Origin of the sequence: Saccharothrix carnea (assembly GCF_003014735.1) — a bacterium.
GTDB lineage: Bacteria > Actinomycetota > Actinomycetes > Mycobacteriales > Pseudonocardiaceae > Actinosynnema > Actinosynnema carneum.
Genome location: NZ_PYAX01000014.1, coordinates 115,036 through 172,706, shown reverse-complemented (window position 1 = coordinate 172,706; position 57,671 = coordinate 115,036). Strand labels below are relative to the sequence as shown.

The window sequence follows — 57,671 nt, the reverse complement described above, 5'->3', positions numbered from 1 at the left end:
GGACGCCGGACAGGTCACCACAGCGCCCCGGCACCCCTACACCCAGCGACTGCTGCTGTCCGCCCCCGTCGCCGACCCCGCGGTACAGCGGACCCGGCGAGCCGCGCTGGACCAGCGGCGGGCGGAGGAGAACGCATGACACCGGACCTCCCACTCGTGCCACTCCCGTCACACGTCGAGGCGACCGGGGCGACACCCGTCACGCTCGGGCACACGGGAACGGTCACCGTGGCCGTGCCGCGCGGCCTCGCCCAAGGCGTGACCGACTGGTTCGCGACCTGGGCACGACGGCTGCACGGTTTCGACGTCCGGGTGGTCCCACACGGGGAATCGCGAGCCGATGTCGTGGTCGTCGTGGACGATCCAGAGGCACTGGGACTGGCGCACCTGCCGGGACCGGAGGGGGTCGACCCCCGCGCGGCCCCCGCCGATGAGCGGTACCGGCTGACGGTCCGCCCCGAGGGCGTGCTCGTCGAGGCCGCAGGTGACGAAGCCGCCTTCCGCGGCCTCACCACCCTGCTCCAACTCGTCGACCCCGTCCTGACCGTCCCCGGCGTCACGATCGAGGACGGACCCGCCTACGCGTGGCGCGGCCTCTCGCTCGACGTCGCGCGCCACTTCTTCCCGCCCGAGGAGGTCTACCGCGTCGTCGACCTCCTCGCCTGGTACAAGCTCGACGTCCTGCACCTGCACCTCACCGACTCGCAGGCGTGGCGGGTGGAGGTCACCGGCCGTCCCCGGCTCACCGGCACCCACCCCACCGCGACCGCGGACTTCTACTCACGGGCGGACCTCGACCGGATCATCGCGTACGCGGCGGAGCGCTACGTCACGGTGGTCCCCGAGTTCGACGTGCCCGGCCACGTGATCGCGGCGTTCGCCGCCTACCCGGAACTCGCCGGCGGCACGGAACCGGCACACCCGTACGTGCGCTACCTCGACCCCGACGTCCCCGAGGCGGTCGCCTTCACCCGCGACGTGCTCCACGAACTCGTCGACCTGGCACCGGGACCGTTCGTGCACCTGGGGGCCGACGAGCCGTTCGGCATGCCGGTGCAGGCGTACCGACGGTTCGTCCGGGACGCGCACGCACTGCTCCGCTCCCGCGGCAAGCGCGTCGTCGCCTGGCAGGAAGCCTCCCGGGCGGACTGCCTGGACGGTGACGACGTGCTGCAGTACTGGATCGGCCCCGACAACCCCTTCGACGTGGAACAGCTGAAGGCGCGGGCCCCGGCCGCGCTGCACCCCGTGATCGACGACGCCGCCGGGCTGTTCGCCCTCGCTCCGCAAGACGTGCCGACCGCAGCCGCAGCAGGCGTTCCGGTACTGGTGTCCTCCAACACGATGCTGTACCTCGACCGCCCCTACGCGGACGTTGCGGCCGACGAGGGCGCTGAGCAGAGGAGGAGGCGCGTGGGACACGGGGACTACGTGGCGCGCAGCCCTGAGCAGGCGTTCGCCTGGCACCCGAGCACCCTGCCTGAACTCGCGGCTGCCGGCGCCCGGATCGCCGGCGTCGAGGCGGCGATCTGGTGCGAAACGGTCGACTCGTTCGACGACCTCGCGTTCCTGCTCCTCCCGCGCCTCGCGGGAGCGGCGGAGAAGGCCTGGACGCGGCAGGTTACGGACTGGCCTGACCACACTTCACGCCTCGCCCCACATGCCGGCGCGTGGAGCGCCCTGGGATTCCACGCCGCCTACCGCGCGGCCGTCGCGAACGCCCGCGCAGTGGAACAGGGCAGCCACGATCAAGCCGATGCCCTTGGTCGGTGGCATCACTGACGGCTGCGGCTGTGCACTCCGGACAGTCCTTGCACGGCGGCGTCCCAGCCCGCCGGAGCGGACCACCAACGCGATGAACACCAGCCCCAGTCGCCTGCGCCGCGCCCTGACCACCGCCACCGACCACCAGCGGATCGAGGCCTACCGGCGCGTCGTCGACAGCTGCCGCGGTCCGCTGGCAGACGGGATGAGCACCGACTGGATCGACACCGCGCGGGAGTTTCACCATCGTCACCTTCGCGAGGTCCAGAATGGACGCGGCTGCTCATCCGACGGCGATGCCGCGGGCCTTGAGGGTGTCCTCGGCACCGGGGGCGGCCATCATGGCCTCGTCGCCACCGTGAATCACGCGGAGGTTGGGCAGCAGGGCGAGGTCGTCCAGTGAGGTGACGTCGAAGAGGTCGTCTTCTCCGTCCCAGAACGGCGCGCACTGGTGGTAGATCTCCAGGCCGCCGTCAGCGGTCAGCTCCTCCACAGTGGCCAGTTGGTCGGGGGTGATCTCCAAGTCGGTGAAGTACCGGCGGGCTTCCTCGAGGACGGTGTACAGCAGGTTCTGTTCGTACAGGTACTTCCAGAGGTCGCCGGTGGCGCCCTTGGCGTGGAGGACGTCGGCGATCCGGAAACGGGGCTGGATCACCTTGTCCTGGTACATGAGCTTGTCGATGACGAGCAGCTTGAAGTTGAAGTCGCGGAACATGCCCACTATCTACCAGACCGCCCCGACAATCCGGGCAGTCAGCACCGCCTTCCGATCGACGGAATCGTGCACACCGACGCGCGCCCCCCCAGCGGACATGTCGAGCTGACCGCTGCCTCTGCCGGCAACTCGCGGGTCCGGTCCGCTACGAGCCCGCGCGAGTCTGTGGGACCGTTCGCTACGCGCCGGTGGTCTGGTCGAATTTTGCCGTGGCTGATGGGTTGTACCGCTCGAAAGTCATCATCCCTGGTGGAGCGCGGGTTTCACCGTGTTGAGAGCGTGTCAGGGTGATCGTGGCCCTGCTGTACGTCGAAGCGTCCACCGTCCCGGACACCACACGGCGGCCACGGCTTACCCGACCGGCGCCCCTGAGTCGCACGAACCCGACCGGCGCCCGTCCGCCCGCTCGACGCCTCCCGCCCCGGCCCCCGCGCGGCGGCGAGGCGTGCGGGGTGGAAGGGGCGGTCGGCGCGGTAGGTGACCGAGCGGATGCCGTGCTCCTCGGTCTCGGGCGTGTGCCCGGCCAATTCCTCGGCCCGGCCTGCTTCCCGGAGGCCGGATGGTGGACCAGTCGGTGCTGGACCAACGGGGTGTCAGGGCGCAGCCCACCGCGCCGGGTCCGGCTCCGGCTGCACGGCGGACCACTCGGCCCACACGGTCTTGCCCGTCGCGTGGACGTCGACTCCCCATCGGCGCGCCAAGGCGTCGACCAGGACCAGGCCGGAGCCGCGCGTCCCGTCCCTCCGCGAGGCCCCCGGGACGGGCACCTCGCGGCACGCGTCCTCGACCTCGACCCGCACCGCCGGCGGGGCCGTCGACCTCCAGACCCTGACCTGGACCGGGGACCGTCCGTGGTCGTGGGCGTTGGCCGCCAGTTCCGCGAGTGCCAGCCAGACCTTCTCCGCGCAGTCCGGATCTTCCCGGTACAACGCCGCCCGGACCCACTGCCGCAACTCGTGCGACGGCATTCGCGACGCCGGCAGGTCCATGCTCAACGCGAGCCGGCCGCGGTCACCCCCACGTCCGTCGTCCTGCGCCCTGGAGCCGACCCGCTCGACCGCACCCATGGCCTCGACGTACCCGAAGACCCCGATCTCCACACCAACCCCCGAGGCACCTATCGCCGCAGTGATGACCAGCGGGTATACGATGCCGTATCTGTGCCTTGTGAGGCCACAGGCATTGAGGGCGTGCAGTGGACACTGTCGATCTTCCGCGAAAGAGCGTCGATCTCGAGCTTTCCGACAGCCGCCCATCCACCGCAGCCCTGATGGGACTGGTCGCCGATGCGGGGGTCGGTGTCGGTGGCGATCGGCTCGTGGACGTCCAGGTCGTCGCCGCGCAGCTGGTCGGCAACGCCTACCGGCACGCCCGGGCACCGCGGCGGTTGCGGATGTACCGGTTGGCCGACCGCGGTCTGGTGCGGATCGAGGTGGGCGACGGCAGCCCGAGCCTGCTGCCGGTCCTGGGCAGGTTGGACGCACCCGAGCACGGCCGCGGTCTGCTCATGGTCAACCGGCTGTCGGTCAACTGGGGACATCGGCGTGACGACGACCGGAAAACCGTCTGGGCCGAGGTCCGACTGGCCTGACCCGCCGCGCGAACACCGCGGCCGGATGTGTCGAGCTTCGCCTTGACCTTGTCGGGCACGCGGGCAGGTGCAGTGGCATGCGAGCCCCGAGGCTTTGGTCTTGTGGCTGGACGGTCCGGTAACGAGGCCTGGTAGTCGTTCCGGAAGGCCTTGTAGGTCATGTCGAGTTCCCCGGACCGGCGGTCTGCCACGGGGATGCGCTCCACCCGGTCGACCAGAGGGTCCGCGCACGGCCGCGATGTGGCCGCCGTCCTTCGCCTGGCGATGTTCACCACGGCCCGGCTCGGACGAGGTCGGCGAGCTGGTTGACCGGCAGGAGCCCCCGGCCCCCGTGCTGTCCCGGTTCGGGTGGTCGGCGGCCGGCCGGCGGGTCGCGCATCGCCGCAGGTGAGCACACATGAGTCACCTGGTCGAGGAAATCTGTCGTCGCTGGAGTAGACATGCGCACGTCGGGGTGTGTAGTGTTCTCCTCGTCGAACAGAAGAGAACGTCCTATCGGCGCGGGAGAGGATGAACTACCCGCGAGTTGGGAGCAGTACGGCCTCGCCGGCCGGAACCAGTGGTAGAAGGTTCTGCGGGCGAAGCCAAGGACAGTCGGCACAAGTAGTACCGGGAGCACAACCGCAATACGCTCGACAGCAGTTCGCACGACCCCGGGCCGACGGTCAGCAGTGGAAGCAGCGTCGGTCAGGCGCGCTGGAGCCGATCAGTGGAAGGGGTTCCGGCACGGTGGCCGCAGGCGGTGGGTGAGGTGAGCCGGAGTGTTCGAAGAGCCCGGTGCCGACCGCCGAAGCAGTGCAGGCAAGGTACGGATCGACAGAGAAGGGAAGGGTTGCACGCCATCGGATCGCCTGCCTCGGAGTGAAGTCGTCCGGGCGGGTACCGCACTCCAGATCGATTGGATGGTGGTTTCCGGTCACGTACATGCGATCCCCGCGTCGTCCGGAGTTCGTACGGATGGCGTGGACATGACAAACCGGTCCCAGGACCGGTTGGTGGAAGTGAACCCGTAACCCAGGGGCCCGGCGCCGAGATGGTGCCGGGCCCCTCTTCGCGCGCGGAGGTGCGATGACCCCAGAGACGGACGAGCCGCAACCGGCGGCTGACAAGTTTGACGACGACCACTACCCCGCTTACACGATGGGCGGCGCCGCCGAGATGCTCGGCACCACGCCGGGTTTCCTGCGCAGGCTGGACGAGGCGAAGCTGATCCAGCCCCAACGTTCCCCGGGCGGGCACCGCCGCTACTCCCGCCACCAGTTGCGCATCGCCGCCCGCGTCCGGGAACTCGTCGACCAGGGCACCGGACTGGACGCCGCGTGCCGCATCGTCACCCTGGAGGACCAGCTCCGGGAAGCACGCGAGTTCAACGAGAAGCTCTCACCACCACCGCGACAGGACTACCCGCCACTGCGTGGCGTGTGAGGCAGGCAGGGCCGGGGCGTCGACTGTCGATCGAGCAACGCTCCGGCAGGGCGACCGGCGAATCGCGCCGGTTGCCCTCCCGACGTCCCGAATCCCTCCGCCGGCGCCAGCCACCGGAACACCGCGCGGTATGCGACTGGGCTGGCCCGGACGTGGAGGAGTAGGCATTCGCGCAGGTCGCGTGCATGCACTCGAACACCTGCTCCGTGGTGACCGGTCCCTGGCTGCGCACAGCGATTGACCTCTGGCGCCAGGTCGGGCCGCGGCGGTGTGGTACCAGGTCGATGCCCGCATCATGCAGGATCTGCCAGACCGCCAGGGCGATGTGATAGCCGAGTCGGGCCAGTTCACCTTGGATGCGCCGATGCCGCCCCGCGGGCTCGTAGCGGACCGGGCCCGCGAGTTGGTGGCGGAGGACCGCGATCTCGTGGCGCAGCACGAGCAGTTCGGCGTCCTTGGCCGCCTCGAGTCGACTGACGACGACGCCGGAACGCGCTGGATCCCGCCGGCGACGCGGCACACGTGATGCCCCCCGCCGGCGCCTTCGGAGCCAGCACCGGAATCCAGGACGTCTACAACCTGGCGTGGAAGCCAGCCCTGGTCCACCACGGCCTCACACGTTGGAGTGATACGCGGCGTAGGTCGCGCACTCCGAGTGCGCCGGCCTGGACGGTGCCGGTGCGACCAACGCCGTGGCGGGGTCGGCGGGCAGTCCACGTGGGTGACGCGCAGGTCGTGAACCCCCGCAGCCGGCATCACCGGCGCGTACCCGGCCACCGCTCCGACAGGGTGCGCGGTGCCGCGCGACGGACGACCGGACGGGCGTGGCCGATCCTGACCACCCGAACCGGTTCTCCCCGGCGGCGTCACCCAGCCCGACCCGGCGGTGGACCGGCTCCGCCGACAGAACTGTTGGCGTGCGTATTCGTCCGACCAGCACCGTTCCTCGATCTCCACGCCGTCGTCTCACCTGGGCGATGGATGCCCGCCACCGGGGAGGGTGAATGTGGTTGCCCTTGGCGGCCGGGCCGCACTTGGCTTCGGGTGCAGCCACGCCCACGAAGCGGAGGACGGCCATGACGCGCCAACTCGACTCGACGTCACCGTTGCAGGCGCTGGACCCGGATGACCTGGCCCGCCTCGGGCGCATCCCCGACGAGGAGCAGCGCGGGATCGCGTTCCGCGAACTGCTGCGGCGCCACGGCCGGTCCGAGGTGATCACCGACCTGTCCATCGCGGAGAACGCCCTGCTCTACCCGCTGCTCCAGGAACGCGTCTTCAGCGCCCTCCCGCACCCGCTGCCGCAGCGGTCGACCCGTTACGTCTCACCGCAGGACACCCAGCAGCTGACCGCCGCGATGGCCGTCCAGCTCTCGGCGTCCTTCGGCGCACCCGTCGACCCCGAGGACGTCTACCCGACCGCCGGGGTGGCCGCCGCACTGGAGATCATCGCCCTGGCTTTGCAAACCCCGACACGGGACAACGCGGTGCCCGCACCGCGCGGCGCGGACACCAGCCCCGTGCCCCGCGGCAGCAACGTGCTCATCCCCGCACCGTACTGGCAGGGCTTCAACTGGTCGTTCGAGGAAGTGCCCGGCCTGCACTGCGTTCCGGTACCCACCTACAAGCCGGGCGCGGACACCTTCGAGCTGACGGTGGACGACCTGGAGAAGGCCTACCAGGACTGCGGCGAGCAGCCGCCGCGGCTGCTGGTGCTCACCAACCCCCACAACCCCCTGGGCGGCAACTACGACCCCGACCTGCTCGATGCGATCTACGACTGGGCACTTGCCAAGACACCGGAGATGCACATCATCTCCGACGAGATCTACCGGCACTCCCAGCTGCCCCACACCAGCGACCGCTTCGTCAGCGCGCTGGAACTGACCTGGCGGCACTGGGCCCGCGACCGCGTCCACGTCGTCTGGGGCTTCGCCAAGGACTTCGGGCTCTCCGGCTTCCGCGCGGGCTTCATCATCTCCCCGTCACCGTACGTGCGGCAGGCCATGACCGACGCCGACGACCCGCTGGAACAACGGCGGGCGCTGTCCTGGTTCAGCCAGTTCGACTCGCTCAAGCACTTCTACGTCGACCCCATCGCCGCGCTGGACACCTCGGCGTGGCACGACCTCATGACCGAGTACTCCGCCAACCTCCAGGTCGTCTTCCGCGCGATCTGCGAAACCCTCAACCAGCACGGCATCAGGTACCACCGCCCACAAGGCACCAACAGCGCCCAGTTCTTCTGGCTCGACCTGCGCGACTTCCTGCCCCACGCTCCACGGGCGGACGGCCTGGAGGCCATCCTGTTCGGCGGCTCCGCCGACACCACCGACCCGGAACAGGACCTGGCCGCCTACCTCCTGGCCGAAGCCAAGGTCAAACTGCTCACCGGCGCCACGATGCACCAAAAGGACCCGGGAGGCTTCTACCGGCTGTGCTTCACCGCCGCACCGCCCGCCAAGGTCCTCGAAGCGGTGGAAAACCTCTGCACCGCCCTGCACAAACTCACACCGGACCGTCCCTGACGAACGCTCCCCGGACACCCCTCCGCCCGCCCGCAACACCATGCGTGACGTCCTCGGATCGGTGCCGGCAGGTCACGAAGTCGAGCCCTGGTCGCCACGCCGCTCGCTCGGACCCCAGCCACACGGGCACGTATCGAACGGTCAGCAAGGTGCGGTAACGGCTGCCCGGTCCTGCGGAGAGCCGATGTAGGGCGTGCGTCGCACCCAAGCCCTAACACCAACACTACGAGAAGTCACCTGTTCGGTCTAGTTTGTAACGCTGCGTACAAGCCCGTCGACGTTCCTGCACAGGGCAAGAGGACTGTTGGGAACGGAGACTGGGTATGACTCAGCGCATCGACGATGACCGGTGGCGTCCTTGGGTTCCCGACCGGGATGGGTTCGCCGGGTTGGCCCGCTACGCGACTCGGGCGACGTTGCCGGGCCTGGGTCTTCAGCTCGATCGTGCCTATGACATCCGTACCAGCGCGGTGAGCCCGGTGGTGGGTGCTGAGCGAGTGGTGGAGTCGTTGTACGAGCGGTTGAGGGCCCGGGGTTTCCGCTACAACCTCGAGGAATGGCACGCCGAGGCTGGTCAGCGCATCCGCGAAGCACGGGTGCTGCACCGGCACTCCGGCACGTGCTTGGATGTCGCCTTGGTCTTCGCCGCGATGTGCAAGGACGCCGGCCTCCGGCCCTACCTGGTGATCCTGGGCTCGGGCACGAAGGGGCAGGCGGACCACGCCATGGTCATGGTGGACCTGGCGAGCGACGCCAAGGACCTGGTCGCGCGCGAGCCGGGGGTGCGCACCCGCAGATCTGCCGAGCCGCACGTCTACGAGCGCCGCGGTCTCACTCCGACGTGGCTCGACGGCTCGGCCTGCGTGGTCGTCGACGTAGCCCAGGCGCTGGTCGCGCCGGATCGCCCGCAGGGCGCCCACCACATCGACGCGTGCGCCGCCGGCGAGCGCAAGCTCATGGGGGACCTGTACGGCTTCGCCGTGCTCGTGGACGTGATCCCACTGCACGCGTCCACCCACCCGGAGCTCGGCGCGCCCGATGAGAACTCGCGCCCGACGATCTACCCGAAGCTGCGGTCCGCGCCCTCGGCTCACGTCTACGGCAACCAGCGGGCCGCGCTGGCCGAGTTGAGCGGTCAGCGCGGCGTGGTCGCGGTGCACGGTGCGTCGGGTGTCGGCAAGAGCGTGCTCGCCAACGAGCTCGCCCGCCTGGCGGACGACGGGTGCGGGTGGTTCCTCGACGCCACCGACCGGTCCGCGCTCACCGCGTCGCTCGCGGAAGCGGAGCTGGCGCAACTGGGTGGTCCGGCAGTCGGGCAGCTGGACAGCGTCGACCTGGTGCCGTTCGCCGAGGCGGCCCGACACCGGCTGGAGACCGCTCCGGGCCCCTGGGTGGTGGTGCTGGACAACGCCGACGGCTCCCCGGACGACCTCGGTCGCCTGCCGGTGCCGAACGCCACGCTGGGCCAGCTGCTGTTGATCACGACCACCAACCCCGCCTGGAAGGCGCGCGTCGAGAGCTTCTTCTCCCTGCGCCCGATGGCGGATGACGAGGTCCGCGCGGCGTTCGACAGCGAAGTGGACGACAGGGTCCGTGCCGCCCTGGGCGGCCGGGCGCTGATGATCGACGCCAGCAGGCGGTTCGGTGACACCACCGAGAGGAATTGGTGGGACGGGAGGTCTCCGGGCGATGTGACTACCGCGCCGGAGCAATTCTGGCACGCCGTCAGCGAGGCGGAGCCGGACCTGATGATCAGGCGCGTCGCCCGCGCCATCGCGTGGTTGCCGCCGGTGCCGGTCGGGATGCGCGCGCTGGGCGAGGCGTTGTGCGCCGATGTGGAGGAGGCCGTCCTCCAACTCGACGCCTTGGGGCTCGTCACGCTGGACCGGCGGGCGAACACCGTCCTGATGCACCGACTGTTCCGTACCGCGGTCCGCCGGCACACCGCGGCGGAACGGGCCGAGCACGGTGCGGTCATCGTCGCGCTGCTGGGCGCGGAACCGGTGCGTGCCCTGCTCAGCCGATTACCGGACCGGACCTCGCTGAAGGAGATGTACGACGCGGTCGACCCCGTGCCCGACAACGTGCAGATCGTGCACTCCCTGGCCATGTTGATGGAGCGGCACGACGCCAAGACCGCAGCCGGCTGGTACTCGAAGATGATCGAGCTGGCCGATGGCGAACCGGACGACGACATGCGGAGGAGGCTCTCCGACGCCTGGCGTGGCAAGGCCCGTTACGTGCTGCGCCTCAGCGGCACGCTGGAGGGGCGAGCGAAGCGTGAGGCTCTCGATGAGGGTCTCGCCGCCGCGGCAGCTGCCCTCGATCTGGTCGAGGGTCGCGACTCCTGGGCGGATCGGCTGGCCGCGTCACGGGTCGAGGCGATGGTCGGGGTGCTCCAGCGCGGTCGCGCGGGGGCGGAGACCGACCGGGTGGTGGTGCTGGAACTGCTGCGCGAGGCCGAGCGGAAGTTGCGGCACAGCGCCGAGGAGCGTCGGCGACTCTACGTCGAGGACAACAAGAACCCCGAGGACGCCCCGGACGTCGACCGCGCCGAGTTCAACCTCGGTGGTCTGGAAGTCGTCCTTGCCCAGCACGATCCGGCGAACGCCGAGACGCACCTGGACGCCGCCGAACAGGTCTACCGACGGGTCGGCCAGCTGCGGGTCTCCCGGTACGGGACGGAGGAGCTGGAGGAGTGCGTCTCGTGCGTGCACGGCGAGGCGCTCGTCTCTTATTACCGAGCGGTCCTGCTGCCCGGCTCCCGGGAGAAGAAGGTGGCGCACCTCCGCCGCGCCGCCGAACTCGCGTTCCGGGCCACCAGCACCCGAGCCGCCGTGGCGGGAGCCTTCGACTCGTCCGACACCGCGAAGTCGCTGCTGCTGTCCACGAAGATCGCGTTGGCCCGACACGCCCTCCGTACGGCGCGAACCGCTGCGGATTACGTCGTCCCCGACGACGTGTCGCAGTTCGCGGACCGGGAACTGCACCTCATGTTCGCCCAGCCGGAGCCGCCGGACGGCTCCGACTTCACCAGGAAGGTCATTATGCGCACCGAGTTCGAGACCGTGCCCCAGGTCGGTTCCTCCGGCGACATCGTCGCGGACATCACGACCTGGCTCGTCTCACCCCCGGTCGCCGAGCTGGTGCGGGCCTTCGAAGGCGATCCCACGCACCTCGCCGAGGACGACGTGGACCTGGCCGACCGGCTGGCCTGGTTCCACGGCTTCACCGACCGCTGGGACACCCGGATCGACCCGTTGACCGGCCGGCCGCGCGAGCGCAACGAAGCCACCGAACTCGTGCTCACCCAGGCGCAAGAGGCCCTGGTGCCGGCTTGCGCCCACGCCCTCGGGATGCAGCAGGCCCAGAAGCCCCGGCACGCGGAGTACGACCACGTCGTCATCCTCGGCGGGTTGCTCCGGGCCTGCATCAACCGCCCGCACTACGCCGCGAAGCTGATCGACGACGGCACAGTGGCCACCCGGTCGCTGGTAGCCCTCGGCGGGCACCGCGGTTTCAAGGGCGACGAGTTCGACCTCGCCCGGCAGGCCGGCCACCCCGACCTGAACGAGGAATACGAGGCGCTCGACCGCGGCACGCGGATCGCGTTCCGGCTCGGCGAGCCCGAGTCGGTCGAGGGCGAGGAGTCCGAACTGCTGGGCGGTACCTGGGGCGTGCGACGCTACCGGACCGAGAGCGGCGTCCGAGTGGCCGTGGCCGCCGCGCCGTCCAGCGACCCGGAGCACCGGCGGGCCAACACCCCGGACTCCTACGCCTGGTTCGCCACGCAGTTCGCCAAGCTGATCCCCGGCCAGCGCATCCTGGCCGTCACCACCCCGATCTACGTACCCGCGCAGCACGCCGCCGCGCTGCGGATGCTCGCGTTGCCCTACGGGGTCGAGGTGGACACCGTCGGCTACGACCCGACGCTCATGCCGGCCGCGCTGGACCAGCCGTTCAGCCCGACCAAGTACCTGCTCGAGATCCGTTCCACTGTTCACGCGCTGCGTGGCCTGCTCGACAACGTACGGGGGAGATGACATGCCTTCCATCGGCGCGGTGGTGCAGGAGTTCTGGGACGAGGACCTGCCCCGGGAGACGCGCGAGAAGATCAGCCCACCGCGAGGGGCGTTGAAGAGAAGGGTGTGGGTCTGTCTCTTACGACCCAAGATGGCCGAGACCGCACCGCAGTTCCCCCTCGGCGCGGACCGGAACCCCGCCCCGGCCGAGGACCCGGTGGGACTGCGCGCGGCCCTGCGTGACTTGGTCCCGTGGCTGGTCGAGGTAGGCCACCTGCTCGGTCGGACCTGGCCGATCGCCCTGCGGGAGAAGTTCGGGACGCCGTCGAGCCTGGACGAGCACCTCTACCGGCGTTACCGGGAGGAGCCGAGCCTGGCCCTGACCGACGACGCCCTCGTCGCCCTGCTGCGATCCGAGTTCGGGGAGCCGGAGGCTGATGCCGACGTGTCGCCGCCGTCCATCGCGGGGCTGCGCTCGCTCCTGGCTCGATCCGCCGTGCGGGACCTGGAGCGGATCGTCGAGTCGGGTGAACCGTGGCCCGAGCCCGATGGCACCCCGATGGTCGCCGAGTTGAAGCTGCTCGCCCACGACGACTGGGACGACCAGTGGACGGAGTATGTCGCCGGTGAACCGTGGCGCTGGGTGCTCGGCGACCTGCCCGGCCACTTCTTGTCCGAGCACCGGTCGCCGCGCCTGAGGCTTGCTGGCCAGTCGGGTGCGTTTCCGCTGGACCGCACCATTGAGTCGCTGGTCCGACCGCTGCTCAAGCGCCGTGGTTCGCGGGGTGCCTGGTCCGTGCACACAGACCCGGTCGTGCGGGACATGACCACGGAGGGCTTCGTGCGGTTGGTGATCACCCATCGGTTGGCTGTGCTGGGTCTGAGCGATGTCGAGCGCCGGTCGTTGATGCCTCTTGTTCGCACCATCGCCACACAGGTCGGACAACGGAACGGCCTGTCGGACTCCCGATTTGTCGAGGGCATCTCGTACAAAGCACAACGCCTGGTGTGGAACGCTCACAACAACCGAATGCCTGGCTCGCTCGACGACCTGCTGATCAGAGTGGAATCCGCGTGGGTCTCCAAGCTGTGGGTGCGGCTGTTCGGCAACCAGCTGCGCGGCGTGTCCGAAAACCCCAAGCTGAGCTTGTCCGTCACGTTCACTTCCGCGTTCTCCACCCTGCTGGTGGAAGACGCTCGGGCCGTGAGGGTCGTGCACGAGCCGACCGTCCAGGCGCCACCCGAGCCGAACGATGAACTGGAGAACGCGGCCTGCCTCATCAACGACGCGAGGGAGGCCGACGCCCGGCGACGGCCCCCGGTGGACGTCGAACCGCTCCTGGCGCGGCTGATCAGCCGCGCGCCGCCGGCCACGTCGAGCCTGGACTGGGCCGCGTTGGTCGACTGGCACCGGCGCACCTGCCCACGACAGCCGGAGCGGCACCCGGACTTCGAAGCGCTCCAGCGATTCGTGCAGGAAAACTCCCAGGAGACGTCATGACCGAGACACACCAGCACCCCGGCGTCCCGGTGTCGATCGACCGCATCGGCACCATCCACGTAGGCGCCGCGCACGGGTCTGCGCCTTGGGCGGCGTCTCTGGTAGTGGCGGGCGGGCTGCTCAGCGTGGACCCCTTCGCTCCCGACCAGCCACCGCACGCGGAGATCGAGGCGGCCGTCGACGAGGACGACCTGGGGTGGGTGGCACCGGTGTACGGCTGGGACGTCGCCGAGGCGGTGTTGACCGCCAGGTCTGCCGCGCCCTGGACCGAGGACCCGAGACCGCGCCTGGTCGCCACTGCGAAGTGGACGCCGGGTGACCTGCACGTCCCGACCGCCCGCCTCGCGATCACACGGTGGTTAGCGGCCTGGGCACCGGCTCCCTACGACGAAGTGCTGCTCGATGCGGAGATCGGACACCTCTCGCTGATCTGCGCGGACTTGTCGGCCGAGGGCGAGGAAGCGGCCCGGCGAACGTTCGACGGAATCCTCGAGCCCCTCACCGGGTTGGTGAAGCGGATGTTGCGGGACGACGTACCGGTGGTCGACACCATCGCAGCCCCGGCAGTCCGGGAGATCTTCCGGTCCGCCTCGGCCGTGCTCGACCCAGCCGAGCCAGAGGCCGCACCACTACGCCAGGCACTGTCCCGAATCGACGAGAGGCTCGTAGGGGAGGACGGCCGCGCGCAGCTGACGAGGGTGGGGATCCAGGCCCCGGACCCTCACCAGGCGGATACGTACGCGGTCGACGAGTGGAGGAAGGCCACCGTGGACCTGCTCCAGGTACCCGCGCAGTCGGTGCGCGAGGTGGAGCACAACGTGCTCTGGCGCGTGGTGGGTTCGACCGTCGAGGCGGAGGTGCTGACCGGTTCGCGGGCAGCTCGGACTGGCGAGCTGTGGGCACGGGTTTACGAGTTCGGCACGCCGTTCCCCGTGGCGATCGGCCCCCTGGAGCTGTCGGCGTCAGGGGTGTGGGCCGGACGCCTGCCCCTGCGCGGGAACGACCCGCGAGAGCACTTGACGATCGACGTCTTCCACCCGCGGTTCCGCCGCCGCCCCAGGCTCGGTCCCGCTGCCGGCCTGGCCCGGCTGGAACGAGAGGCGGTGCGGACGCTCACGGAGTTGCGACTCGACCTTCTCCGCGACCGGCGCCGTCACGTGCAACTCGCCGCGGGCCGGCTCCAAGATCTGGTGGACGAACTGGTCACCCAAGGGCACGACGACCCGCCGGCTCCGCGGTTGACGGCGCTGGCGGAGGGCATCCGCAGCCGCGGCGCGCCCCGGCCAGGCCTGCCGGACGTCGAGCACCCCGCGTGGGCGCCGACCCTGGCCGAGCAGGTGCACCTCATGCCGACACTGCTGGGCGGCTGAAGCCCTTCTTCCGGGAACGGTTGTTCGAGTGTAGGCACCGAACGCCGAGCACCGGAGGAACCATGGCGAAGCAGCGGAAGAAGGAGAACCGGAAGCCCCAGTGGCTGCGGGACGTGTTGCTCATCGTCCTGCCGACCGCCATCAACGCCACCAACCTGGCGCTGCGGGTGATCGAGCTGCTGGGAGGCGGGTGAAGGTCCGGGCCGGGTCACGCCACCGCGGGAGTGGTAAGCAGGTGGCGTGACCCCGCCCAACACCGAACGCCGCCACCCCCGCTCCACCGGACTGGGAGCCCTCGACGCGAACGCAGTGCTGTCGCTGATGGACGACGAGGAGCCGGTGGTGACCCGGGCGGTCGCACGAGCTCGACCAGCCCTTGCCGCGGCGGCGGTGGAGATGGCGCGGACCTGCGCGTCGGGTGGCACCGTCGCCTTCGTCGGCGGCGGCACCAGCGGCCACTTGGTGCTCCAAGAGGTCGCCGAGCTAGGCCCCACGTTCGGAGCCCCTCCCGGACGCTTCCGCGCCCACATCGCCAGCTCCTCGCTCCACGACCCGGCGGTGGTCACCGCCCGCGAGGACGACGGGGAAGCAGGTCCGGCCGCCGTCGCGGACCTCGGTCCCGGCGACCTGTTGATCGCAGTGGCGGCCAGCGGCTCGACCCCATTCGTCCTGGCGACCGTGCGGAACGCCCACGGCATCCGCACCTGCGGCATCGCCAACAATCCGGATGCGCCCCTGCTCGCCGAAGTCGACTTCCCCATCCTCCTGGACACCGGTCCCGAACTGCTGACCGGCTCCACCCGCCTCAAAGCGGGCACGGCCCAGAAGCTCGCACTGAACCGCATCACCACGGCGGCGCACGTCCTGCTCGGCGCGGTGCGCGAGAATCACATGGTCGAACTCCGCGGCACCAACGACAAGCTCCGCCGCAGGGCCGTGGCCATCGTGACCGACCTCATGGGTGTGGACGAGGATCGAGCCCGTGAAGCGCTCGACGCCGCCGGGTGGCACGTTCGCTCGGCCGTCGAGCATCTGGCGGCGCCTTGAGTCTCGACGAACTCCGTGGTGCAGATGACGTCGAGGACGACGCGGTCGACCTCGTTGGTGGACGACGAGGGCGTGGACTGGGTGTTCAACCGGCGGCGCGGCTGGGCCCGGAGTGACGGCCTGAGGTGGACCCGCGCGAGCTCCGTGTCCGTCTGCGCCGCTGATGCGTGGCTCACCGCGCCGGGTGACCGTGGCGATGGCCAGGGTGCACATGCCTTGGCGGACTCGGACGACCTGCTCGGCGTCCAAGGTGCTCTCACCTGGCCGGATGATCGATTTGAGGTGGCTGGTGGAGCCGGCCGGAGACGTGTCGAGCAGGACTTGGAGGCTGTGGAGCTCGTCGGGAGTTTCGGACATCCGGTCAGTCAATCAGCTCCCACCGACAGTGTCGGCTCAGCGCGCAGTCGCCGACCGGGCGTGGGGAGTCGGTAGGAGGTGGTGCCGATCTCGAGGATGTGGGCGGACGTGAAACCGGCAGACGGCATCATTAGGTTCCCTCTGAAACTGAATGCGCTGATCAGCGGCGCCTGGGAGGGGTGACGGTGGGTGACCCGGTGGGGTGGGGGAGGGTTAAGTGAAGTAACCTGGCGAAAGGGTGCGGTGAAGGAGGGAATCGTGGCGAGAAGCCCGGTCTGGGCAAGCCGGCCGAAGACGCGCGGCGTGGTCTTGGACGTGATCAGGGCGGCGCGCTCGATCAGCCGGGTGGAGCTCGCGATGGCGACCGGGTTGACCGGGGCGACGATCTCCGAGGTGGTGCGTGAGCTGCTGGGCGACGGGCTCGTGGTCGAGGCTGGTCGTGGTGCGCCGACCGGGGGCAAGCCGCGCACGATGGTCCAGCTCAACCCGCCGGCCCGTTACGGCGTGGGGGTGCAGTTGGAGCGCAACGCCTGCGTGATCGTGGTGGTCGACCTGGCCGGGCGGCCGGTGGCCCGAACGTCGTTCCACGGCGTGGAGTCGATGCCGCCGGAGCAGGCGTTGCCGCTGGTGGCGTCACGGGTGGACGCCCTGCTGACGTCGGCGGGCGTGGACCGCGAGAAGGTGCTCGGGGTCGGCCTGGTCACGTACGGCCCGCAGGACCGGACCGCGGGTGTGCAGTTGACGCCGCAACCCACCGAGGACTGGTACGACTACCCCGTCGCGCCGCGTCTGGCGGAGAGCCTGGGGTTGCCCGTGCTGCTGGACAACGACGCCGCCGCGGCGGCCATCGGTGAGTACTGGATGGGTGCGGTGGACCCGGACAGCACCTACGGCTGCTTCTACATGGCCACCGGGATCGGCGGCGGGGTGGTGGTCTCGGGCGAGGTGTACCGGGGCAGCTCGTCCAACAGCGCGGAGATCGGCCACATCTCCATCGACGTGAACGGCGAGGAATGTCCGTGCGGCAACGTCGGCTGCCTGGAGAACTACGCCGGTCCCTCGGCGGTGGTCCGGCAGGCGTTGACGATGCCGGACCTCGCCCGGCGGCTGGCGCTGGACCCGGCCGCCGACGACTTCCTGACCGAGTTCTCGCGGATCGCGGCCGCCGCGAACGCCGGTGATCCGGAGGCCCGGGAACTGGTCGAGCGGTCGGCGCGCTACCTCGGTCATGCCGCGGTCACCGTGTCGGTCCTGTTCGACCTGGACACGATCGTGCTGGCCGGGCAGAGCTTCGCGGTGGCGGGTTCGCTGTACCAGGCGGTGATCCAGCAGGAGCTGGACCGCCGGTTGTTCGCCCGCAAGGCGCATCCGGTGCGGGTGGTGCCATCGGTGAACGGGTCGGACGCGGCCGCGATCGGCGGGGCGGTCCTCGTCCTGCAGAGCGAGCTGATCCTCGGCCACGGCCGTGCCGAGGACGGGCCACGGCCGGTGCCCGCCGGCGCGGTCGACCAGACTTGACGGTCTCCGTCAAAGCGGCGCGGGCAGTTTCCTCGACCACGCGCACCCGGTACCGCGGCGTCGGGTCGAGACCGGGCGGGCGCTTCTCCCTGGTGGTGGGCACGAAGCAGGTGGAGTCGGCGCCAGGTGGAACGGGGAGTCACTTCCCCGTGGGCCGAAGGCGCAGCAGGACCTCCGTGGCGTCGGGGTGAGCCCAGACCGCCGGGGAGGCGTACAGGTCGCCGTCCTTCGGCCAACCGGTGAACTTGGCGTCGTGGTAGACGCTGATCGTCCCTTGGGTGAGCACCGGGATGTACGGCATCGCCTGCTCGATGCGGGTCTGGATCGCGTCCAGGTGGGGTTGCCGGGCGGCGGTGTCGGTGGGGTTGAGGAGCTTGAGGGCATCGAGTGCCTGGTCGACCTGGGGATCGGAGAACCGGCTGACGTTCGGGCCGGGCTTGGCGCCGACCGCGGCGGTCTGCGCGGTGCTGAAGAAGTAGTTGTAGAGGTAGTACGGGTCCGGTGCGGGGCCCTGGTAGAGCGAGTCGATGATCAGCTGGAAGGCGCCGCGGTCGCGGGAGTCGACGAACTCGTTCCAGGACACCTGCTGCGGGGTGACCTTGATCCCGGCCTGCTGCAACTGCTGGCTCATCGTGTCGACCGCGGTGATGTAGTCGGTCCAGCCGGCGACGACGCTCAGCGTCAGCGACACCGGTACGCCGTCCTTGGCGTAGACGCCGTCAGGGCCCTTGGCGTAACCGGCGCTCTCCAGGATCTGCCGGGCGGTGTCCAGGTCCGGCCGCATCGGCGCGGTCCGGTTCCGGAGCCGGTCGGAGATGAGGTCGCCGTCCCGGCTCGGCAGCAGGAAACCCGGTGAGATGTCGCTGCCGGTGTCCTCGAACGCCAGCGCGTCGGTCTGGGTCCGGTCGATGGCGTGGTAGATCGCCTGGCGCACGGCCGGATCGGTCTGCGGGCCCTGGCAACCCAGGGTGGCGCTGCTGCACGTGACCAGCGCGATCTGGTTCGCGTGGGTGATGGTGGCCTGGTAGCCGGGGTAGTTCTTCCCGATGTCCTCGATCTCCGGCACGGGCCCGGTCTGCCAGTCGATCTGCCCGGCCTTGAGCGCGGCGATGCCGGCCTGGTTGCCGGACAGCGACAGGGAGCGGACCCTCTTGACGGCGGGCTCACCGCCCCAGTAGTCCGGGTTCGCCTTGAACGTGAACGCTTGCGGCTTGAACTCCTCCAGCAGGTACGGGCCGGTGCCGACCGGGTCCTCCACCACGGCGACCGCCGGGTCGGCGATGTCCTTCCACTTGTGCTCGGGCACGATGTAGGTCCTGCCGAGGACGGCCGGACCGTCCAGGAAGGACGGTCGGTCGAACCTGATGACCACGTGCGCGTCGTCGACCGCCTCGGCCCGTCCGGCGTAGCCGGTGTTGTTCATGCCCTTGTGCTTGCTGATCATGTCGAGCGTGAACACGACGTCGTCGGCGGTGAACTTCTCGCCATCGGACCAGGTCACGCCATCCCGGAGGGTGATGGACAGCTGCGTGCCGTCCTCGTTCCAGTCGAACTCGGTGCCCAGCCTCGGTGCCGGTTCGGCGTCGCGGAGGACGTTGTAGAAGAACAGCGGCTGGAAGATCGTCCCGCCGCCGCCGATGCTGGTCGGTGCGAACGGGTTGAAGTTGATCTGGTAGTCCCCGGACTGGCCGCTGTACGTCACCAGGGTCGAGCCCTCGGCCCCGGCCGACGTGTCCGATGGTCCGCACCCCGCGGCCACGACCGCCGCGGCGAGCAGGGCCGATGCGGCGCGCGCACGTGCGCCGGGGCTCCTCGACATCATCACGACGTCCTCCTTGACGTTCGGGTCGCGGGACACGACACCCCGCCCTGCGCCCGGCTATTATTAGGTCATCTAAATAAGCCGTCAACGGACGAATCCTGCTGATCGGTGTGCAAGACCTCGCCAGGTCGTAGCAGCTACCCGCCAGGCTGTTGACTTACTTCACCTACCTGAGCAACCATCTCGATGCGCTTCGTCACTGCGTCGACCACCGAGGAAGAGGGCAGCCATGACGAACCTTCACGACGGCTGGCGCCTGCGCGCCGTGGGAGGCCCGGTGCCGGCCGACCTCGCCGACTTGGAGGTGCCCGCGCGGGTTCCCGGCAGCACCCACCTCGACCTGATGGCCGCCGACCTCATCCCGGACCCGTACGCGGACCGCAACGAGGCGGAGCTGACCTGGATGCACCGGGTCGACTGGCAGTGCTCCACGACGTTCCGGGCGGAGCCGGCGCGGGCCGGCGAACGGGTGGAGTTGGTCTTCGACGGCATCGACACGGTCGCCACCGTCGAGCTGAACGGCGAGGTGCTCGGCCACACCGCCAACATGCACCGCGGCTACCGGTTCGACGTCGGCGGATCGCTGCGCGACGGTGACAACGACCTGACCGTGACGCTGTGGTCCGCGCTCACCCACGCCGAGAAGGCCGAGACCGAACTCGGGTGGCGGCAGCGGGCGTATCCGCACCCGTACAACGCGATCCGCAAGATGGCCTGTTCGTTCGGCTGGGACTGGGGTCCCGACCTGCAGACGGCCGGTCTGTGGAAACCCGTGCGGCTGGAACGCTGGGACACCGCCCGCCTGGCGGAGGTGCGCCCGCTGGTCACCGTCGACGCGGACGGCACCGGTCGCGTCGACGTGCACCTGGCGCTGGACCGTGCCGCGGATCGCGACTACACCGTGCTGGTCACGGTCGGCGACCGCACGGAAGCGTTGGCGGTCACGGGCGACACCGCGCACGTCACCGCGCTCGTGCCGGATGCGCGGTTGTGGTGGCCGGTGGGCTACGGCGACCAGCCGCTCTACGACCTGACCGTCACGCTGCTGGCCGATGGCCGGCAGGTGGACGCCGTCCGGCGCCGGATCGGGTTCCGCACCGTCACCGTGGACACCGCGCCGGACGAGTTCGGTACCCCGTTCGTCTTCGTCGTCAACGGCAAGCGCGTGTTCGCCAAGGGCGCCAACTGGATCCCGGACGACCACTTCCTCACCCGGGTCACCCGCGAGCGGCTCGTCCGGCGGGTCGACCAGGCCGTCGAGGCGAACATGAACATGCTGCGGATCTGGGGCGGCGGCATCTACGAGACCGACGACTTCTACGACGTCTGCGACGAACGCGGCGTGATGGTGTGGCAGGACTTCCCCTTCGCGTGCGCCTTCTACGCCGAGGAGGAGCCGCTGCGCGGGGAGGTCGAGGCCGAGGCGCGGGAGAACGTCGTCCGCCTGGTCTCCCACCCGTCGCTCGTGCTGTGGAACGGCAACAACGAGAACCTCCCCGCCTACACCGACTGGGAGGGCTGGCAGGACAACCTGCAAGGACGGACCTGGGGCGCCGGCTACTACCACGACCTGATCCCCGAGATCATCGAGGAGCTCGACCCCACTCGCCCGTACGCACCGGGCAGCCCGTTCAGCCCCGGTGACCTGCCGCCCAACGACGCCGACCACGGCACCCGCCACGACTGGGACGTCTGGAACGCCGTGGACTACACCCACTACCGCGACCACATCCCCCGCTTCAGCGCCGAGTTCGGCTTCCAGGGACCGCCCACCTGGACCACCCTCACCCGCTGGGTCCACGACGAGCCGTTGACGCCCACCTCGCCCGCGTTCCTGCTGCACCAGAAAGCCGAGGACGGCAACGGGAAGCTGGACCGCGGTCTGGCACCCCACCTGCCGGTGCCGACCGACTTCGAGCAGTGGCACTGGGCGACCCAGCTCAACCAGGCCCGTGCCGTGGCGTTCGGCGTCGAGCACTACCGCTCCTGGTGGCCCCGCACGGCCGGGGCGCTGGTCTGGCAGCTCAACGACTGCTGGCCGGTCACCTCCTGGGCCGCCATCGACAGCGACGAACGACCCAAACCCCTCTACTACGCCCTCAAGCACGCCTTCGCGCCGCGGCTGCTGACCGTCCAGCCACGTGAAGGGAGGCCCACCCTGGTCGCGGTCAACGACCACGACCAACCCTGGACGGGCGTGGTGAGCGTGACCCGGCAGGACTTCGCGGGCGAGGTGCTGGCCGCCGCCGAGCTGGGGTTCGACGTGCCGCCCCGGTCCGCCGCACTGCTGGAGCTGGCCGATCACCTCCTCGAACCCGCCGAGCCGAGGAGCGAAGTGCTGATCGCTGCCGCGGAGGGCGTCCGCACCCACCACCTGTTCCTCGAAGACCTCGACCTCCGCTACGACCCCGCGCCGTTCACCGCCGACGTCACGTCCGTGACCGGTGGATACCGCGTCGACGTGCGGGCCACTTCGTACGTGCGGGACCTCGGTCTGCTGGTCGACAAAGTGGCCGCCGACGCGGTCGTCGACGACATGCTCATCTCGCTGACCGCCGGCGAATCGCACCACTTCCTCGTGCGCACGTCGCAGGAACTGCACGAGCCGTCCGCGCTGCTCCACCCGGACGTGCTCCGTTGCGCCAACACAGCGGTGTCGGGCGTTTCGCCTGCCACGCCGTAAGTCCCGAGGAACACCGGAGCCGATCATTTTCGCTACGTAACTCTGGGAACGCTCCCAGGACTATTCGCACAAAGGAGTGCAGATGTTCGGAAGAGTCAGGAAGCGCCGTACCGCGCTGGCGGCGGTGGGCGCCGTGGTGTCCATCGCGGGCACCGCCTTGATGGCGGCCGGCGGGTCGTGGGCGAGTGACGCGAGCTCGGCGGCGGCGTTCGCGTGCCGGGTCGACTACACGACCAACGACTGGGGCAGCGGGTTCACCGCCAGTGTGAACGTCGCCAACCTCGGCTCGTCGCCGGTCAGCGGTTGGACGCTGACCTACTCCTACGCCGGCAACCAGACCCTGCGGCACGGCTGGAACGGCACCTGGTCCCAGTCGGGCAAGACGGTCACCGTCGCCAACCTGAGCTGGAACAGCACCATCCCGGCGAAGGGCAACGTCTCGGTCGGGGCGAACTTCGCCTACAGCGGGAGCAACGCCAAGCCGACGGACTTCGCCGTCAACGGCGCGGCGTGCACCGGGACCGTCCCGACCACCACCACGACCACGACGACGACGACCACCACTCCGCCGGTCGACGGGCCGGCGCCGGAGCTGCGAGTTTCCGGCAACAAGCTGGTCACCGCGGACGGCGCGCCGTACCGGCTGCTGGGGGTGAACCGCTCCACTTCCGAGTTCGCCTGCGTGCAGGGCAAGGGCATGTGGGACGGCGGTCCGGTGGACCAGGCGTCGGTGGACGCGATGAAGACCTGGAACATCCACGCGGTGCGGGTCCCGTTGAACGAGGAGTGCTGGCTGGGCGTCTACGGCTCGCCCAGCGGCCCGGCCTATCAGCAGGCGATCAAGGACTACGTGGACCTGTTGGTGGCCAACGGCATCAACGTGATCCTGGACCTGCACTGGACCTGGGGCGCCTACACGAACAGCCCGGACTGGCACTGCAAGGATGAGCACGCGGTGTGCCAGAAGCCGATGACCGACGCGAAGTACTCCCCGCAGTTCTGGGCCGGCGTCGCGAACACGTTCAAGGGCAACGACGCCGTCGTGTTCGACCTGTTCAACGAGCCGTACCCGGAGATGGCCGCGGACTGGGACAAGACGGCGGGCTGGCAGTGCTGGCGCGACGGCGGCACCTGCACGGGCATCCCCTACGAGGTCGCCGGCATGCAGGACCTGGTCGACGCGGTGCGGTCCACCGGTGCGACCAACGTGCTGATGCTGGGTGGCCTGGAGTGGGCCAACGACCTGCGCGAGTGGCTGAAGTACAAGCCGGCCGACCCGCTGAACAACCTCGCCGTGTCGTGGCACGCCTACAGCTTCAACGCCTGCGCCGCGGAATCCTGCTGGGACACCCAGGTCGCCCCGCTCGCGGCGCAGGTCCCGGTCGTGCTCGGCGAGTTCGGCCAGGACGACTGCGGCTTCGACTACATGCAGCGGGTGGTCGACTGGGCCGACGCCCACGAAATCAGCTACATGCCGTGGACCTGGACCCCGTGGGGCTGCGTCACCGGCGCCGTGCTGATCAAGGACTGGAACGGCACGCCCGAGCCCGGCATCGGCGAGGGCTACAAGGCCCACCTGCTCACCCAGGACCCGTACGAGACCCGCTGACCGATCACCTGCCCAGCCCTACCGCGCCGCCCCGACCGCCGGTCCGAACACGACCCGGTCGGGGCGGCTCGGCCGGCAGGCCCCTCCACCGGCGACCACCGACCGCGGATTCCCCTGGGAGATCGGCGATCCGAGCACCGGGTCACCGCCCGAGGTTGTCGACCGCGTAGTCGGCGGGTGATTGTCCTACCGGGGGTGGAAGTCGACGGCGTTCGGTTCGTTCGGGGCGGGTAGGCCCAGGGCGAAGTTGGCGGTGTGGATCAGGTCCTCGCGGTGTTCGCGGAGGAAGGTGGGGGTCGGTTCGGTTTCGGTGGCGGCGGTTGCGCAGGCGGCCAGGTCGAGGTCGGCGGCGACCAGGTACAGGGTTTGCAGCAGGCAGCCCGTGTCGCGGTAGATGACGCTGAGGGTCATCGCCCCGTACTTGCACTGGACCCGGCGGAAGTAGGACGCGAGGTAGAAGCTGACCGGTGGGGCGGTGTCGACCACCATCGGCCGGCACAGCAACTGGTGCTGCAGTTGGTGCAGCTCAGGTGTCCAGGGCTGCAACCGGTGCAGCGCGTGGTCGAACGGGTCGTAGTGGTAGGCGCCCGCCTCCAGGTCGTCCACGGCGCGCACGACGAGGTACAGCTCGAGGCTGTGCCGTCCGCCACCCGCGGCGCTGGGGCGTCTGGTGGTCTGCCACAGCTCGGGTCCGAGCCGCCCGCGGACGCGCGCTGCCCGGCCGAGGAACGTCGACAGCTTCGTCAGGGACAGCGGGGCGGTGTCGAAGTCCCGGATGCTCCGCCGGGTGAGCAGCACGTCGGCCAGTGACCGGCTCGGCAGGTCCGGTTCCGGCAGCCGGATCGTCCGCGTCACGTCACGGTGGACCAGGTGTGCCGGCGGGATGTCACGGGCACGCATCCTGGGCTTGCCCCCGCGTCCGGCTTGGGCGTGGACGGCCAGCTCGCCGGGGGTCCACTCGCTGTGCCGGACGGGCCCGTCCGCGCCGACCGCGTGCACGATGCCGAGGTCCACGAGGGTGCGCAGCAAATCGGCGAGCCGGTCCGGGGAGTAACCGGGCAGCGTCACCTCTTCGGGCAAGGTGGGCGTGGCGAGTGCGGTGAGCAGGGGCAGCATGTCCGGCCTCACCCGGAACCGGCGCTGGGAGCGCGAGTCCACGGCCACGACCCCCTTCTCGTCACCCCAGTCCAAGTACAGCCAGGGACTGCGTTGGTACCGCGTCCGGGTGACGACCCGCGTGGCGTGCTCGGCGACGAACAGGCAGCCCCGCTGGAGCACCGCCGTGACGGGCTCGACCGGGAAGGGACCCGGGCCGAACGCCGACAGGGGCAGCACGACCAGCGCGTCGTCACCGCTGTCCCCCAAGCCCTTGGCGACCGCGGCCGAAGCGAAGACCTCGGTCTTGCCCAGGCCCGCTGCCATGAGCAGGTTCATCTCCTCCCACATGCTCCGGCCGGGCAGCACGCCGGGGTTCGGCGTGTCGCTGCCGACCGTCCACCGCACACCGGCGCGGTGCAGGTCCGGCACCGCGTCCGCCATCGCGGCGATGGCGGCGTGCGCGTCGGCGAACTCGGCGTCGGTCCAGGGCTTGGCGACGACGGGCATGGCGCGCCAGAGCCCGACGAGGGCCGGGTCGTGGCCGGTGAAGGCCCAGCCGCGCTCCGCCTCGTCGAGGAGACGGTGGTGGACGACCAGCGTCGGGCACACGGCCGTGCCGGCCGGCACGCGGGGCCATCTGTCCTCCGGGCGGCGAGTGGCCCACCGCCGGTGCAGCGCGTGGGTGCCGCGGTCGTCGAACGGGGTCAGGCAGACCAGGTGCTGGAGTTCGTCGACCCCCGCCCGCACCGCCGCCGGGAAGGCGCCGGGGCCGGGGTGCGCGGTGACCTTCAACCCGCGGGCGTGCGCATGGGCGACCACCGGTCCGTACAGCGCGGTCGGGAAGCGGGTGTACAGCTTGAGCCAGCGGGCCCCGCGCGCGGCGGCCGAGTCCACCAGGGACGGCAGGTCGTCCGGCCCGTCCCACTCGACGGCGAAGGGGAAGCGCCGGCGTCGGCCCGTCCCGTCCACCAGCGGTCCGCCCAGCACGATCTCGGGCACCAGGTCCGTGCACCGGCGGGCGAGCGGGACCTCCAGCTCCGTGCCCACCACCGAGCCCAGGTCCCGCACTCGGCTCACGCCGTAGGCGACGTAGTCGGAGAGGTCGACCCCGGTACCCAGGTGCACGTGGGCGTCGTGGAGGGCGGGTGCCACCAGGGCTCGGGGGAACCGGGCCGCGACGGGTTCGTCCACGCCCGGGCGCACGGTCCACGAACCGGAGGGCTGGACCGTCAGGGTGTGGGGTCCCTCCCGGACCCCGTCGAGGCCGAGGACCCCGCCGATCGCGACCCGGTGCGGGCCGCCGGTCCTGCACAACAGGTGCACTGGTCGCACGGTGCCCAACGCGGTCATCCCATCGGGAGTGGTTCGGGGTTCATCTCGTCCTCGGTGAGGGGCCGGTCCCTCAGCCCCATCCGGACCGGGGCCTGGTAGAGCCGAGGCCCGCCGAGCCGGCGGAACGTCGTGGAGAACGCGACGGGTTGCAGGCCCGGCACGACGGCCCGGACGACGGTGACGCCGCACTCCGCGACGTCGACCGGGGTGATGTCCACGGCGAGCGGGCGGTACCCGGCGGCGGCGAGCCGCTCGACCAGGCGCGTCACCGCCTCTGCGTCGGAGGGGTGCGTCGCCGCCGGGTCCGGGAGCGGGCGCACCGGCCCCTCGCGCAGGAAGTCGAGCGCCGGCAGCCGCCGGGGGTGGCAGTAGTAGGTGGCGAAGTCCCAGATGTCGCGGGGCACGTCCACCGCCGCGGGTGCGCTGCCGAGCGACTGGGAGCGCCAGTACATGCGGAAGACGTGGTCGAGTTCCTGCAACGCGCCGTGGAGGCAGGCGTGCGGGTCCGGATCGGCGCGGTAGCCGAACAGGGCCACTGGCCGCTCCGGGGTCTCCAGCAGGCCCATCGCCATGACGACGGGGATGCCGAGGTCGGTCGTGACGTCCTTGGCGATCACGTCGACACCGCGGGCCCGCAGCCGTTCCAGCACGACGAGCGCCGGTCCCGCGGGCAGGCTCGCGGTGTCCAGGGTCGGCGCCGCCAGCCGGTTGTACCAGAAGACCGCCGCCGCGTCCCGTTCCACGACCTCCAGCAGACCGCCGCGCACGGCTTGCGCCCGGGTGCTCCCGGCGGCGAGCCCGGTGGAGTTGGGCGCGAGCAACTGCTCGCGGTGGCGCGGTGGCCGGTACGGGACGTGCACCGCGATCGCGGGGACCAGCCGCCGGTCGCCGCCAACCAGGTCGGTCGCCTCCACCCAGTCGATCACGACGTCGGGCTCGTACGGCACGAACGCGCCGTCCGCGGTCTCGTAGTCACGGGCCGATCCCAGGGGCAGGTCACGGGGGTCGACCGCCGCGGGCCCGAGGTCGGCCAGGGAGGCGCGCACGAACCGGGAGGGGTCGTAGACGCCCGCCGCGTACCGTTCGAGCACCTCGCCGAGCGCGCTGACCCGGGCTTCGAGCGGGTCCGCCTTCGTCGCGCCGCCCACGCAGGACGCGCGGACCGGCGAGAACCACGTGGTGTCGGTGCCGCCCCGGTTCCACGCGCACGTCGTGCCGCCGTCGTCGTCGCCGGGTTCGCGCACCTCGATGTCGGCGACGATCCCGGTCAGCGGGTCCACCGCGGCGCGCATCCGCCGCCAGCTCTCGACCGCGGAGGGCGACCCGTCCGGCGGTCCGGGAGGGCCGAGGCCGGCGGTGGCGTCGGCGCAGACCGGGCAGAACGGCAGGTGCAGCACGGGGCGCACCACCCGCTCGCAGCTGTCGAGGTCCAGCTCGACCAGCTCGGCGACGCGCAGCACCCGCCCCGGATCCGGGGGGACCTCCAGCGCGCGGACGACGTGGTGGGCGATCAGCCCCGCCGCCGCACCGCTGCTCGGCCAACCGTCGTCGCACGAAGCACCCAGCAGCACCCGCATCGGGAAGCGGGACAGCGCGGGGTCGGGCCGGGTGGCCCGCACCCGCCGCTGCAGGCACAGCGGACAGGCGGTGTGGGGTGGGCGCAGCACGACGAAGCGGACGCGGGCGCCCGTGACGGCGTAAACCACCGCGGTCCCCTGCTCGCGCACCGCCCACGCGGCGGCTTCACGCACGCTGTCCTCGGACGCCGACAAGGCCAGCGCCACCACCGGCACCCGCGCCGACAAGTCCGGGACCACGGCCACACCGGCGCGGGTCAGCGCGGTCGCGACAGACGCGGTGAACGGCTCGTCGCCCACCACGTGCGCGGCGCCGACGCCGACGCGGAAGGACGGGTGCCGCCGCAACGGCTCGTCGGCGGGTACCAGCAATCCCCGGCCCGCCAACGCGGACAGGACGTCCTCCGGGAGAGTGCGCCAGTCCACCACTCCCTCGTCGCCGGCGGACGTCGTGCGCAGCCGCAACGACGGCTCCTCGCTGCTGCACACGTAGACGTGGCCCGCGGCACGTCGGAAGCGGACGTCCTCGCGCGGAACCAGTGCCGCCGCCAGAACGGGACGGGACTCGCCGTCCCGTGGGCGGACGGCGGGTCCGTAGGCCGCCAGGACGTCCGCATCCACCGGTGTCACTCCTCCGGCTGGTCGTCGACGTCACTCGCGACGAGGGTGATGGTGAGTGTGAGCGGAGTGGCCGCGGGCTCGTCCGGGACGATCTCCTCGAACGGCTCGGTCTCGAATGTGTCCATGAACGACTCTCCTTTCCAGACGGTGTGAAGGCGCCCGGGGCGGGCACCTTCGGGCCGAATGCCCATCCTGTCCGATGGCACACGCGCGGACGATCGGACGACACCATCGAGTGGCTGCCGTGCACCCGAACCGGCGTCTTGCCGCGGATGCGGTTGCGGCCGGACCGCGAGGCGCCTTTCCTCGACGGTGGCCGGCCGAGCGGCGGCGGCCCCGGGAGGGACCGCAGATGACGTACGGCGACCCCACGACCGTCGAACCCGTGACGGTGGCACCCACCGCGGTCGACTCCACGACGTCGTTGGTCCGCTTCGACGTGTCCTTCCCGACCGGGCAGCCACCGACGAGCGCGGCGGACCCCGCCTGGGACCACTTCCAGCGGCTCATGGACGGCAAAGCGATCTTCTCCGCGGAAGAACGGCGGCTGCTCCCGCGCGCACCGGTGCTCACCGGGCTCGACCCCGAGGTCGAGCGGGTCCTGGTGGAACGGTTCACCCGTGTCCTCGACGCCGTCGAGACCTTGGCGGCCCGCTACCCGCAGGACGGTGAGGTCCAGCGCTTCTTCGACCTCCCGCCGCTGATCCACGACTGCGCGCTCGCCGACACCCGGATCGGCCGCCACGTCGACCACTGCCGGTTCGACTTCGGTGGCGACCGGCTGGACGACGTCCGGATCTTCGAGGTGGGCGGCGACTGCCCCGTGTCCAACCTGCACGGCGTGTACAACACGTGCTGGCGGCAGGTGGACGCGGTGCGGTGGTTCACCGACCAGTACCCACCGGCGCGCTGCGAGACCCCGGGCTGGATGGTGTCGGAACTGCTCGACCTCGCGCGACGGGAGGGCCGGGACCCCGACGACATCCGGCGCGTCGCCGTCCTATGCGGTGACGAACTCCGTTCCTTCTCCGAGATACGGCTCATCGAGGGCCAGATCCGACATCACGGGCGCACGCCCGTCCACATCGTCCCGAGCCGGCTGGGTGGTGACGTGCCGCCCATCGGGCTCCTGGCGCACATCACCCGGCCGATGGTGGCGGAACCCGACCGCTACGCCCCGCTCTTCGAACGCATCGCGTCCGGGCGACTGCTCGTCCTCAACGGCGTCCGCGGCCGGATGATCGGCGGCAACAAACTCGTGTCCGCGGCGCTGTCGGACCCGCGGTTCGACCGGCTGTTCACCTCGGACCAGCTCGCGGCGATCCGGGCCGTCGTGCCGTGGAGCCGCAAGCTCGGTGACGGCACGACCGCCCGCGAGGCGGTCGACCGGCGGGGTGACCTGGTGGTCAAGGCGCCGTTCGACGCGCTCGGCAGGAGCGTGTTCATCGGCCGTGCGCACGACTCGTCCGAGTGGCGCCGCATCGTCGACACGGGCATGCGGCACGGGTGGCTGGTGCAGGAGTTCGTGCGGTCGCAATACGTCCCGACGCCGTCCGGCGTACTGCGCCGCTCGCTCGGCGCCATCTTCTGCGGCGGGCGGTTGGTCGGCTACAACGGCCGCGTCACGCCGTCGCTGCTGGACGACTTCCCCGCCGGGGGCGGGGTGCACGCGGTCTTCGGCGGGTACGGCGGTGACGCGCCGGCGCCGTGAAGCGGTGCATCGTCGGGACCGGGGCAGGTGGTGGCCTTGCCGCGCCCGTGTTGATCGAAAGACGGCAGTGGCGCGGTCGCGGGGGTCAGTGGTCGCGGTGGATGAGGGATGTGGCCAGGTCGGTCAGTTCTGCCGCGGCGCGTGGTGGGGGGTTGATCGAGTCGAGGGCGTGCAGGGCGCGGGTGAGGAGCAGGCCCGCTTGTTGTTCGCTCCAGGCACGGCCGCCGGCGGCCTCGATCAGGTTGGCGGCGTGGGCCGGTTCGGTGGCGACGCGATGCCCGTCGCCCTGGTAGAGCGCGGCGAGTTCGCGGGCCGCGGCCGTGTCGGAGTTCAGTGCGGCGACCACGGGCAGGGACTTCTTGCGGGCGCGCAGGTCGCCGTGCACCGGTTTGCCGGTCACCGCCGGGTCGCCCCAGATGCCCAGGAGGTCGTCGACGTGCTGGAACGCCACCCCTAGGTGGAGGCCGAAGTCGCGCAACCCCGCCACCTCGGCGGGCTTGGCGCCGGCGAACGAGGCGCCCAGGGCACAGGCGCAGGCCAGCAGTCCGGCGGTCTTGCGCTCCACCATCGCCACGCACTCCGCCACGCCGATGTCGTGCCGGTCCTCGAAGGCCAGATCGGCTTGTTCGCCGTCGACCAGGCCGAGCACCGTGGCGTTGAGCGTGCGCACGCCGTCCGAAGCGGCCGGGTGGCCGCCGGTGGCGAGCACGTCGAAAGCCAGTGCCAGCAAGGCATCGCCGGTCAGGATGGCGTCACGCACGCCGAAGACGTGCCACGCCGCCGGCCGGTGCCGCCGGATCTCGTCACCGTCGAGCACGTCGTCGTGCAGCAGCGTGAAGTTGTGCACCAGTTCCACCGCGACGGCGGCCGGTAGGGCGGAGGTCGCCGAACCGCCGACCGCCTCGGCCGCCAGCTGGGCCAGGACCGGGCGGATGGCCTTGCCGCCGGCCGCGTCGGTCGGCTCACCGTGCTCGTCCCACCACCCCAGGTGGTAGCCGGCGACCCGGCGCACGGAAGCGGGCAACCCGTCGACCGCGGCGCGCAGGGCCGGCTGCACCTGGCCGAGACCCCACGACAGGACCTCGCTCACCTTCCGGGCTCCGGCGATGGCTTCGTTCGGCACAACGAACCTCCGGTCGGTCGGACGGGAAGTCGCCGTGGGGTCGCGCTCGCCGGTCAGGCGAGCTGGCGGTCCACGACGGACGGTGAGAGCACGTGCTGGATCACCATCGCGGCCGCGCCGAGGACGCCGGCGTCGTCACCCACCTGGGACGGCACGATGCGCAGGTTCTCGGTGGCGAGCGGCAACGAGCGCCGGTAGATCGCTTCGCGCACCCCGGCGAGCAGCATCTCGCCGGCCAGCGCGAGGGTGCCGCCGACGACGATCAGCGACGGGTTGAACATGCTCACGCACGCGGCGAGGACGTCGCCGATGGTGCGGCCCGCCTGCCGCACGAGCTGGCCGGCTTCGAGGTTGCCCGCCCGCACCAGCGCGACGACGTCGGCGCTGGTGTGGGCGTCGATCCCCCTGGCGCGCAACGTGGCGGCGATGGCCGAGCCGCTGGCGACGGCTTCGAGGCAGCCGGTGTTGCCGCAGCGGCACGGCACGTCGCCCGCGTACGGTGCGGCGATGTGGCCGAGGTCGCCGGCCGCGCCCACGGCGCCGCGGTGCAGCTCGCCGTTGCTGATGAAACCGGAACCTATACCGGTGGCCACCTTCACCACGATGACGTGGTCGGCGTCCGGGAAGCACTTCGTGTGCTCGCCCAGCGCCATCAGGTTCACCTCGTTGTCCACCAGGACCGGGACGCCGAGCTCGGCGCTGACGCGCCCGGGGACGTCGTAGTTGTCCCACCCGGGCATGATCGGCGGGTTGTTCGGTCGCCCCGTCGAGTGCTCGACCGGGCCCGGCAGACCGATGCCGACGCCCGCGAGCTGCACCGAGTCGAGCCCGGCTTCGGCGAGCAACGCCCTCCACGTCTTGATCAGCACCGGCAGGACGACATCGGGGCCGTCGGCGACGTCCTGCTCGATGCGGCGCAGGGCGAGCGGCGAGCTGGTCAGGTCCGTCACCGCCACGGTCGCGTGCGTGGCACCCACCTCGGCGGCGAGCACGACCCTCGCCCGTGCGTTGAACACGAAGCGGCCCGCCGGTCGGCCACCGGTCGACGCCTCGCTGCCCCCTTCGCTGACCAGGCCGGCGTCGAGCAGGGCGTCCAACCTGGCCCGCACGGTCGACCGGGCGAGGCCGGTCACCGAGGTCAGCTCCGTGCGGGTACGTGGCACGCCGTCGCGGAGCAGGCGCAACAGCTCTCCGGCGGAGGCGGCTCCGAGGTAGGGGTCTTCTTTCACGCCCCGATTGAACCAGAGACCGGGGACATATGCCGTACTTCGCCGAAACCTGTCCGACTTTTGATTGACATCCGCCATTAGCCCTCCTACGGTTCGCCACATGACTGTGACCCACCTAACTCACACGGCCGAGAGCGGTCGTACCGAGCCTCGGACCCTGCGGATCGCCGTGGTGGGTACCGGCTTCATGGGCCGCGTGCACGCCGAGGCGGCGCGGCGGGCGGGAGCCGAGGTCGTCGCCGCGGTGGCCAGCACCGCGGACGGTGCGGCCGACGCCGCGCGGGCCATCGGTGCGGAACGCGGCTACGCCGACCTGGACGCACTGCTGGCCGAGGCCCGCGCCGACGTGGTGCACGTGTGCACGCCCAACGTCCGCCACGCCGAGGCGGTCGACGCCGCGCTGGCCGCGGGTGCGCACGTGATCTGCGAGAAGCCGTTGGCCACCGGTGTCGCCGACGCCACCGCGCTGGCCGGCGCGGCGGAGGTCACCGGCCGGGTGGCGACGGTGCCGTTCGTCTACCGGTTCCACCCGATGGTCCGTGAGCTGCGGGCGAGGCTGGCGACCGGTCAGGCGGGTGTGGTGTCCACGGTCAGCGGCGGGTACCTGCAGGACTGGTTGTCGCGGCCGACCGACGACGACTGGCGGGTCGACCCGGCGGTCGGCGGCCCGTCGCGGGCGTTCGCCGACATCGGCTCGCACTGGTGCGACCTGTTCGAGTTCGTCACCGGTGACCGGATCCACCGGCTGTCCGCGCAGACGGTGGCCGTCCAGCCGCGACCGCGTTCGTGGGCCACGCCGACCGAGGACGCGGCGGTCGTGCAGTTCACCACCGGGTCCGGGGTGCTGGGCACGGTGGTGGTCTCGCAGGTCGCGGCAGGCCGGAAGAACCGGCTGCACCTGGAGGTCTCCGGCACCGAGGCCAGCTTCGCGTTCGACCAGGAGGACCCGGAGCGGCTGTGGGTGGGCGGTCGCCGCGGCAACCAGGTGCTGTTGCGCGACCCCGAAGTTCTGTCGCCGTCCGCGGCCCGGTACGCGCGCCTGCCTGCCGGGCACGCGCAGGGTTACCAGGACTGCTTCGACGCATTCGTCGGCGACACCTACCGCGCCGTGCTGGGCGAGGACCTGCCGGACGGCCTGCCGACCTTCGCGGACGGCCTGCGGGCGGTCCGCATCACCGACGCGGTCCTGACCTCCGCCGCGTCGGCCGGGGCTTGGGTCGAGGTGGAGCGATGACCGTCGACGGTGACGTCGTCGTCCGGCTCACCGGGATCACCAAGAGCTTCCTCGGCGTGCCGGTGCTGCGCGGTGTCGACCTGGAGCTGCGCGCGGGCGAGGTGCACGCGCTGATGGGTGAGAACGGGGCGGGCAAGTCGACGTTGCTCAAGGTGCTCGCGGGCGTGCACCGGCCCGACTCCGGCCGGATCGAGGTCGAGGGCGAGCCGGTCGTGTTCGCCACACCCCGCGACGCCCAGGAGGCGGGCATCGCGATCATCCACCAGGAGTTCAACCTGCTGGAGCACCGCACCGTCGCGGAGAACGTCCACCTCGGCCGCGAGCCGGTCCGCCGGGGGCAGGTGGACCGCCGGAAGATGGAGGCGGACACCAAGAGCCTGCTGGACTGGCTCGGCGAGGAGGGGATCGACCCGGCCGAGACCGTCACCCGGTTGTCGGTGGCGCAGAAGCAGGTCGTGGAGATCGTCAAGGCGCTGTCCACCGACGCCAGGGTGCTGGCGATGGACGAGCCGACCGCCGCGTTGGCCGACCACGAGGTGGAGTTGCTGTACGACCTGGTCGACCGGTTGCGCGCCAGGGGCATCGCGATCCTCTACGTCTCGCACCGGATGCGCGAGGTGTTCGACCTGAGCAAGCGGATCACGGTGCTCAAGGACGGCGCGTTCGTCACCTGCGCCCTCACCCGCGAGCTGACCTCGGACCAGCTCGTGCGGCACATGGTCGGGCGGTCGCTCGACGCGCTCTACCCCGACCGCGCGAGCGCGGACGACCTCGGTGACGTCCGGCTGGCGTTGCGCGGCGCGGGCAACGGCCGGGTCCGCGGCATCACGTTCGAGGTGCGGGCGGGCGAGATCGTCGGCATCGCCGGGTTGCAGGGTTCCGGGCGGTCGGCGATCGCGCGGGCGATCTGGGGTGTCGAGCCGTTCACCGCGGGCACGGTCGAGGTCGACGGTGTCGAGCGGCGGATCACCGACCCGCGTGCGGCCGTGCGGCTGGGCATCGGCTACGTCACCGAGGACCGCAAGGGCGAAGGGCTGGCGCTGCGGCAGTCCATCCGGGACAACGCGCTGCTGGTCCGCCGCGCGGCGCTGACCGGTGGCGCGGGGCGGCGCAAGTCCGACCTCGGCGAGCTGTTGAAGTCGGTCGCGGTCGTGGCGCGGGGTGAGCACCAGGAGGTGCGCTACCTGTCCGGAGGCAACCAGCAGAAGGTCGTGCTGGCCAAGTGGCTGGCCGTGGGACCGCGGGTGCTGGTGGTGGACGAGCCGACGCGCGGCATCGACGTCGGCGCGAAGCAGGCGGTGCACCGGCTGCTTCGAGACCTGGCGCGCAACGGGGTCGCGATCCTGATGATCTCCTCCGAACTGCCCGAGCTGATCGGCATGAGCGATCGGATCCTGGTCGTCCACGAGGGCGCGATCGCGGGTGAGCTGCCCGCGGGCACCGGTGAGGAAGCCGTCATGGGCCTGGCCACGGGGCACACCAGGGGAGAGGTGGCATGAGCGTCGTGCAGCAGAAGGCCAAGCTCGCGGACATCGTCCGCCGTGACGGAGGACGCGGGTTCAGCCTCACGCCGACCGTCACCGTCTACCTGGCGCTGCTGGCCCTGCTCGTCGTCGGCAGCATCCTGGTCGGCCTGAACGGCGGGGTGCTGCTCGACCAGGGCGGCATCCTCAACATCCTGACCCGCAGCACCGTGCTGGGGCTGGTCGCGGTCGGGCAGACCATCGTGATCATCACCGGCTCCCTGGACCTGTCCGTGGCCTACCTGGTCGGGCTGTGCTCGCTGGTGGCGGCGGAGACGATGGCGGGCAGCGACGGGATGATGGTGCCCGGCGTGCTGCTGGCGCTCGGTGTCGCCGCCGTCGTCGGCCTGGTCAACGGCCTGGTCGTGACGGTGCTCAAGGTGAACGCGTTCATCGCGACCCTGGGCGTGGCGCTGATCCTGCGCGGCTACCTGGAGGACAACTACACCGGGCCCGCGGGCAGCGTGCCGCGCGCGTTCCAGCACCTCGGGTTCGACCGCATCGGCCCGGTCCCGATCGGCGTGCTGCTGATGCTGCTCGTCGCGGCGGCGGCGTGGTGGTTCCTCAAGCGCACCCGCGCCGGCTACCACACCTACGCGGTCGGCGGCGACATCGACGTGGCGCGCCTGTCGGGTGTGCGCACCGGCCGCACGATCGTCACCGCCCACGTGCTGTGCGCCGTCGCCGCGGGTCTGGCCGGGGTGTTCCTGGCCAGCAGGCTCGGATCCGGCGCGCCGTACGTCGGCACGGACGCGGGCTACGACCTGGAGTCCATCGCGGCCGTCGTGCTCGGCGGCGCGGCGCTGGCGGGCGGTCGGGGCGGTGTCGTCGGCACGATCGGCGGCGTCCTCATCCTGGCCACCCTCGACACCATCTTCGACGACCTCGCGGTCGACCCGTTCTTCAAGGACGTCGTGCGCGGCATCGTCCTCATCGTCGCGGTGGCGCTGTACGCCCGCCGCAAGCTCACCAGGAGGTCCGCGTGAACGCGCCGACCACGTGGCGTCCCCGCCTGGCCGAGGGCACCGCGCCCGTGCTGGCGGTGCTGGCCGTGCTGCTGGTGGCGCTGGCCTTCGCCGGTCCCGCCTACTCCGAACCCACCGGGTACCTGGCGCTGCTCAAGCGCGCCGCGCCGCTGGTGCTGCTGGCCATCGGCCAGTACTTCGTCATCGTCTCCGGCGGGTTCGACCTGTCGGTCGGCTCGCTGGTCACCGCCGAGGTGGTGATCGCGGCCCGGCTGATCGAAGGGGACGACGCCAACACGGCGTGGGTGATCGCGCTGCTGCTCGGCTTCGGCCTGCTGGTCGGCCTGGTCAACGGGCTGGTCACGACCAAGCTGCTGGTGCCGTCGTTCATCGTGACCCTCGGGATGCTGCTCATCCTCGACGGCGCGGTGTTCCTGTGGACCGGCGGCGCACCGCGCGGCGCGCTGTCACCGTCGTTCCGCGTGTTCGGCCGCGGTGGCGTCGACCTGCCGGTCGTGGGCCACCTGCCGTGGTCGGTGGTCATCCTGCTGGCCGTCCTCGTCGCCGCGGTGCTGTTCATGCGCGGCGGCACCGGCCGCACGCTCGTCGCGGTGGGGGACAACGAGAACTCCGTCCGCCTCGCGGGCGGGCGGGTGGACCGGCTCAAGGTGCTGGCGTTCGCGCTGTCCGGTGTGCTCGCGGCACTGGCCGCGATCCTGCTCGGCGGGTTCGCCGGCGTGTCGGCCCAGGTCGGCGAGGGACTGGAGTTCCGCGCCATCACCGCCGTCGTCCTCGGCGGCGTCCTGCTCGGCGGCGGGCGGGGTTCCGTCGTCGCCGCGGCCGCCGGCGCGCTCACCCTCGAAGCCCTCTTCTCGCTGCTGAACCTGCTCGGCGTCTCCGGCGCGCTGGAGTCCGCCGTCCAAGGCGTGATCATCATCGCCGCCGTCGCCTACGCCGCCCTCGGCGCCAACCCCCGGCTCAGGCTCCGGCCCCGAGCCGGCACACCCGAGCCCGCTGCCCGCTAGTCACCGCCGCACAAGGAGAGAACCGATGAACAGGAAGTGGTCCGTCGTGGCCGTCGCGGGCCTGCTGGCCATGGCCGGCTGCAGCAGCGACCTGCCCGCCGACACCGGAGCAACCGGTACGACGGGCACGTCGAAGGCCGCCGGCGCGAAGTCGGAGTTCTTCGACCAGGCGGAGTACGAGCGCCAGTTGAAGTTCCGGTCGACCACCGCCGAGGGCCCGGCCGACAAGCCGTGGGAGCAGATGCTCGCGCCGGAGCTGGTCGACACGGCGAAGTACGCCAAGCCGGGTGGTGGCTACCACCTGTGCTTCTCCAACGCGGCGGTCAACAACCCGTGGCGGCAGGTCGGGTTCACCACCATGAAGGAGGAGGTGAAGCTGCACCCGGAGATCACCAAGTTCACCGTGCTGGACGCGGAGGGCAAGGACGACAAGCAGATCAGCGACATCCAGTCGTTCGCCTCCCAGGGGTGCAGCGCGCTGGTCGTGTCACCGAACACCACCGCCACGTTGACCCCCGCCATCGAGGCGGCGTGCAAGACCAACGTGCCGGTGATCGTGTTCGACCGCGGCGTCAACACGTCCTGCCCGGTCACGTTCATCCACCCGATCGGCGGCTTCGCGTTCGGCGCGGACGGCGCGGAGTTCCTGAAGGAGAAGGTCAAGGCGGGCGGCAAGGTCCTCGCCCTGCGCATCCTGCCCGGCGTCGACGTGCTGGAGCAGCGGTGGGCCGCGGCCAACGAGATCTTCTCCGGCAGCGACCTGAAGGTCGTCGGCGTCGAGTTCACCGACGGTGACGCCGCCAAGACCAAGACCATCGTCAACGACTACATCCAGCGCGAGGGCCAGATCGACGGCGTGTGGATGGACGCGGGCGCGACCGCCGTCGCCGCCGTGGAGGCGTTCCAGGACGCGGGCGTGCCGATCCCCGCGTTCGTCGGCGAGGACCAGCAGGACTTCCTGCGCACCTGGGCGATGGAGAAGATGACGGCCGTCGCCCCGACCTACCCGACCTACCAGTGGCGCACCCCGGTCATCGCCGCGCTGAAGGTCCTCAACGGTCAGCAGGTGCCCAAGGAGTGGGTGCTGCCGCAGCCGAAGATCACCGAGGACGAGCTCGACGACTTCGTGCAGCAGGACATGCCGCCGCTGCACTACGCCATGTGCGGCTGCGACTTCATGCCGGGCTACCCCGCGCCCTGGAAGTAGAACCCGCTACCCGGCCCGGATGGAGGAACTGTGCACGCGATCGGTGTGAGCACGTGGGTCTGGACGTCGCCCCTGCGCGACGCGACGCTCGCCGAGCTGGCCACGCAGGTGGCCGGATGGGGGTTCGACGTGCTCGAACTCCCGGTGGAGGAAGTCGACCACTGGGACCCGGCCCTGGCCGCACGCGTCCTGGCCGACCACGGGCTCGCCGCGACCGTGTGCCTGGTGATGCCACCGGGCCGGGAACTGGTCGCGGCCGAACCCGCGACCGTCACCGCCACCCAGGACTACCTGCGGCGGGTCGTGGACATCGCGGTGGAGGTGGGCTCGCCGGTCATCGCGGGCCCGGCCTACGCGTCGGTCGGCCGCACGTGGCGCATGACGGGCCAGGAGCGGCACGACCGCGTCGCCGAGCTGCGCGACAACCTGGCGCCGGTGGTCGAGCACGCCCGGGCGGCGGGCGTGCGGGTCGCCGTCGAACCCCTCAACCGCTACGAGACCAGCCTGCTCAACACGATCGGGCAGACCCTCGCGGCACTGGACGGCCTGCCGGAAGACGGGTGCGGAGTCGCCGTCGACGTCTACCACCAGAACATCGAGGAGAAGCACGTCGGTGACGCGATCCGGTCGGCCGCCGGTCGGATCGCGCACGTCCAGGTCTGCGGCAACGACCGCGGCACACCCGGTGACGACCACCTCGACTGGCCCGACATCGTCACCGCGCTCACCCACGCCGGCTACACCGGGCCGCTGTGCATCGAGTCCTTCACCGGCGAGAACGCCAGCATCGCCACCGCCGCGTCCATCTGGCGCCCACTCGCACCGACCCAGGAGGCACTCGCCGTCGACGGCCTGAAGTTCCTCAGGGAGGTGATCGGCACCGGCTGATCGGGCGTCACCCGACAACTCACCGGCGCCGGCACGCCGGACGGAACAGAAAGCGTGTGGAGGATCGTGAGAACCCCTGTATCCCGCTTGCGCACCGTCTTCGGTCTCGTGTCGGCGGTGCTCGTCGTGGCCGGTCTGGTGCCGGCGACCGCGGCGGCGCACCCCGGCCACGACGCGCCGGCCGAGTTCCGCGCACTGCTGTTCACCAAGACGGCCGCCGGCGCCTACCGGCACGACTCGATCCCCGCCGGTGTGGCGATGGTCGAGAAGCTCGCCGCCGACCACCACTTCGAGGTGGTGCACAGCGAGGACGCCGACCAGTTCACCGACGCGAACCTGGCCGGTTTCGACGTCGTCATCATGCTCCAGAACGGCGGCATGGTCTGGGACACCGACGCCCAGCGCGCGGCCGTGAAGAAGTTCGTCAACGACGGCGGCGGCATCGTCGCCGTCCACAACGCGACGGACATGAACATCGAGTCGTCCTTCCCGTGGTGGGACGACTTCGTCAACGGCGGCGCGCACATGACCGCGCACTCCGCCAACGGCCTGACCGCCACCGCCTACCAGGTCGACGAGGTGCACGAGTCGACCAGGCACCTGCCGGACCGCTGGCAGAAGGCCGAGGAGTGGTACAACTTCAAGCCGGGCATGCGCGGCAAGGTGCACCCGCTGGTCGAGGTGGACGAGAAGACCTACGACCCGGGCTCCGAGGCCATGGGCCACGACCACCCGATCTCGTGGTGCCGTGACGCCGAGGGCGGCCGCGTCTGGGCGACCGGCATGGGCCACAACGCCGCCGACTACACCGAGCCGAACTTCGTCGCGCACGTGCTGGGCGGCATCCGCACCGCCGCCGGCGTCGTGTCGTCCGACTGCGGCGCCACGGTCGACACCAGCTTCGAGAAGGTGACGCTGGACGACGCCACCCGCGCGCCGACCACGCTGGACATCGCGCCGGACGGGCGGGTCTTCTACACCGAGCTGCTCGGCGAGGTCCGGGTGCACGACCCCGCCACCGACAGCACCTCGACGGCGCTGTCCCTGCCCGTCTACAGCGGCGGCGAGGACGGTCTCGTGTCGCTGGCGCTGGCGCCGGACTTCGCCACCAGCAACCACGTCTACGTGTACTACTCCCCGGCGGGCACCGCCGAGGTGAACCGGCTGTCCCGGTTCACCGCGCAGGGCAACGTGATCCGCCCCGACAGCGAGAAGGTCCTGCTGGAGGTGCCCGCGTCACGCCGGGAGGAGCCCGGCCACACCGGCGGCTACCTGGAGTTCGGGCCGAACGGCAACCTCTACGTCGGTGTCGGCGACGACACCAACCCGTTCCAGTCCAGCGGGTACGCGCCGATCGACGAGCGCCCGGGTCGCGACCTGTTCGACGCGCAGAAGACCTCCGCGAACACCGACGACCTGCGGGGCAAGATCCTGCGCATCCACCCGGAGCCGGACGGCACCTACACCATCCCCGCGGGCAACCTGTTCGCGCCGGGCGCGGAGAAGACCCGCCCCGAGATCTACGCCATGGGCTTCCGCAACCCGTTCCGCTTCAACGTCGCCTCGGACGGCACGCTCTACCTGGCCGACTACGGGCCGGACGCGGGCGGGGACAACCCGTCGCGCGGTCCCGGCGGCCTGGTCGAGTGGAACGTCATCAAGGAGCCCGGCAACTACGGCTGGCCGTACTGCGTCGGCGACAACACCCCGTTCAACGACTTCGACTTCGCCACGAACACCTCCAAGGCGAAGTTCGACTGCGCCAACCCGGTCAACGACTCGCCGAACAACACCGGCCTGACGAACCTGCCCGCCGCCAGGGCCGCGATCGTCTGGTACGGCAACGGCGCCGAGGGCGACGAGTTCCCCGAGATGGGCACCGGCGGCGAGGCGCCGATGGCGGGCCCGCGCTACGAGTTCGACCCGAACTTGGTGTCGGACGTCAAGTTCCCGGAGTACTACGACGGCAAGCCGTTCTACTACGACTGGGCGCGCAACAAGTTCTGGACGTTCTCGCAGGACGACCAGGGCGACCTGCTCAAGATCAACGAGTGGTTCAAGAGCGCCGCGCCGCTGGCCCCGATGGACATGAAGTTCGGTCCGGACGGTGCCCTGTACGTCGTGGAGTGGGGCGGCGGCTACGGCCGTGACAACCCCGACTCCGGCATCTACCGGATCGACTACACGCAGGGCAACCGGCGGCCGACCGCGAAGGCGACGGCGACGCCGTCCTCGGGCCAGGCGCCGCTGCCGGTGAAGTTCTCGGCCGCGCAGTCGTCCGACCCCGAGGGCACCCCGCTGACCTACGCGTGGACCTTCGGCGACGGCGGCACGTCCACCGAGGCCGAGCCGACGCACACCTACCGGTCCAACGGCGTCCACAACGCCCAGCTCACCGTGACCGACGCGTCCGGCAAGTCGGGCGTGACCAACGTCCAGGTGACGGTCGGCAACACCGCGCCCTCGGTGACGATGACCTCACCGGTCGACGGCGGGTTCTTCGACTTCGGCGACAAGGTGGCGTTCGACCTCGACGTCACCGACCCAGAAGACGGCCAACCGGACTGCTCGAAGGCGGTCCTGCAACCCGCGCTCGGCCACGAGGCGCACGCGCACCCGATCGACCCGATCCACGCTTGCGAGGGCGAGTTCGCCACCCTGGTCGACGAGGGCCACGCCGACGCGGACATCTTCTACTCCGTCGACGCGTCCTACACCGACCGCGGTGCCGGCACCCTGCCGCCGCTGGTCGGCCGCGACCTCGCGGTGATCCAGCCCAAGCACAAGCAGGCCGAGTTCCACCAGGAGTCCTCGGGTGTCATCGTCGCACCCGACCCCGCCGCCGAGTCCGGCAAGCGGGTCGGCGACCTCGGCGACGGCGACTGGATCGCCTTCACGCCGGTGAACCTGCACCAGATCGACCGCGTCACCGCAAGGGTGGCGTCCGCGGGCGCGGGCGGCTCGATCGAACTGCGCGAGGACTCGCCGACCGGGGACCTGCTGGCCACCATCGCGGTGCCGGAGACCGGCGGCCTCGACCGGTACGCCACCGCGCCGGACGTGGCGGTCACCGACCCCGGTGGCACCATGGAGCTGGTCGCGGTGTTCCGCGGCCCGGCCAACCGGTTCACGCTCGACTCGTTCACGTTCATCGGCAAGGGCGTGTCGGTCAACGCCGCACCGCACGTGGTCGTCACCGCCGATCCGGTGACCGGCGCCGCGCCGTTCACCACCGAGCTCACCGCCACGGCGAGCGACCCGGAGAACGACGCGCCGTTCACCTACGCGTGGGACCTCGGCGACGGCACCACCGCGTCGGGCGCCACGGTCGAGCACACCTACGCCCGCAACGGCACCTACCACGCGTCGGTGACGGTCACCGACGCCGCGGGCCGGTCCAAGAAGGTGTCCACCCCGGTCGTCGTGCGCACCGCGCCGATGCCGCCGATCACCTGCGACACCCCGGACCCGGACCTCCCGATCGACGACGAGTTCGACGGTGACCGGCTCGACGGCTGCCGCTGGGACTCCGTCGTCCGGCCGGACCTCGCGTCGATGAGCGTGGCCGACGGCCTGCTGAGCATCGAGACGCTGCCCGGCGACATCAACGGCGGCAACAACGACAACCCGCGCAACTTCATCCTCCAGAACGCACCCGAGGGCGACTGGACGCTGGAGACGAGGATCGCCGCGCCGCTGGTCGAGCAGTGGCAGCTGGCCGGGTTCATGGTGTACGGCAACGACGACGACTACGTGAAGTTCGACGTCGTCGCGCGCAACGCCCCGGGTCAGGCCGTGAGCCTGGGCGCGGAGCTCGTCTCCGAGAACAACGGCTCGTTCGGCGACGGCGGCAACCGATCCCTGCTGATCGGCACGCCGGAGAGCGGGTGGTGGCACCTGCGGTTGAAGAAGACCGGCAACGCCTACAGCGGCGAGATCAGCGACGGCGGCACCAACTGGACCTCGCTCGGCGACCCGGTCACCAACGACGTGCCGAACGCCGGGTTCGGGCTGATGGCGATCGGCCCGAGCCAGACCATGGGCCCGGTGACGGTCGACTTCGACTGGTTCCGGGTGACCGGCGTCGACACGACCGCGCCGGAGGTCACCGCGACGGTGGACCCGGCCGAGCCCAACGGCGCGGACGGCTGGTGGACCACCCCGCCCACGGTGACCATCACCGCGGCGGACGCCGGGTCCGGCGTGGCCCGCACCGAGTACCGCGTCGGCGACGGCGAGTGGGCGCGGTACACCGCGCCGTTCCCGGTCACCGGCGACGGCACGCACGCGGTGCACTACCGGGCCACGGACGTGCGCGGCAACACGTCCCAGGCCGGTTCGGTGACGGTGAAGGTGGACGCGAGCGCGCCGGCGGTGAAGGTCACCGGCCTGCACGACGGCGTGAGCTACGGCCACTCCGAGGACAAGGCGGTCTCCTGGCAGGCCGACGACACCACCTCCGGGATCGCGTCGGTCACCGCCACGCTCGACGGCAGAGCCGTCACCTCGGGCACGACCATCACCATGCACACCCTCGCGCTCGGCGCGCACACCCTGGCGCTGACCGCGACCGACAAGGCGGGCAACAAGCGGGACGTGGCGGTGTCGTTCACCGTCACCACCTCGCTGCCCGACCTCCAGGCGATGGTCGACCGGTTCGCCGCGGAACGACGGATCCCGTCGTCCACCGCACGGGGCCTCGACCGCGACCTGGACGACGCCCGCCGGCTGCTGTTCGAGGGCAGGACCGGCAAGGCGATCGAGGAGCTGGAGAGCTTCCGCCACGCGGTCTCCCGCAGGGTGGGCGACCGCGCCGTGCGCGACCTGCTCGTCGCCGACACCGACGTGGTGATCGCGGCGCTGCGGAGCCAGGCGGGCGGTAGCTGACCGCGGCGGCCGGAGTCCTCCGGGGCTCCGGCCGACCCGCACGTGGGAGCGGTTGCCGGACCGCATCCCCGACCGATCGGTGCCGGGACCTCCGCGTCCCGGCACCGATCGGTGACCGGTTTTCAGTGGAGCTGGCGAAGGAGGGGTGCCAATGACGGACGAACCCACCGGGCTGTGGCTGATCGGGGCACGCGGATCGGTCGCGACGACGGCGATCAGCGGGTTGCTCGCACTGCGGGCGGGCCTGACGCCGCCGACAGGCTGCGTCACCGAACGGCCGGAGTTCGCCGGTGTCCCACTGCCGGGCTGGGCCGACCTGGTCGTCGGCGGGCACGACGTGGTCGACACACCGCTGGTCAAGCGCGCCGAGCAGTTGGCGGACAGCGGCGTGCTGCCGCACCGCCTGCTCGGCGCGATCACCGACCGACTGCACGCGGCCGACGCCGAGGTCCGACCCGGGTACCACCCCGTCACGCACCGGGGCAGCCAGGCGGAGGCGGCAGGTCGGCTCGCCGCCGACATCACCGGCTTCCGCGAGCGGCACGGCTTGGCGCGGGTCGTCGTGGTCAACGTGTCCTCGACCGAACCACCGGTGCCCGCCACGCCCGAGCACGACGACCTGGCCGCGTTGGAGGAGGCGTTGGCCGACCCGACACGCGCGGTGTTGCCGCCCAGTTCGGTGGCGGCGTACGCGGCGCTCACGGCGGGCTGCCCGTTCGTCGACTTCACCCCGTCCACCGGCATCGCCCTGCCCGCGCTGGACGAACTCGCCCGCCGCGAGCGGCTGCCGTACGCGGGCCGGGACGGCAAGACGGGGGAGACGTTGCTGCGGACGGTGCTGGCGCCGATGTTCACCGCGCGGGCGTTGCGGGTGCGGTCCTGGGCGGGCACGAACCTGCTCGGGGGAGGTGACGGCGCGACGTTGGAGGACCCGGCGCACGCCGACAGCAAGCTGGAGTCGAAGGCGCGCGGGCTGGCCGCGCTGCTCGGCGACGGCGTCACCGCGCCGCTGCACATCGACAACGTGCCGGACCTGGGTGAGCAGAAGACGGCGTGGGATCACGTGTCGTTCGAGGGGTTCCTCGGCGCACGCATGTCCCTGCAGCTGACGTGGACCGGGCTGGACTCCTCGCTGGCCGCGCCGCTCGTGCTGGACCTGGCCCGGCTGGTCGCCGCGGCGCACGCCGCCGGCCAGGTGGGTGCGCTGGGCGCGCTGGCGTTCTTCTTCAAGGACCCGTTGGGCAGTGACGAGCACCGGTTCGCCGAGCAGGCCCGCGAGCTGTACCGGTGGGCGGGGGAGCTGACGTGAGGGCGTACGCGGAGTTGGTGCGGGCACCGGCCGCGTTGACGGTGCTGGGCGACACGTTCGCCGGCGCCGCTGCGGCCGGTGTGCCGTTACGGGGCAGGCGCTTGCTGCTGCCGTTGGCGTCGGTGGCGCTGTACTGGTCGGGGATGGCGCTCAACGACTGGTCCGACCGCGAGCTGGACGCGACCGAACGCCCCGAGCGCCCGATCCCGTCCGGCCGCGTGAGCCCGCGTGCCGCGCTCGCCACCGCCACGGCGCTCACCGCGACCGGACTCGGCCTCGCCGCGGTGGCCGGTGGCCGGGACGCGGTGGCGGTCGCGGTGCCGTTGGCGGCGGCGGTGTGGTCCTACGACACGGTGCTGAAGGACACGGCGGCCGGACCGCTCGCCATGGCCGCGTGCCGGGGACTGGACGTCCTGCTGGGCGCCGGTCGGCTGCGGGCGCCGGCCGCGCTGCCCGCCGCCACCGTCCTGGCCGGCCACACCCTCGGCGTCACGGTGCTGTCGCGCGGCGAGGTCCACGGCACGTCGCCGGCCACCGCGAAGGCGGTGCTCGGCGGCACCACCGCGACCACGGCGGCCGTCCTCGCCCGACCCGGGAGGACGTGGCAGCACCGGCTGGGCGCGGTCGCGGGTGCCGTGGCGTACGCCGCCACGGTCGGGCGTGCCCAACTGGCCGCGGTGCGCGAACCCGGTGCCCGGGCGGTCCGATCGGCGACCAGGACAGGCATCCACGGCATGGTCCCGTTGCAGAGCGCGCTCGTGGCAAGGGCCGGATCACCGCTCGTCGCCGCGGCGCTCGCGCTCGTCCTGCCCCTCGCCCGAGCGTTGAGCCGGAAGGTGGGCCCCACATGACGTTCCGACTCGGATTCGGCACCAACGGGTTCGCCAACCACCGGCTGGACGACGCGCTCGCGGTGATCGCCGACCTCGGCTACACCGGGGTCGCGCTCACCCTCGACCACCACCACCTCGACCCGTTCGCCCCGGACCTGTCGCGGCAGGTGGAGAAGCTCGCCACCCGCCTCGACCGCCTCGACCTCGGCGTCGTGGTGGAGACCGGCGCGCGGTTCCTGCTCGACCCGTGGCGCAAGCACCACCCGACGCTCGTCAGCGATGCCCAGGAGGTCCGGGTGGACTTCCTGCTGCGCGCCGTGGACATCGCGGCCGGCCTGGGCGCGGACTGCGTCTCCTTCTGGTCCGGCGTGGTGCCGGCGGGCGTGGACGAGGACGAGGCGTGGCAGCGGATGCGGTCCGGTGTCACGGCGGTCCTGGAGGGCGCGGCCGAGCGCGGTGTGCCGATCGCGCTTGAACCCGAACCCGGCATGCTGGTCGAACGCCTCGACCAGGCACTGCGGCTGCGCGAGGAGCTCGGGTCGCCCGCCCTGCTCGGCATCACCCTGGACGTGGGCCACTGCGTAGCGGTCGAGCCGCGGGACGCGGCCGACTGCGTCCGCCTTGCCGGTGACCTGCTGCTGAACGTGCAGCTGGACGACATGCTGCCCGGCGTGCACGAGCACCTGGAGTTCGGCGAGGGCGAACTGGACCTGGCCGCCACGCTCGCCGCGCTGGACGAGATCGGGTACACCGGGCTCGCCGCCGTCGAGCTGCCCCGGCACAGCCACGCCGCACCCGACGTGGCCCGCCGAGCCCTGGGCGCGCTGCGCGAGGCGTCGTCCAAGCCGGTGGCCGAGCACCCCTGGCTGGCGGAGGCCGAGCGCACCGTGCGGGCCGACCCGGTGTCGATCCGGACGTTCTTCCCCGCGGTCGGCCGAGCGGTGGGCAGGCAGCCGCTGCACGGCGCGTCCGACCCGCTCGGCGTGGTGCACGGCACGGTCGACGACCGCGCCCGCACCACGCTGCTGGTCGCGCTCGCGGCCACGACCGGTCCGGACGAGCTGGCGGCCGAGCTGCTCTCGCTCTACCGCTTCGGCGACGACGCCGAACGCCGTGGCGTTCTGCGCGCGCTCGCCTCGGTCGGCGACAAGGCGCCCGCGGCGGGGGTCGACCTCGTCAAGGACGCGTTGCGCAGCAACGACACGAGGCTCGTCGCGGCGGCGCTCGGGCCGTTCGCCGCACGACACCTGGACGACCACACCTGGCGTCACGGGGTGCTCAAGTGCCTGTTCCTGGGCATTCCCCTCGCCGCCGTCGCCGGACTGGACCGGCGCGTGGACGCGGAGCTGGAGCGCATGGTCGCCGCGTACGCCGACGAACGCCGTGCCGCCGGGCGTGCCGTGCCCCAGGACGCGCTGGACCTGCTGAGGAGCGAAACCTGATGCGCATCTTCGACCCGCACATCCACATGACCTCCCGCACCACCGACGACTACGAGGCGATGTACGCCGCCGGTGTGCGTGCGGTGGTCGAGCCCGCGTTCTGGCTGGGGCAGCCCCGCACGAACGTCGGGTCGTTCACCGACTACTTCGACTCGTTGATCGGCTGGGAGAGGTTCCGGGCGGCGCAGTTCGGCATCGCGCACCACTGCACGATCGCGCTCAACCCCAAAGAGGCCAACGACCCCCGCTGCACCCCGGTCCTGGACGTGCTGCCGCGCTACCTGGCCAAGGACGGTGTGGTGGCGGTCGGCGAGGTCGGCTACGACTCGATGACCCCGGAGGAGGACGAGGCGTTCGCCCGGCAGTTGGAGCTGGCCGTGCGCCACGACCTGCCGGCGCTGGTGCACACACCCCACCGGGACAAGGCCGCGGGCACGGCCCGCACGCTCGACCTCGTCCGCGAGTCGGGACTGCCACCGGAACGCGTGCTCGTGGACCACCTGAACGAGACGACGGTGCGCGCCGTCGCCGACTCGGGTTGCTGGCTGGGTTTCTCCATCTACCCGGACACGAAGATGGACGAGGACCGCATGGTCGCCATCCTGCGCGAGTACGGCACGGACCGGGTGCTGGTGAACTCCGCCGCCGACTGGGGCCGGTCCGACCCGCTCAAGACGCACAGAACCGGCCTGGCGATGCTCGCGGCCGGCTTCGAGGAGTCCGAAGTGGACAAGGTGCTGTGGCACAACCCGGTCGAGTTCTACGGCCAGAGCGGGCGGCTGGTGCTCGACGACACCACGGCCGCGGACACGTTCGCCGGCAACTCGGTGCTGCGGGGGGAACGCCCGTGAGTTCCATCGCGTACTGCACCAACGTGCACCCGGCCGAGGACCTGGCCGGGGTGGTCGCGCAGCTCGACCGCTACGCCGTCCCGGTCCGGGAGGAGTTGGGCGTCGACACGCTCGCGCTCGGGCTGTGGCTGGCCGAACCGGTCGCCCGCGGCCTCGCCGCGGACGGGACGGCCCGACGCCGCCTGGCGGCGGACCTGCGGACCAGGGGACTGGAGGTGAGCACCCTCAACGCGTTCCCGTACGGCGGGTTCCACCACGACGTGGTCAAGCACTCCGTCTACGAGCCGCCGTGGACCGACCACCGGCGCACCGGGTACACCATCGCGTGCGCCGTCGTGCTCGCGGACCTGCTGCCCGACTCCGCGGACTACGGCAGCATCTCGACGTTGCCGCTGGCGTGGCGCGAGCCGTGGTCCCGAGCCGACGACGCGCGCGCCCAGGCCTCGCTCGACATCGTCGGCCGCTTCCTGCGCGACGAGGCGGCCCGGCACGGCAGGCCGATCAGGCTCGCGGTCGAACCGGAGCCGGGTTGCGTGCTCGACACCGTCGCCGACGCCGTCTCCTGGCTGGCCGACCGCGTCGACCACGACCACATCGGGATCTGCCTGGACACCTGCCACCTCGCGGTGTCCTTCGCCGACCCGGCCGAGACGGTGAAGGCGATCCGCCGCAGCGGGCTGTCCGTGGTCAAGGTGCAGGCGTCGGCGGCCCTGGAGGTCGCCGAACCCGGTACGGAGGAGGGCAGGCGGGCCATCGCCGCGTTCGCCGAGCCGCGTTACCTGCACCAGGTCCGGGAGAACACGCCCGGCGGGGTGCTCGCCGCCGACGACCTGCCCGAAGCGCTCGACACCCTGCCCGCCGCACACCCGTGGCGGGTCCACTTCCACGTGCCGCTGCACGCCCGGCCCGCCGCCCCTCTCACGTCGACCACCGACGTGCTGCTGACGGCGGTCGACGCGGTCCGGTCCACCGCGGACGCCGTGCCGCACGTCGAGGTCGAGACCTACACCTGGAACGTCCTGCCCGACCCGGTCGACGACCTGGCCGCGGGCATCGCCGCCGAACTGCGCTGGGCGGCCGACCACCTCGGAGGCGTCGCATGAACCCGTTGGTCGTCATCGACGTCGTGGGCCTGACACCGGGCCTGCTGCCGCACATGCCCAACCTCGCCCGCCTCGGCCGCCGGGGCTGGCAGGCCGAACTGGGCACCGTGCTGCCCGCCGTGACGTGCAGCGCCCAGTCCACCCTGCTCACCGGGCTCACCCCGGCCGAGCACGGCATCGTCGGCAACGGCTGGTACTTCCGCGACCTCGGCGAGGTCCACCTGTGGCGCCAGCACAACCGGCTCGTGCAGGGGGAGAAGCTGTGGGAGACCGCCCGCCGCGCCCACCCCGGCTACACCGCCGCGAACATCTGCTGGTGGTACGCCATGGGCGCCTCCACCGACATCACGGTCACCCCGCGCCCGATCTACCACGCGGACGGCCGCAAGTCGCCCGACGCCTACGTGCGCCCACCCGCCCTGCACGACCGGCTGGTCGCCGAGCTGGGTGACTTCCCGCTGTTCCAGTACTGGGGGCCCACGGCCGCGCTGAAGTCCAGCGAGTGGATCGTCGGCGCGGCCCGCCGCGTGCTGGCGTCCGAGCGGCCCGACCTGCTGCTGGTCTACGTCCCGCACCTGGACTACGACCTCCAGCGGTTCGGACCTTCGGGGCCGGAGGCCGCACGGGCGGCGGCCGACGTGGACGCCGCGCTCGCCCCGCTGCTCACCGACGCCGAAGCGGCCGGTGCCACGGTCGTGGCGCTGTCCGAGTACGGCATCACCGCCGCGCGCCGACCGGTCGACATCAACCGGGCGCTGCGCCGCGCCGGGCTGCTGGAGGTCTACACCCAGGCCGGCACGGAACTGCTCGACCCGTGGACCTCCCGTGCCTTCGGCGTGGCCGACCACCAGATCGCCCACGTCTACGTCGCCGACCCGGCCGACCTCCCGCGCACCAGAGCGGTCCTGTCCGAGCTGCCCGGCGTCGACGTGGTGCTCGACCGCGAAGGGCAAGCGACCGTCCACCTCGACCACGAACGCTCCGGCGAGCTGGTCGTCGTGGCCGAGCCCGACGCGTGGTTCACCTACTACTACTGGACCGACGACAGCCGCGCGCCCGACTTCGCCCGCGGTGTCGACATCCACCGCAAGCCCGGCTACGACCCGGCCGAGCTGTTCTTCGACCCCGCCGACCGGCTCGCCAAGGCCAAGGCGGGGCTGAACCTGGCGCGCAAGAAGCTCGGGCTGCGCTACGCGATGAACGTCGTACCGCTCGACCCGACCTGGGTGCGCGGCACCCACGGCCGACTCCCCGACCGCGCCGAGGACGGCCCCGTGCTGTTGTGCTCCGACCCCGTCGTACCGGCCGCGGTCGAGCGCACCGGCCGGATCGCCGCCACCGACGTCCGCGACCTGCTGCTCGACCTGCAAGGCCTGTCCGCACCCGGGAGAGGGGCCGACCGATGAGCCGGCCGGTCACGTTGTGTTCCTTCGGCAATGCGCCGAGCGTGGGGTCGTAGCGAAAGGATGACAGGCCGGTGAGCGTCGGAGACGAGCCCACCCCGCAGACGCGGAAGCTCCTGCTCCTCATGGCGGCCGGGGCGACCGACCGCGCGATCGCCCGGGAACTCGGGGTGAGCGAACGCACGATCTGCCGCAGGATCGCGCGATTGGAGCACAAGCTCGGCGCGCAGACGCGGTTCCAGCTGGGTGTCCTCGCCGCCACCAACGGTTGGTTGTGAGGGTTCACCCGCGCACAGCGGAGGGCGCGACACCAGCGGTGTCGCGCCCTCCTGGCTCTGAAGCCGCGAAAGCTCACGTCAACGCCGTTGACTGCCTTCGGGTTCGCTGTCGAGCGGGATCGTGCCGGAGTCGCCGCCGGACGGCAGCTGCACGTGGACGTGCCCGTTGCCGGCGTCGACGTTGATCACGTCGAGTTGCAGCGCCGCCACCGACCACGTCTGCAGCGCCAGGTCGCGCTGGTGCCCCGCCAGGGTGACCAGGTCGCCGCCGAGCGGCCCGGTCGCGGCGGCCGCCGCCGCGAAGCCGTCGGCCGCCGTGGCGAGCTGGCGGACGGCGGTCCGCATCGCGGTCCGGGCCACGTTCACGCCGTTGCCCGACGACGGCGTCTCCTCGTACCGCTCGACCTCGGCGGACAGGATCGCCCGCCAACCGTTGACCTCCGCCGCGGTGAGCGGGCCCCGCGGGGTGTCACCGCTGAGCGGAGCCGCCTTCGCCATCGCCTGCAACACCGGGGTCAGGCGGTCCCGGCTGCCGCGGGCCAGCTCGGTCAGCTGCCCGATCTGCTCGACGTCCCGCCGGGCTTCCGCCTGCTCCAGCTCGGCGATGCGGCGCTCGGTCGCGTCCGGGCCGGACGTCCACGTGCCGAGCACGAAGGCGAGCGCGAACCCGAGCAGGAAAACGGTGATCAGTCCGGTGAGACGTGGTGCCCGTGACGCCGACCGCGGGGTCCGGGGCCTGGTCTTGGCCATGCGTTCCTCCTCAGGGGAAGGTGAGCGGGGGTGGTGGCACCGGGTGCGCCGGTGCCACCACCCCGGTCGGCACTAGGACAGGGCCCACCGCTGGTTGGACCCGCCGTGGCAGGTCCAGGTGATCAGCGCGGTGCCGTCCGCCGAACCGGCGCCGTAGGCGTCGAGGCACTTGCCGCCGTTGCGGATCGTGCCGTCCGACTGCACGGACCAGTTCTGCGTGGCCGCACCGGTGCAGGTGCGCAACTGGACGGCGGTGCCGTCACCGGCGGACGTGCCGTTGAGGTCCATGCACTTGCCGAGCGTGCGGATCGTGCTGCCCTCGACGGTCCACTTCTGGTACGGGTGGCCGGCACACGGCCACAGCTGCACGGCGGTGCCGTCCGCGGAGCTGCCCTGGTTGGGCGTGACGCACTTGTTGCCGATGCCGGTGATCTGCTTTCCGGTGCCGCCGGTGCCACCCGACGCCACGCCCCGGCCGATGAAGGTCATCGAGTCGACGTCGAACGAGTTGTTCGAGCTCGACTTGAACACCATGAACAGCTCGACCGTGCCGCTCGGCTTGGTCACGTTCACGGCGGGCTGGCTCACGTAGTCGTCCCAGCCGCCCGTGCTGCCCACCGGTGCCGAGGCGATCAGGGCACCTGTCGGTGAGCCGGCGCGCAGCTCGATCGTGCCACCGCCGGACGGCGAGGACACCCGGAACGACACCTGGTCGATCCCGGTGAAGTTGACCGTGCGGTAGGAGACCCAGTCGTTGTTGCTGATGTCGCCGATCCGGGCGTCGGCCTCGGCGTCGGTCTGCGACACCACCCGCACACCGGACGAGCCCGTGAAGAACTCGGCCTGCTTGTGCTTGGGCTGCAACAACACCTGCGCACGGCCGGTCAGCCCGGTGCCGCCCGAGACCCCGTTGTCGGTGTAGGTGGCGTCCGCGACGTAGAAGGAGTTGCCCTCGGCGTGCGCGCTGTCGGTCTGCGGGTTGAGCTCACCCGCGCAGCCGGTGATCGACGTGATCGGGTGCGCGTGCTCGTCGTGGCCCAGGGCGGGCGTCGTGGTCACCCGGTTGCAGTCGATCGTGCCGTCCTCGGGGTCGGTCACCGCGACCGAGTAGGGGATCCTGTCGCCCCAGCCGAACATCCCGCCGTGCGCCGGAGCGGTGAAGGTCACCGTGGGCGCGGTGTTGCCGACCGTCACCGTCACGTTGGCCACGCCGGTCTTGCCGGTCGGGTCGGTGACGGTGAGCTGGGCGTTGTAGTTCCCGCGTGCGGTGTAGGTGTGCTCGGGGTTGGCCGCGGTGGACGTGCCGCCGTCGCCGAACGTCCACCGGTAGCCGAGTTGGCCGCCCTCCGGGTCGTAGGTTCCGGCGCTGGAGAACTTCACGGTCAGCGGCACGCCACCGGTGGACGGCGTGGCCGAGGCCTTCACGACCGGGCTGCGGTCACCGGAGCGGTAGTCGATGCGGTAGAGCCCGGAGTCGGTGTTGTCGCGGCCGAAACCGCTGCCCCACTCCAGCAGGTACAGCGAGCCGTCCGGGCCGAACTTGGCGTCCATCGGGGACTTGAAGCTCAGGTTCGACAGGAACCTGTTGATCTTCAGCAGCTTCCCGGCCGAGTCGAGCCGGAACTCGAACATCGTGCTGCGGGCCCACTCGCCGAAGAACGGCGTCTGGTCGAAGTAAGCGGGGAACTTGGTCTCGGACGGGTTGTTCGCGTTGTACCGGTAGATCGGGAACGCCATCGGAGCCTCGCCGCCGTCACCCAGCTCCGGGAACTTGTGGCCCTCCGAGACGCTGTTGCCGTACCAGACGTCCGCGGCGCGCGCCGCGGGCAGGTTGGTCAGGCCGGTGTTGTTGGGGGAGTTGTTGGTGGGCCTGGCGCAGTCGAACTTGGCGCCCGAGGTGCCGGCGGCGAAGTCGTAGTCGTTGAACGGGGTGTTGTTGCCGATGCAGTACGGCCAGCCGTAGTTGCCCGGCGAGTTGATCACGTTCCACTCCACCAGCCCACCGGGGCCGCGACTGGAGTTGTCCGAGCCCGAGTCGGGGCCGTAGTCGGCGGCGTAGATCGCGCCGGTGGTGGGGTGCACGCTGAACCGGAACGGGTTGCGGAAGCCCATGGCGTAGATCTCGGGCCGCGTCCGGGCCGTGCCGGGCGCGAACAGGTTGCCGGACGGGACGGTGTAGGTGCCGTCCGACTCGGGGTGGACGCGCAGGATCTTGCCGCGCAGGTCGTTGGTGTTGGCCGAGGTGCCCTGCGCGTCGTACCGGGCCCGGCCCGAGCGCTCGTCGATCGGCGCGTAGCCGTCCGAGGCGAACGGGTTCACGTCGTCGCCGGTGCCGATGTAGAGGTTGCCGTTCGGGCCGAACGCGAGGTAGCCGCCGGTGTGCTCCGGTTCGGCCTGCCGCGACGACGGCACGGTCAGCACGACCTTCTCGCCGGCCGGGTCGAGCGCGTCGCCGTTGACGGTGAACCGGGAGACCCTGGCGACCTGTTCGGTGCCGGGCGGCGAGTACATCAGGTAGACCCACTTGGTGGTGGCGAAGTTCGGGTCGAGCGCGAGGCCGGTCAGGCCGTCCTCACCGCCGGTGTAGACATCCAGCGTCGCGGCCGTGACCGTGGCCCGGGTGTCCGGCTTGTAGACCTTCACCTTGCCGCCGTACTCGGCGTAGAACACGCGCCCGTCCGGGGCCACGTCCAGCGCAGCCGGGCCGACCGTGTTGCCGTCCAGCTCGGTCTTCTCGAAGCTGGACCACACCGTGGGGCCGCAGTCGGCGGCCACCTTGGCGCCCGCCGACTCCACGCCGCCCGCGATGTGCGAGCGGAACAGCGGCTCGGAGTAGCTCGACGCCTGGTGTCCCATCGCCGTGGACCAGAGGCGACCGCCCTCGAAGTTGCGGCACCAGGAGATCGGGTGGTCGGCGCCCATCTTCGACCCGCCGGCGTCGTAGGTCGTCTCGTCGGCCGTCACCAGCACGTGCACGTCACCGCGGGCGTTGCGGTCGAAGTTGTACCACTCCTCGGTGCGGTTCCAGCGCTCCGGAAGTCCTCGGCCGGACGGGTGAACCCGGTCGGCGACCTTGGCGGTGCCCGGCACGATCGCCGAGTGCGCCGTCATGCTCATCCCGAGCATCTGGTCCCACCACGGGAACTGCTGCTCGATGTTCATGTCGGTGGCGTTGTGGATCGTGACGTAGCCGCCACCGTTGCGCATGTACTTCTGCGCGGCGGCACGCTGGGCGTCGTTGTCCCACACCATGCCGGAGGTCTGGAACATGACCACGACGTCGAACGTCGCCAGCGCGGCGTCGTTGAAGACCGCGGAGTCCTCGCTCTTGGTCAGCTCCCACTGCCGGTCGGCGGCGAGCTGCTCGAACATCGCGATGCCCGCGGGGATCGAGTCGTGGCGGTACGCCCCGGAGGCGGTCTTGCTGAACACCAGGACGTGGAACCCCTCCGGATGCGCCGACGCGACCGGGACCACCAATCCCATCACGATCAGTGAAGAAAAATGACTGAGTGTAGTCGTATCAGTGCGTGTCGCATTGCCGTCTCTCCTTCGGGGGCGATCACCGAACGGGCATCTGACGTGCGCGCGGTCGGCTGGAACGGCGACTCGTCGACGACGAGCGCGTCGGGCCAGACCGTTCACGACTCGGCGCGAGGTGCCCGACGTCGATGTCCCGCAGGGTGAAACGTAGGTGAGGGATATGGCGAGGTCAACGCAAAAGTCCGTAGATCCTTGGCGGATATACGCCAACGTGCCGCCAGAACTCTGCTGTGCGGTGCATGAGCCAGGTCACGTGGACGGCTGTCACGTCGAGGGTCGCCACTCCGTCCGATGACGCGAGGACTTCCCGCAGACGAAGGAGATCACGTCATGATCGCGGTCGACGAGACACCGTCCACCCCGGCCGAGCGGCCGGCCCGCCGGCGACGTGGGCCCCGGTGGTCGGCCGGGGCCGTCGCGGTGCTCGTGGCGGCGGTGCTGTTCGTGGCGTACGTGTGGCAGCCGCCCGCAGTGGAAGGTTATCGGTCGCCGTACCTGGACCGCGTCGAGTCCTTGTACGTCGACAGTCCGGTAGCGCGATTCCACTACACCAAGACCGGGCAGGGCACGCCGGTGGTGTTGGTCGCGGGTGGCGCCCAGTGGTTGTACTCCTTCCGGGACACCATTCCCGTGCTGGCGGAGAACCACACCGTCTACGCGGTCGACCTGCCGGGTCAGGGTTACACCGAGGCGGTGGACGGCTTCCCGTACACGTTCCCGGCGATGGCGGATGCCCTCGGCTCGTTCCTGGACGCGGTGGGTGTCGAGCGCGCGTCGCTGGTCGGGCATTCGTGGGGCGGTGCGTGGAGCCTGTCGTTCGTGGAGCGTCACCCGCAGCGGGTGGACAGGCTCGTGCTCCTGGACTCGCCCGGCCTGGACGAGGAACCGGCGTCGCAGACCGCGCTGTTCGACGTGCCGGTGGTGGGAGAGGCGGCGGTGAAGTTGATGCGCCGCACGGACTTCGAGACCAGCCTGCGCTCGGCGTTCGCCCATCGGGAACGGGTCGACGCGGAGGTGGTCGACGAGACCTGGGCGTGGCTGTCCAGGCCGGAGCGCCGAGCGGCCTTCGTCGACCTCGTCCGCAACCAGGACTTCGGCCCGATCGAACAGGGCCTGGGTGGCATCACCGCCCGCACGCTCGTCGTCTGGGGACAGGATGACCGGTGGCTGCCCGCCTCCTACGCCCACGAGTACGGCAGGCGCATCCCCGGCGCGGAGGTCAGGGTGGTCCCGGGTGCCGGGCACAACGTGCACGAAGACGACCCCGCCCGGGTGAGCCCGATCCTCGCCGAGTTCCTCCTCCGGCCAGGACGTGTGCTTGCCGAAAATGTCGTGCGCGGTCGGTGACCGGGTGTTCGGAGGATTGGTTTTCCGGGGTCGGTCGGACATTCCACGTCATTGCGAATCGGGGTGTCCGCAGATTTCGGGATTGAAAACCGCGGGGTGGACGAATTGGCCACAGGGGGATTATCTTCACGATCGGTTCAGCTCTTTTCGTTGACGGAACTTCGAGGGCTGCATGTCGGCAGGCAGATCCGGCTCGGTCGGAGCGCGGGAAGTCAGAGAGCTCGTCGCGATGGTGCTGGAACGTCCTGGCAAGCTGAGCCGAGCGCTGCCCGTGGTCGTCCTCGTGGGCCCGCGAGGCGCGGGGAAGACGGCGTTGCTGGAGGATGCCGACGCCAGGTACGCCGACCGCGTGCCACGCGTGCTGCTGGACTTCGCGGCGGTGCCGGTCGACATCACTCCGGCGGAGGCGTTCCGCCGCCTCGCCCGCGGGCTCCGCCGGT

General features: G+C 71.2%; 41 protein-coding genes (2 of these 41 only partly in view). 32 read left to right on the top strand and 9 right to left on the bottom strand.

The genetic code is table 11. The annotated features are described in order from the left end of the window. Window positions 1-139, top strand: the final stretch of a protein-coding gene (locus tag B0I31_RS32450; RefSeq protein WP_106619207.1) for an ABC transporter ATP-binding protein. 743 nt of this gene lie to the left of the window's left edge; only the last 139 of its 882 coding nucleotides appear in the window; the start codon falls outside the window, past its left edge; the stop codon is at window positions 137-139. Beyond that, window positions 136-1,782 (top strand): family 20 glycosylhydrolase, encoded by a 1,647-nt coding sequence (locus B0I31_RS32445; protein ID WP_106619206.1) that lies wholly within the window; start codon window positions 136-138, stop codon window positions 1,780-1,782. Before B0I31_RS32450 ends, B0I31_RS32445 begins: the two co-directional genes overlap by 4 nt. A gap of 265 nt (window positions 1,783-2,047) precedes the next feature. On the opposite strand, the gene B0I31_RS32440 is transcribed toward B0I31_RS32445, so the two are convergent. Both B0I31_RS32440 and B0I31_RS32430 read right to left on the bottom strand, forming a co-directional pair. Then, window positions 2,048-2,479 carry a DUF6892 domain-containing protein gene (locus B0I31_RS32440; protein ID WP_181320617.1) on the bottom strand — a complete coding sequence of 144 codons (432 nt, stop codon included), beginning with the start codon at window positions 2,477-2,479 and terminating at the stop codon, window positions 2,048-2,050. A 593-nt stretch (window positions 2,480-3,072) separates the two neighbouring features. Then, window positions 3,073-3,579 carry an ATP-binding protein gene (locus tag B0I31_RS32430; RefSeq protein WP_106619203.1) on the bottom strand — a complete coding sequence of 169 codons (507 nt, stop codon included), beginning with the start codon at window positions 3,577-3,579 and terminating at the stop codon, window positions 3,073-3,075. 170 nt (window positions 3,580-3,749) lie between these two features. On the opposite strand from B0I31_RS32430, the gene B0I31_RS32425 reads away from it, so the two are divergent. The 11 genes from B0I31_RS32425 to B0I31_RS32375 all read left to right on the top strand — a co-directional run bounded on the left by B0I31_RS32425 (window position 3,750) and on the right by B0I31_RS32375 (window position 17,838). Then, window positions 3,750-4,070: an ATP-binding protein gene (locus B0I31_RS32425; RefSeq protein ID WP_106619202.1), complete on the top strand. Its 321-nt coding sequence runs from the start codon at window positions 3,750-3,752 to the stop codon at window positions 4,068-4,070. A 1,068-nt stretch (window positions 4,071-5,138) separates the two neighbouring features. Beyond that, entirely contained in the window at window positions 5,139-5,495 is a 357-nt protein-coding gene (locus tag B0I31_RS32420; RefSeq protein ID WP_106619201.1) for a MerR family transcriptional regulator, read from the top strand. Window positions 5,496-5,763: 268 nt separating this feature from the next. After that, a complete protein-coding gene (locus B0I31_RS40910; protein WP_181320615.1) occupies window positions 5,764-6,021 on the top strand; it encodes a hypothetical protein in 258 nt (85 codons plus the stop codon). Continuing rightward, window positions 6,021-6,575: an FAD-dependent monooxygenase gene (locus B0I31_RS43170; RefSeq protein ID WP_106619225.1), complete on the top strand. Its 555-nt coding sequence runs from the start codon at window positions 6,021-6,023 to the stop codon at window positions 6,573-6,575. Before B0I31_RS40910 ends, B0I31_RS43170 begins: the two co-directional genes overlap by 1 nt. Next, window positions 6,572-8,023, top strand: a complete 1,452-nt coding sequence (locus B0I31_RS32405; RefSeq protein ID WP_181320613.1) for an aminotransferase class I/II-fold pyridoxal phosphate-dependent enzyme — start codon at window positions 6,572-6,574, stop codon at window positions 8,021-8,023. The genes B0I31_RS43170 and B0I31_RS32405 overlap by 4 nt, the downstream gene beginning before the upstream one ends. A gap of 482 nt (window positions 8,024-8,505) precedes the next feature. Further along, the gene (locus B0I31_RS32400; RefSeq protein ID WP_146174036.1) at window positions 8,506-12,066 is read left to right on the top strand and encodes an ATP-binding protein; all 3,561 of its coding nucleotides are present in this window, start codon (window positions 8,506-8,508) and stop codon (window positions 12,064-12,066) included. Between the two features lies 1 nt (window position 12,067). Beyond that, a complete protein-coding gene (locus B0I31_RS32395) occupies window positions 12,068-13,546 on the top strand; it encodes a hypothetical protein (protein WP_146174035.1) in 1,479 nt (492 codons plus the stop codon). Next, entirely contained in the window at window positions 13,543-14,916 is a 1,374-nt protein-coding gene (locus B0I31_RS32390; protein WP_106619197.1) for a hypothetical protein, read from the top strand. The genes B0I31_RS32395 and B0I31_RS32390 overlap by 4 nt, the downstream gene beginning before the upstream one ends. A 62-nt stretch (window positions 14,917-14,978) precedes the next feature. Next, a complete protein-coding gene (locus B0I31_RS42765) occupies window positions 14,979-15,110 on the top strand; it encodes a hypothetical protein (protein WP_281262336.1) in 132 nt (43 codons plus the stop codon). Window positions 15,111-15,156: 46 nt separating this feature from the next. Continuing rightward, window positions 15,157-15,963 carry an N-acetylmuramic acid 6-phosphate etherase gene (locus tag B0I31_RS32385; protein WP_106619196.1) on the top strand — a complete coding sequence of 269 codons (807 nt, stop codon included), beginning with the start codon at window positions 15,157-15,159 and terminating at the stop codon, window positions 15,961-15,963. 615 nt (window positions 15,964-16,578) lie between these two features. After that, the gene (locus tag B0I31_RS32375) at window positions 16,579-17,838 is read left to right on the top strand and encodes an ROK family transcriptional regulator (RefSeq protein ID WP_146174034.1); all 1,260 of its coding nucleotides are present in this window, start codon (window positions 16,579-16,581) and stop codon (window positions 17,836-17,838) included. Between the two features lie 139 nt (window positions 17,839-17,977). On the opposite strand, the gene B0I31_RS32370 is transcribed toward B0I31_RS32375, so the two are convergent. Next, entirely contained in the window at window positions 17,978-19,696 is a 1,719-nt protein-coding gene (locus B0I31_RS32370; RefSeq protein WP_245950595.1) for an ABC transporter substrate-binding protein, read from the bottom strand. Window positions 19,697-19,889: 193 nt separating this feature from the next. On the opposite strand from B0I31_RS32370, the gene B0I31_RS32365 reads away from it, so the two are divergent. Next, window positions 19,890-22,343 (top strand): glycoside hydrolase family 2 protein, encoded by a 2,454-nt coding sequence (locus B0I31_RS32365; protein WP_106619194.1) that lies wholly within the window; start codon window positions 19,890-19,892, stop codon window positions 22,341-22,343. An 82-nt stretch (window positions 22,344-22,425) separates the two neighbouring features. Continuing rightward, complete coding sequence (locus B0I31_RS32360; protein WP_106619193.1) at window positions 22,426-23,952, top strand: cellulase family glycosylhydrolase; 1,527 nt, start codon at window positions 22,426-22,428, stop codon at window positions 23,950-23,952. Window positions 23,953-24,138: 186 nt separating this feature from the next. Here B0I31_RS32360 and B0I31_RS32355 read toward each other — a convergent pair whose 3' ends face one another. Both B0I31_RS32355 and B0I31_RS32350 read right to left on the bottom strand, forming a co-directional pair. Beyond that, window positions 24,139-26,373, bottom strand: a complete 2,235-nt coding sequence (locus B0I31_RS32355) for a SagB family peptide dehydrogenase (protein WP_146174033.1) — start codon at window positions 26,371-26,373, stop codon at window positions 24,139-24,141. Window positions 26,374-26,396: 23 nt separating this feature from the next. Next, entirely contained in the window at window positions 26,397-28,580 is a 2,184-nt protein-coding gene (locus B0I31_RS32350) for a YcaO-like family protein (RefSeq protein ID WP_106619191.1), read from the bottom strand. Between the two features lie 352 nt (window positions 28,581-28,932). On the opposite strand from B0I31_RS32350, the gene B0I31_RS32345 reads away from it, so the two are divergent. Continuing rightward, window positions 28,933-30,291 (top strand): ATP-grasp domain-containing protein, encoded by a 1,359-nt coding sequence (locus B0I31_RS32345; RefSeq protein WP_106619190.1) that lies wholly within the window; start codon window positions 28,933-28,935, stop codon window positions 30,289-30,291. Between the two features lie 85 nt (window positions 30,292-30,376). On the opposite strand, the gene B0I31_RS32340 is transcribed toward B0I31_RS32345, so the two are convergent. Both B0I31_RS32340 and B0I31_RS32335 read right to left on the bottom strand, forming a co-directional pair. Beyond that, window positions 30,377-31,381, bottom strand: coding sequence for a family 2 encapsulin nanocompartment cargo protein polyprenyl transferase (locus B0I31_RS32340; RefSeq protein WP_245950594.1), 1,005 nt, complete (start codon window positions 31,379-31,381; stop codon window positions 30,377-30,379). 86 nt (window positions 31,382-31,467) lie between these two features. Continuing rightward, window positions 31,468-32,643, bottom strand: coding sequence for an ROK family transcriptional regulator (locus B0I31_RS32335; RefSeq protein ID WP_219910898.1), 1,176 nt, complete (start codon window positions 32,641-32,643; stop codon window positions 31,468-31,470). A 100-nt stretch (window positions 32,644-32,743) separates the two neighbouring features. Here B0I31_RS32335 and B0I31_RS32330 point away from each other — a divergent pair, with 100 nt between their 5' ends. From B0I31_RS32330 to B0I31_RS32265, 14 genes are all read left to right on the top strand, one after another. After that, complete coding sequence (locus B0I31_RS32330; RefSeq protein WP_106619187.1) at window positions 32,744-33,877, top strand: Gfo/Idh/MocA family protein; 1,134 nt, start codon at window positions 32,744-32,746, stop codon at window positions 33,875-33,877. Further along, window positions 33,874-35,376 carry a sugar ABC transporter ATP-binding protein gene (locus B0I31_RS32325; RefSeq protein WP_106619186.1) on the top strand — a complete coding sequence of 501 codons (1,503 nt, stop codon included), beginning with the start codon at window positions 33,874-33,876 and terminating at the stop codon, window positions 35,374-35,376. The genes B0I31_RS32330 and B0I31_RS32325 overlap by 4 nt, the downstream gene beginning before the upstream one ends. After that, window positions 35,373-36,386, top strand: coding sequence for an ABC transporter permease (locus B0I31_RS32320; RefSeq protein ID WP_106619185.1), 1,014 nt, complete (start codon window positions 35,373-35,375; stop codon window positions 36,384-36,386). Before B0I31_RS32325 ends, B0I31_RS32320 begins: the two co-directional genes overlap by 4 nt. Beyond that, window positions 36,383-37,390, top strand: a complete 1,008-nt coding sequence (locus tag B0I31_RS32315; RefSeq protein WP_106619184.1) for an ABC transporter permease — start codon at window positions 36,383-36,385, stop codon at window positions 37,388-37,390. The genes B0I31_RS32320 and B0I31_RS32315 overlap by 4 nt, the downstream gene beginning before the upstream one ends. A 25-nt stretch (window positions 37,391-37,415) precedes the next feature. Continuing rightward, window positions 37,416-38,597, top strand: coding sequence for a substrate-binding domain-containing protein (locus tag B0I31_RS32310; RefSeq protein ID WP_106619183.1), 1,182 nt, complete (start codon window positions 37,416-37,418; stop codon window positions 38,595-38,597). A gap of 30 nt (window positions 38,598-38,627) precedes the next feature. Continuing rightward, window positions 38,628-39,485 carry a sugar phosphate isomerase/epimerase family protein gene (locus B0I31_RS32305; protein WP_106619182.1) on the top strand — a complete coding sequence of 286 codons (858 nt, stop codon included), beginning with the start codon at window positions 38,628-38,630 and terminating at the stop codon, window positions 39,483-39,485. An 87-nt stretch (window positions 39,486-39,572) separates the two neighbouring features. After that, the gene (locus B0I31_RS32300) at window positions 39,573-44,372 is read left to right on the top strand and encodes a ThuA domain-containing protein (RefSeq protein WP_245950592.1); all 4,800 of its coding nucleotides are present in this window, start codon (window positions 39,573-39,575) and stop codon (window positions 44,370-44,372) included. A 151-nt stretch (window positions 44,373-44,523) separates the two neighbouring features. Then, window positions 44,524-45,681, top strand: coding sequence for an inositol-3-phosphate synthase (locus tag B0I31_RS32295; protein WP_106619180.1), 1,158 nt, complete (start codon window positions 44,524-44,526; stop codon window positions 45,679-45,681). Continuing rightward, the gene (locus tag B0I31_RS32290; protein ID WP_106619179.1) at window positions 45,678-46,532 is read left to right on the top strand and encodes an SCO3242 family prenyltransferase; all 855 of its coding nucleotides are present in this window, start codon (window positions 45,678-45,680) and stop codon (window positions 46,530-46,532) included. The genes B0I31_RS32295 and B0I31_RS32290 overlap by 4 nt, the downstream gene beginning before the upstream one ends. Further along, a complete protein-coding gene (locus tag B0I31_RS32285; RefSeq protein ID WP_106619178.1) occupies window positions 46,529-47,956 on the top strand; it encodes an EboA domain-containing protein in 1,428 nt (475 codons plus the stop codon). The genes B0I31_RS32290 and B0I31_RS32285 overlap by 4 nt, the downstream gene beginning before the upstream one ends. Continuing rightward, the gene (locus B0I31_RS32280) at window positions 47,956-48,807 is read left to right on the top strand and encodes a TatD family hydrolase (protein WP_106619177.1); all 852 of its coding nucleotides are present in this window, start codon (window positions 47,956-47,958) and stop codon (window positions 48,805-48,807) included. The genes B0I31_RS32285 and B0I31_RS32280 overlap by 1 nt, the downstream gene beginning before the upstream one ends. Continuing rightward, entirely contained in the window at window positions 48,804-49,910 is a 1,107-nt protein-coding gene (eboE, locus tag B0I31_RS32275; protein WP_106619176.1) for a metabolite traffic protein EboE, read from the top strand. Before B0I31_RS32280 ends, eboE begins: the two co-directional genes overlap by 4 nt. Next, complete coding sequence (locus tag B0I31_RS32270; RefSeq protein ID WP_106619175.1) at window positions 49,907-51,316, top strand: alkaline phosphatase family protein; 1,410 nt, start codon at window positions 49,907-49,909, stop codon at window positions 51,314-51,316. Before eboE ends, B0I31_RS32270 begins: the two co-directional genes overlap by 4 nt. A 71-nt stretch (window positions 51,317-51,387) precedes the next feature. Continuing rightward, a complete protein-coding gene (locus B0I31_RS32265; RefSeq protein ID WP_245950591.1) occupies window positions 51,388-51,591 on the top strand; it encodes a response regulator transcription factor in 204 nt (67 codons plus the stop codon). 78 nt (window positions 51,592-51,669) lie between these two features. On the opposite strand, the gene B0I31_RS32260 is transcribed toward B0I31_RS32265, so the two are convergent. Further along, window positions 51,670-52,341 (bottom strand): hypothetical protein, encoded by a 672-nt coding sequence (locus B0I31_RS32260; protein WP_106619174.1) that lies wholly within the window; start codon window positions 52,339-52,341, stop codon window positions 51,670-51,672. Between the two features lie 72 nt (window positions 52,342-52,413). Continuing rightward, window positions 52,414-55,827 (bottom strand): ThuA domain-containing protein, encoded by a 3,414-nt coding sequence (locus B0I31_RS32255; protein ID WP_106619173.1) that lies wholly within the window; start codon window positions 55,825-55,827, stop codon window positions 52,414-52,416. Window positions 55,828-56,214: 387 nt separating this feature from the next. On the opposite strand from B0I31_RS32255, the gene B0I31_RS32250 reads away from it, so the two are divergent. Next, a complete protein-coding gene (locus tag B0I31_RS32250) occupies window positions 56,215-57,231 on the top strand; it encodes an alpha/beta fold hydrolase (RefSeq protein WP_181320611.1) in 1,017 nt (338 codons plus the stop codon). Between the two features lie 172 nt (window positions 57,232-57,403). Then, window positions 57,404-57,671, top strand: partial view of a hypothetical protein gene (locus B0I31_RS32245; protein WP_219910897.1) — the start only. Its footprint extends 1,637 nt past the window's final position; the window shows 268 of its 1,905 coding nt (coding positions 1-268); its start codon is at window positions 57,404-57,406; its stop codon lies beyond the right edge, outside the window.

Excerpts from the sequence above, each read along its gene's own strand:
- B0I31_RS32445 (WP_106619206.1), top strand. The coding sequence starts at position 136 with ATGACACCGGACCTCCCACTCGTGCCACTCCCGTCACACGTCGAGGCG.
- B0I31_RS32440 (WP_181320617.1), bottom strand. The coding sequence starts at position 2,479 with ATGTTCCGCGACTTCAACTTCAAGCTGCTCGTCATCGACAAGCTCATG.
- B0I31_RS32425 (WP_106619202.1), top strand. The coding sequence starts at position 3,750 with ATGGGACTGGTCGCCGATGCGGGGGTCGGTGTCGGTGGCGATCGGCTC.
- B0I31_RS32420 (WP_106619201.1), top strand. The coding sequence starts at position 5,139 with ATGACCCCAGAGACGGACGAGCCGCAACCGGCGGCTGACAAGTTTGAC.
- B0I31_RS43170 (WP_106619225.1), top strand. The coding sequence starts at position 6,021 with ATGCCCCCCGCCGGCGCCTTCGGAGCCAGCACCGGAATCCAGGACGTC.
- B0I31_RS32405 (WP_181320613.1), top strand. The coding sequence starts at position 6,572 with ATGACGCGCCAACTCGACTCGACGTCACCGTTGCAGGCGCTGGACCCG.
- B0I31_RS32395 (WP_146174035.1), top strand. The coding sequence starts at position 12,068 with ATGCCTTCCATCGGCGCGGTGGTGCAGGAGTTCTGGGACGAGGACCTG.
- B0I31_RS32390 (WP_106619197.1), top strand. The coding sequence starts at position 13,543 with ATGACCGAGACACACCAGCACCCCGGCGTCCCGGTGTCGATCGACCGC.
- B0I31_RS42765 (WP_281262336.1), top strand. The coding sequence starts at position 14,979 with ATGGCGAAGCAGCGGAAGAAGGAGAACCGGAAGCCCCAGTGGCTGCGG.
- B0I31_RS32365 (WP_106619194.1), top strand. The coding sequence starts at position 19,890 with ATGACGAACCTTCACGACGGCTGGCGCCTGCGCGCCGTGGGAGGCCCG.
- B0I31_RS32360 (WP_106619193.1), top strand. The coding sequence starts at position 22,426 with ATGTTCGGAAGAGTCAGGAAGCGCCGTACCGCGCTGGCGGCGGTGGGC.
- B0I31_RS32345 (WP_106619190.1), top strand. The coding sequence starts at position 28,933 with ATGACGTACGGCGACCCCACGACCGTCGAACCCGTGACGGTGGCACCC.
- B0I31_RS32330 (WP_106619187.1), top strand. The coding sequence starts at position 32,744 with ATGACTGTGACCCACCTAACTCACACGGCCGAGAGCGGTCGTACCGAG.
- B0I31_RS32325 (WP_106619186.1), top strand. The coding sequence starts at position 33,874 with ATGACCGTCGACGGTGACGTCGTCGTCCGGCTCACCGGGATCACCAAG.
- B0I31_RS32320 (WP_106619185.1), top strand. The coding sequence starts at position 35,373 with ATGAGCGTCGTGCAGCAGAAGGCCAAGCTCGCGGACATCGTCCGCCGT.
- B0I31_RS32310 (WP_106619183.1), top strand. The coding sequence starts at position 37,416 with ATGAACAGGAAGTGGTCCGTCGTGGCCGTCGCGGGCCTGCTGGCCATG.
- B0I31_RS32295 (WP_106619180.1), top strand. The coding sequence starts at position 44,524 with ATGACGGACGAACCCACCGGGCTGTGGCTGATCGGGGCACGCGGATCG.
- B0I31_RS32285 (WP_106619178.1), top strand. The coding sequence starts at position 46,529 with ATGACGTTCCGACTCGGATTCGGCACCAACGGGTTCGCCAACCACCGG.
- B0I31_RS32280 (WP_106619177.1), top strand. The coding sequence starts at position 47,956 with ATGCGCATCTTCGACCCGCACATCCACATGACCTCCCGCACCACCGAC.
- B0I31_RS32270 (WP_106619175.1), top strand. The coding sequence starts at position 49,907 with ATGAACCCGTTGGTCGTCATCGACGTCGTGGGCCTGACACCGGGCCTG.
- B0I31_RS32260 (WP_106619174.1), bottom strand. The coding sequence starts at position 52,341 with ATGGCCAAGACCAGGCCCCGGACCCCGCGGTCGGCGTCACGGGCACCA.
- B0I31_RS32255 (WP_106619173.1), bottom strand. The coding sequence starts at position 55,827 with ATGGGATTGGTGGTCCCGGTCGCGTCGGCGCATCCGGAGGGGTTCCAC.
- B0I31_RS32250 (WP_181320611.1), top strand. The coding sequence starts at position 56,215 with ATGATCGCGGTCGACGAGACACCGTCCACCCCGGCCGAGCGGCCGGCC.